The following is a 54,866-nucleotide window of genomic DNA, read 5'->3' as shown; positions in this document are numbered from 1 at the left end:
CCTGCAGGCGGCGCAGTTCCAGGCCGAGCACTTCCCCGAGATGGCGATGACGCCGCAGGAAGCGGCGCAGATGCTGGTGCGCAACCGGGTGGACTACGTACCGCTCGACCAGGCGGAGGGGCGGATCGCGGCGACGCTCTGGCTGGTTTATCCGCCGGGCATCGCGACGGTCATCCCGGGCGAGCGGCTTGGCCAGCGGTCGCGGCCGATGATCGCCTATCTGAAGGCCTTCGAGCGGGCCGCCAACCGCTTCCCCGGCTTCGAGACTGAAGTGCAGGGCCTCTACCGCGAGCCGGACGGGCGCGGCGGCATCGCCTTCCACACCTATGTGGTGCAGGAGTAGCCGCGCTCAATTGACGCCGACCGCGCCGCCCAGCACGTCGCCGATGCCGCGATGGATGACGAGGTCGGCGATGTCGTCGAGGCCCGTCTCCTGGTTGTTGACGATGGCGAGCTGCGCGCCGATGCGCTTCGCCAGCTCGGGGAAGCCCGCGGCGGGGTAGACCACCAGCGAGGAGCCGAGGACGAGGCAGAGATCGGCGGCCAGCACCTCCTCCTGCGCACGGAGCATCGGGCCCTCTGGCATGGACTGGCCGAAGCTGATGGTCGCGGTCTTGATGAGGCCGCCGCAGCGGCGGCATTCGGGGACGTCGCCGCTGCGCTCGAAATCCTCGCGGAGTTCGTCGATCGTGTAGCGGGCGGCGCAGTCGAGGCAGGCGCCGTAGGTGGTATTGCCGTGCAGCTCGATCACCTGTGCTTCCGGCACGCCGGAGGCCTGGTGCAGCCCATCGATATTCTGGGTGATGACCGCCCGCACCTTGCCCTCGCGCACGAGGCGGGCGACGGCGCGGTGGCCGCGATTGGGCTCGGCGGCGCGGAGCCGGGCATCGGCGGCGAAGCGGCGGCGCCAGCTCTCGCGCCGCGCCTCGGCGGAGGCGAGGAAGTCCTGGAACATGATCGGCTTCATCTGCTCCCAGACGCCGCCGGGGCTGCGGAAGTCGGGGATGCCGGATTCGGTGCTGATGCCGGCGCCGGTGAAGACCACCACGCGGCGCGCGGCCTCGATCATGCGGCGGAGGTCGGCGATGTCGCGGTCGTCCATGGCTCAGCTCCTGTGAAGGACCAGGGTGAGGTTGTTCGCCGGCATGGGCTCGACAATGGGCGGGGCGAAGCCCTGCGCCGCCGCGGCCCCGGCCACCGCCTCGATGTCGCGGATTCCCCAGGCCGGGTTGCGGGCGCGGAGGTCGGCGTCGAAGGCGGCGTTGCTGGGGGCGGTATGGGCGCCGCCCCGCCGGTAGGGACCGTAGAGGATCAGCGGCCCGCCGGGTGGCAGGCTGGCGGCGGCGCCGCGCATCAGGCCGAGCGTCGCCGCCCAGGGGGCGATGTGGATCATGTTGACGCAGAGCACGGCCGCGGCGGCCGGCCAGCCGGGCTCCGCAGCATCGAGCAGGATGGCGCGGCGGATATTGGGCAGGCTGGCGCACCACGCATCGATGCCGGGCAGCGCCTCCGGGTCGCGCTCGCTCGGCTGGAAGGCGAGGCCCGGCAGGGCCGCGGCGAGGAAGGCGGCGTGCTCGCCGGTGCCGCTGGCGATCTCCAGCACCAGGCCCGTGGCGGGCAGGTGGCGGCGGAGGACATCGAGGAGCGGCTCGCGGTTGCGGAGCGTCGCTGGGGCGTGGCGGCGGGAGTCAGTCATGCGAGGCCGGGGCTGATGACGATGCGCTCCCGCACCTGTCGCCATTCCTCCGGCATGATCCCCGCCCCGGTCCGCCGCACCCGCTGCCTGGAGGTCGCCGCCACATGGGTGGCGAGGATGACGCTCGGCTTGGCGCAGCCACTCTCGGACGAGGCCTTGATCGAGACGGCCGGGTCAGGCCTGTCGAGCCGGGCATCCTCGGTCAGCGGCGCCAGCAGGAGGTTGGGGCAGTCCGGGTGGAACAGGCCCTCCGCCTTGGGCAAGCCGGCGATGCAATCGGCGACGGCCCCGCTCTGCGCGCGGATGCGCTCGTTCCGTACCCGCCGGACCTCGGCGGTGGCGAGGTCGCGGAGACAGGTGGAAAGGCCGATGCCGTGCTCGCGGGCAACGGATTCCAGCATTGTCTGCACCGATTCATTGAGCCGGGCGGAGACCAGGGCACCCATGGCGCTATCTGCTGTGACGCCGCCACTGTAGTCGCTCGACGTAATACGCTCAACGGCGCCACTGTCCTCACCGGCGGGGGTGAGGTCCTGGCGCCCGCTCTCCGCCGCCAGGAGACAGGCTGGGACGTCGTGGAAACGGCTGGCGGGGACCAGCAGCACGGTCGGCCCGACAAGGCGGCGCCGTTCGAGGGCATGCTGCGGCAGCTGATCGCCGCGCCGCTCGCGGGCCTCAGCGCCGGCCTTCCGGCCCCGGGCGAGCGGGTGCAGGACTTCCTCGCCCGCATGGCGGTGCCGGTGCTGCGGCTCATCATTACGGAAGGCAGCCGCTTCCCGGTGCTGGCGGAGACCTACTATCGCCTGGTCATCGCGCCGGGCGCCGCCGCATTCGGCCGGCCCGCGGCGGGGCGCGGCAAGCTGCGGAGCGATGCTCCGGAGCGCTTCCCCCCAGCTGCTGGCCGGGCCGGTGGTGCTGGCGACCCTGCGGAACGGGCTGTTCCACCACCGAGGCGCCGGTCGATCCGGGGGCACTCTTCCTGGCCTGGATCGAGCTTGTCTTCGGCCCGCCCCTCCCGCCGGAGGCCCGGACCGACTAGATTGGCGCGCAATGCAATATCTCAGCACCCGCGGCGAGGCCGCGCCCCGTGATTTCGAAGGCGTCCTGCTGGCGGGCCTCGCCGAGGATGGCGGGCTTTTCCTGCCCGAGGCCTGGCCGAGCCTTTCTGCCGCCGAGTGGCGGGGCCTGCGCGGCCTGTCCTATGCCGAGCTAGCGGCGCGGCTCATCCACCCCTTCGCCGGCGAATCCCTGTCCTTCGAGACGTTGCGGGGGATGACCGAGCAAGCCTATGCCGGCTTCGGCCACCCGGCCATCGCGCCGCTCGTCCAGCTCGATGCGCGCTGCTTCGCGCTGGAGCTGTTCCACGGGCCGACCCTCGCCTTCAAGGACATGGCGATGCAGCTGCTCGGGCGGCTCTTCGACCATGCGCTGGCGCGGCGGGGCGAGCGGATCACCATCGTCGGCGCCACCTCCGGCGATACCGGCTCGGCGGCGATCGAGGCCTGCCGGGACCGCAGCGCCATCGACCTCGTCATGCTCCACCCGGAGGGGCGGACCAGCGAGGTGCAGCGGCGGCAGATGACGACGGTGCTCTCGCCGAACATCGCCAACCTCGCCATCCAAGGCAGCTTCGACGACTGCCAGGACCTGGTGAAGGCAATGTTCAACGACGCGCCCTTCCGCCAGGAGATGCGCCTGGCCGCTGTCAATTCGATCAACTGGGCGCGGGTGGCGGCGCAGATTCCCTATTACGCCCATGCGGCGCTGGCGCTCGGGGCGCCGGACCGTCCGGTGGCCTTCTCCGTGCCCACGGGAAATTTCGGCAACGTCCTGGCGGCCTGGGCGGTGCGGCGGATGGGGCTGCCGGTGGAGCGGCTGATCATCGGCGCCAACCGCAACAACATCCTGGCGCGCTTCCTGGCCTCGAACGACATGTCGATGCGCCCGGTGGAGCCGAGCCTGTCGCCGAGCATGGACATCCAGGTCAGTTCCAATTTCGAGCGGCTGCTCTTCGAGCTGCTGGGCCGCGACGGGGCGGCGACGGCGGCGGTGATGGGACGCTTCCGCAGCGAAGGGCGGATGCCGGTGCCGGATGCGGCCTGGCGAGAGGCAACGGGGCTGTTCCACGGTTTCACCCTCGATGATGAGGGGACGCTCGGTGAGATCCGGCATCTCTGGCGGGCGGCGGGATACCTCGCCGACCCGCATACCGCGATCGGCACGGCGGCGGCGCGGGCACTGGGGCCGGAAGACCGGTCGATCCCGGTGGTCGTCGCGGCCACGGCGCATCCGGCGAAATTCCCCGATGCGGTGGAGGCGGCGATCGGCCTCCGCCCGCCGCTGCCGCCCCGTCTCGCGGATCTCTACGAGCGGGAGGAGCGCTACAGCGTCGCCGCCCCCGATCTTGGCGCGGTGGAGGCGCTGGTGCGCAGCCATGCGAGGCGAAACTAGCCGGCTGGCCCCATCCCTCGCCGAAGCCCGGCCACCGCCCCATATCCTTCCGATGACCTCTTCCCCCAGCACAAGGTCCCCCATGTCCGAAGCCGTCCGCGTCACCCGCCTCGCCAATGGCCTCACCGTCGTCTCCGAGGCCATGCCGCGGGTCGAGACCGTGTCCTTCGGCGCCTATGTTTCCGCCGGAACCCGCCATGAGAGCGAGGCGGAGAACGGCGTCTCCCACTTCCTCGAGCACATGGCCTTCAAGGGCACGGCGACGCGCGACGCCGCCGCCATCGCCCGCGAGATGGAGAATGTCGGCGGCCACCTGAACGCCTACACCGCCCGCGAGCAGACCGCCTATTACTGCAAGGCGCTGAAGGAGGACCTGCCGCTCGCCGCCGACATCATCGGCGACATCCTGACGCATTCGACCTTCATCCCGGACGAGCTGGAGCGCGAGCGCGGCGTCATCCTGCAGGAGATCGGCCAGGCGAACGACACGCCGGACGACATCGTTTTCGACCATTTCCAGGCGACGGCCTATCCCGGCCAGCCGATGGGCCGCCCGACCCTCGGCACCGAGGACGTCATCAAGCGGATGAAGCGCGAAGCGCTGACCGGCTACATGCAGCACCATTACGGGCCCGAGCGCATGGTGATCGCCGCCGCCGGCGCGCTCGACCACGACAAGCTGCTGGGGCTGGTGGAGCAGCACTTCCGCGACCTGCCGACCGTCGCCCCGCCGCCGCCGGAAGCCGCGCGCTACGCCGGCGGCGAGTTCCGCGAGGAGCGCGACCTCGACCAGGTGCACATCGTCCTCGGCTTCCCGTCCTGCGGCTACAAGGATCGGCTGCACTACCCCTCGCTGCTGCTGAGCACGCTGCTCGGGGGCGGGATGTCCTCGCGGCTGTTCCAGGAGATCCGCGAGAAGCGCGGCCTGGTCTACTCGATCTACTCCTTCGCCCATCCCTTCGACGACAGCGGCCTTTTCGCCGTCTATGCCGGCACCGGCGAGGCGGAGGCGGAGGAGCTGGTGCCCGTCACCCTCGAGGAGCTGCGCAAGGTGCAGACCTCCGTGACGCAGGATGAGCTGGATCGTGCCAAGGCGCAGCTCCGCGCCAGCCTGCTGATGAGCCTCGAGAGCACCGGCAGCCGCACCGAGCAGCTGGCGCGGCAGATCCAGGTGCATGGCCGCATCATCCCCGTCGAGGAGACCAAGGCGAAGATCGCCGCCGTCACCATCGAGCAGGTGCAGGAGGCGGCGCAGCAGGCCTTCCGCGGCACGCCGACCCTCGCCCTGCTCGGCCCGGCGGGAAAGGTGCCGGGCGTCGCGGAGATCGCTGCCAGCCTGCGATGACGTGCGCGCGAGCGAATATTTGAGTATTCAATCGCGTCGCATCCCCCCTACCCTCCCCTGATCGAGAGCCCCGGCCAACGGGGCATACGGTGCAGAAGCGCCGGGACGTCCAGGGGGGAGTTAGGCATGAAGCGGCGCGATTTCCATTTGCTGGCGGGCGGCAGCCTGGCCTTTGGCCTGGCAGCCCCGGCGGTCCGGGCGCAGGCGAAGAAGAGCCTGGCCTTCGTCGTCAACGTCTCGGCCGATTTCTGGACCATCGCGCGGCGCGGCATCGAGAAGGCGAACCGCGAGCATCCCGATTTCGACATGGAGATGATCATCCCGAGCCAGGCGAGCGCCGCCGAGCAGCGCCGCATCCTGGACGAGCTGCTGGCTCGCAAGGTCGCCGGCGTCGCCATCTCCGCCATCAACCCGGCGAGCCAGACCGACGTGCTGAACCGCGTTGCCGAGCAGTCCGTGCTCTTCACCACGGACAGCGACGCGCCGGCGAGCAAGCGCATGCTCTATATCGGCACGGACAACGTCGCCGCCGGGCGCCGCGCCGGCGAGCAGATGAAGCAGGCGATGCCCGAGGGCGGCCGCGCCATGCTCTTCGTCGGCACAATGGATGCCGACAATGCGCGCGAGCGGGTGCAGGGCATCCGCGAGTCGCTGCAGGGCGGCAATATCACCATCGCCGACATCCGCACCGACGAGAGCGACTTCGCCCGCGCCCGGCGCAATGCCGAGGATGCGCTGTCGCGCGAGCGCGACCTGAAGATGATGGTCGGGCTCTGGGCCTACAACACGCCGCAGATCTACCAGGCGGTGCGCGAGGCCGGGCGGCAGGGCCAGGTGAAGATCGTCGGCTTCGACGAGGATGCGCTGACGCTCCGCGGCGTCGCCGACGGCACCATCCACTCGACCGTGGTGCAGCAGCCCTACGAGTTCGGCTACCGCTCGATGAAGGGGCTGATCCGCGTCGTCAACGGCGACCGCGGCTGGATCCCCGCCAACAAGCAGGACATCGTCGAAACCAAGGTCATCGACAAGGTCAATGTTGGCGAGTTCCAGTCCTACATGCGGAGCTTGCTGCGGGGGAGCTGAGATGCTCCTGGAGCTGGAGGGGATCGGCAAGTCCTATCCCGGCGTGCGGGCGCTGGACGGCGTCTCGCTGCATCTCGAGGCCGGCGAGGTGCTCGGCCTCGTCGGCGAGAACGGCGCCGGCAAGAGCACGTTGATGAAGGTGCTGGGCGGCGTGGTGCGGCCGGATGCCGGCCGCATCCGCCTGCATGGGCGCGACTTCCCGCAACTCAGCATCGCCGAGGCGGGGGCGCAGGGCATCGCCTTCGTCCATCAGGAGCTTTCGGTCTTCGACAATCTGGACGTCGCGGCCAATGTGCTGATGGGGCGGGAGCCGGTCTGGGGCGGGCCGCTGCGGCTGGTGGACCGGCGCGCGGCGCGGGCCGAGGTGGCGCCGCTGCTGGCGCGGCTCGGCGCGGATTTCGGGCCGGAGGCGCCGGTCGCCACACTCTCCATCGCCCAGCGGCAGATGGTGGAGATCGCGCGCGCGCTGTCGATGCGGGCGCGCATCATCATCTTCGACGAGCCGACCAGCAGCCTGACGTTGTCGGAGACGGACCGGCTGCTGGCAACCATCGCGGCGCTGCGCGAAGCCGGGACAGGCATCATCTACATTAGCCACCGGCTCGGCGAGATCACCACCTGCGCCGACCGCGTCACCTGCCTGCGCGACGGGCGCGTCGTCGGCCATCTGGCGCGCGGCGAGATCAACCACGCCACGATGACGCGGCTGATGATCGGGCGCGACCTGAAATCGCTCTACACCCCACCCGCCGCAGCGCCGCGCGAGGAGGGCGGGCTGCGCATCGAGGCGCTTGTCACCGAGGCCTTCCCGGACCGCAGCATCGACCTGGCGCTGCGGCCGGGGGAGATCCTCGGCCTCGCCGGGCTGGTCGGGGCGGGGCGGACCTCGCTGGCGCGGGCGTTGTTCGGCGTGGAGCCGGCGCTCGCCGGAGGCATCAGCCTCGGCGGCCGGGAGCTGCGCATCGGCAGCCCGCGCGAGGCGATTGCCGAAGGCATCTACCTGGTGCCGGAGGACCGCAAGCGCTCCGGCCTCGTGCTCGACATGACGATCGCCGAGAACGTCTCGCTGCCCGACCTCGCCGGCCATGCCCGGGCCGGGCTGGTGAGCGGCGGGTCCGAGGTGCGAGTGGCGGAGGCGCAGCGGCAGTCGCTGCGCATCCGGGCGCCTGGCGTCGCGGTCAGGGCGGGCACGCTCTCGGGCGGCAACCAGCAAAAGGTGGTGCTCGGCAAGTGGCTGGCGATGCGGCCGCGCGCCCTCATTTTCGACGAGCCGACCCGCGGCGTCGATGTCGGCGCCAAGGGCGAGATCTACGCGCTGATGCGCGGCCTCGCCGACCGCGGCGTCGCCGTGCTGATGATCAGCAGCGACATGGAGGAGGTGATCGGCGTGAGCGACCGTGTCGCGGTGATGCATGAGGGCCGGATCGCCGGCACCCTCGCGCGCCACGAGGTGAACGAGCCGAATATCCTCCGCCTCGCCACCGGGCAGCAGCCGGAGCAGCACATGGCAACCGTGGAGGCGGAGTGATGGGGCGGAAGGAGCTTGGCCTCGCGGCCCTCATCGTCGGCATCGCGGCCATCACCGCGGGGTTGAACCCGCAATTCCTCTCGACCGTCAACTTGATGAACATGGCCAACCTCATCGGCCTGTTCGGCATCTTCTCGATCGGCCAGGGGCTGATCATCATTACCGGGGGGATCGACCTTTCGGTCGGCTCGATCTTCGCGCTGCTCGGCGTGGTCTTCCTCGACCTCACGGCGAACATGGGCATCGCCTGGCCCTTTGCCGTGCTCGTCGTGCTGGCGCTCGGCCTGCTGATGGGGCTGGTGCACGGGCTGCTGGTGACGAGGCTCGGGCTGCAGCCCTTTGTCGTGACGCTCTGTGGGCTGCTGATCTATCGTGGGGCAGCGCGGTACTATACGGGCGATTCCACCATCAGCCTCGGCTATGCGGAGGGGCTGGATGCCATCACCTGGCTGGCGGCGGGGCGCAGCTACGGTGTGCCGCACAGCTTCCTCGCGCTGATCCTCGTCGCCATCGTCGTGGGCGTGGTGCTGCATCGCTCGGTTTTCGGGCGGTACCTCTTCGCCGTCGGGCGGAACGAGGAGGCGGCACGGTACTCTGGCATCCGTACCGGAGCGGTGGTTACCGGCGCCTATGTGCTGGGCGGGCTGCTGGCGGGGATCTCGACGCTGCTGCTGGTCTTCTACACCAGCTCCGTCTCGCCTTCCTCCTTCGGCAATTTCTACGAGCTCTACGCCATCGCCGCCGCCGTGCTCGGCGGCTGTTCGCTGCGCGGCGGCGAGGGCAGCGTGCTCGGCATCGTGCTGGGGACGGTGCTGCTGCAGGTGCTGCAGAACCTGGTGAACATCCTCGGCATCCCTTCCTCGCTCAATTTCGCGGTGATGGGGGGCGTGATCCTCATCGGCGCGCTAGCCGACCGGCAGCTCGCGCGGCGCAAGTCGGCGCCAGCGCGGATGGCGGCGAAGGGGGCGGCGGTGGCGGCCGAGTAGGCTAGTAGCTCTTCGGCTGCTCCAGCACGCGCTCGGCGATGAAGGAGAGGATCATCTGCTCGGAGACAGGGGCGATGCGGCAGATCATTACCTCGCGCAGCAGGCGCTCGACCACGTATTCCCGCGCATAGCCCATGCCGCCATGGGTCAGCATGGCGCGAAGGCAGGCCTCGTAGCCGGCCCGCGCCCCGAGCAGCTTCGCCGCATTGGCCTCGGCGCCGCAGGAGCGGCCGGCGTCGTAAAGCCAGGCGGCCTTCATCGCCATCATCCAGGCGCTCTCGAGCCCGGTCCAGCATTCGGCGAGCGGGTGCTGGATCGCCTGGTTCTGGCCGATCGGCCGGCCGAAGACGCTGCGCTCCCGCGCATAGCGGCTGGCGCGGTCGAGCGCGTCGCGGCCGATGGCGATGGCTTCGGCGGCGATCAGGATGCGCTCGGGGTTCAGGCTGTCGAGGATGTAGGAGAAGCCGCGGCCCTCCTCGCCGATGCGGTCATCCTCCGGGATGAACAGGTCGTCGATGAAGACCATGTTCGAATCGACGGCGGCGCGGCCCATTTTCGGGATGCGCTGCACCTCGACGCGGGTGCGGTCGAGGTCGGTGTAGAAGAGGGTGATGCCCTGCGAGGGGCGCTTCGCCTCTTCCTTCCGCGTGGTGCGGGTCAGCAGCATGATCTTGTTGGCGACCTGGGCCGTCGAGGTCCAGATCTTGCGGCCGTTGACGCGGTAGCCGCCGGGCACCTTCTCCGCGAAGGTGGTGATGCTGGTGGTATCCAGCCCGGCATTCGGCTCGGTGACGCCGAAGCAGGCCTGGTCGGTGCCGGCGACGAGGCGGGGGATCCAGCGCGCCTTCTGCTCCGCGGTGCCGTGGACGACGATCGGGTGCGGGCCGAACATGTTGATGTGGAGTGCCGAGGCCGCGCCCATCGCCCCGCCATGGCGGGCGACGGTGTGCATCATCAGCGCCGCTTCCGTCACGCCGAGCCCGGCGCCGCCATGCTCGGGCGGCATGGTGATGCCGAGCCAGCCGCCATCGGCCATGGCGCGGTGGAACTCGCGGGGGAAGCGAGCCTCGGCCTCGCAGTCGCGCCAGTAGTCGTCGCCGAAGCGGCGGCAGACGGCGGCGACACCCTCGACGATCGCGTCCTGCTCGGGGCTGAGGCCGAAATCCATGGTGATCCTCCTGTGGTTGCCGGGAGGATCGGCCTGACCGGGCGGCAGGGCAAGCTCCCGCCCTGTTTGCTTGCCAAGGGCGGCGGTTCGGGCCAAGACCCCCTACCAGCCACTGCCCCCGGAGACAGCCATGGCCTCGGCGTTCGACCGCATCGCCGACATCATCGCGGAGACCAGCGACGTCCCGCGCGAGACGATCCGGCCGGAGAGCCATGTGATCGAGGATCTCGGCATCGACAGCCTCGACTTCCTCGACATCGTCTTCGCCATCGACAAGGAATTCGGCATCAAGGTGCCGGTCGAGACCTGGACGCAGGAGGTGAATTCGGGCGCCGCCCCGGCCTCGCAGTACTTCGTCATGGAGAACCTGACGAAGCGGATCGAGGAGCTGGTGGCGGCCAAGTCCGGCGGCTAGCGGCCGTGCAGCTCGAATATTTCCGGATGATCGACCGGGTTGTCTCGGTCGATGCCGGTGCCATCACCGCGGAGGCAGTGGTGCCGGAGGCGAGCCCGGTCTTCGAGGGGCATTTCCCCGGCCATCCGCTAGTGCCAGGCGTGCTGCTGCTGGAGACCATGGCGCAGGCCGCGGGCTACCTGCTGCTGGCACGGCTCGGCTTCGCCCGCATGGCCTTCCTCATCGGCAGCAAGGAGCTGAAGCTGCGCCGCTTCGTCCGGCCGGGAGAACGGCTCTCCGTCACCGCGCGGCTGGTGCACGAGGGCTCGGGCTATTCCGTCGCCGATGCCGCCATCACCAGCGCCGATCAGCGCATCTGCGAGGTGCGTGAGATGAAATTCAGCCTGCAGGATTTTCCCGCGCCAGAACTCGCCGGGACGATGCGGGCCCAGGCGGCGCGGATCGGGCTCGGGACATGAGCGAGGCGATCTGGATCACCGGCATCGGCCTTGCGTCCTCGCTCGGCGAGGGGGTCGAGGTGCACCGGGCGGCGCTGCGCGACCCGACGGCGCGGCCTGTGGTGGATGCGGCGAGCTTCGCCCCCTTCCCCATCCATCCGATGCCTGGCCTCGCCTTCGACGCGCAGATCCCGAAGAAGGGCGACCAGCGGCAGATGGAGCCCTGGCAGCGGCTCGGCACCTATGCGGCGGGCCTCGCGCTCGACCATGCGGAGGCCCGGGGCCTGGTTGGGGAGATGCATCTGCTCGTCGCGGCTGGCGGAGGCGAGCGGGACGTGGCGCTCGACGAGGCGATCTGCGCTGAGCTTGCCGCGCTGCCACCGGAGCAGGCCGGGCCGCTGCTCAACGAGCGGCTGGCGAACGGCCTCCGGCCGACGCTGTTCCTGGCGCAGCTCTCCAATCTGCTGGCGGGCAACATCTCCATCGTGCATGGCGTCACCGGCTCCTCGCGGACCTTCATGGGCGAGGAGGCGGCGGGTGCGGAGGCGGTGCGCATCGCGGCCGCCAGGCTCGCCGAGGGGCGGGGCGAAGTGGCGCTGGTCGGCGGGGCCTATGTGGCGGGGCGGTGGGACATGCTGCTGCTGCATGCGGCCTCGGGCGGGCTGTGGCGCGGCGACTGGGCGCTGCTGGGCGAGCGGCCGGGTGGCGGCATGGTGACGGGGAGCATCGGCGCCTTCCTGGTGCTGGAGACGGAGCGGCATGCGCGGGGGCGCGGGGCGCCGTGCCTTGCGCGGCTTATGGCGGTACGGAGCGGGGCGGCGCGGCGCCAGGGCGAGGACAGCGCGCGGGCCAGCGCGGCCGCGCTGGCCGAGGGGCTGGCGCTGCGGCCGGGCCATGCGGTGGTCTCCGGCGCGAGCGGGATGCCGGAGCCGCTGGCGGAGGAGCGGGCCTTCCTCGCCGGGCTGCCGGAGCCGGGGCCGATGCACTTCACCGCCGACCTGCTGGGGCATGGGGTGGAGGCGAGCTTTCCGGCCAGCCTGGCGCTTGGCGCGCTCGCCCTCGCCGAGGGGCTGGCGGGGCAGGCGCTGGTGACGGGATTCGGGATCTGGCGCGGCGAGGCGCTGGCCCTGCTGGAGGCGGCGTGATGCGCGACCATCTGAGCCGGCCCGTGGTGGCGGTGACGGGAATGGGGCTGGTGACGCCGCTCGGCTTCGGCGTGGCGGAGAGCTGGGCCGGGCTGCTCGCCGGCCGCTCGGGCATCCAACGCATCACCCGCTTCCCGACCGAGCACCTGAAGACGCGGATCGCCGGGCAGGTGACGCTGCCAGGGGAGGAGGCGCTGGCCTCGCCGGAGCGGGTGGAGCGGATGGCCGCGATGGCGGCGGCGGAGGCGGTGGAGCAGGCCGGGATCGGCGGACCGTTTCCCGGGCCGCTGTTTCTCGGCATGCCGCCGGTCGAGGTGGAATGGCCGCAGCGGCTGGCGCTGGCGCGGGCGGGTGCCGGTTATCCGGCGATGGTCGAGGCGGCGGCGGGGCAGCGGGGGCTGTTCGAGACCTTTCTCTTCGGCGGGATCGGGGAGCGGCTGGCTGGGCGGTTCGGGACGCGCGGCGTGCCAGTTTCCGTCACCACGGCTTGTGCGACAGGGGCCTCCGCGATCCAGCTTGGGCTGGAGGCGATTCAGCGCGGCGAGGCGGCGGCGGCGCTCTGCATCGGTGCCGAGGGCAGCGTGGCGCCGGAGCCGCTGGTGCGCTTCTCGCTCCTTTCGGCGCTGTCGACGCGGAATGACGAGCCGGAGCGCGCCTCGCGGCCCTTCGAGAAGACGCGCGAGGGCTTCGTCCTCAGCGAGGGCGCGGCGGCACTGGTGCTGGAAAGCCTGGAATCGGCGCAGGCGCGTGGGGCGGAGGTGCTGGGGCTGGTGCTCGGTGCCGGGGAGCGGGCCGATAATTTCCATCGCACGCGCAGCAATCCGGATGGCGGGGCGATCATCGGGGCGATGCGCACGGCGATTGCGGATGCGGGGCTGCAGGCGGGCGACATCTCCTATGTCAACGCGCATGGCACGGGGACGCCGGAGAACGACAAGATGGAGACGCTCGGCATGCGCGCCGTCTTCGGCGAGGCCCCTCCCCCGATCTCGTCGAACAAGTCGATGATCGGGCACACGCTCTCGGCGGCGGGGGCGATCGAGGCGGTGGCGAGCCTGCTCACCATCCGCGACGGGATGCTGCCGCCGACGATCAACCACGAGGTGCCGGACCCGGCGGTCGCGCTCGACGTGGTGCCGAATGTCGCGCGGGCGGCCAAGGTGGAGCGGGTGCTGTCGAACAGCTTCGGCTTCGGCGGGCAGAATGTGTGCCTTGTCCTTGGAGCCGCGCCGTGAAGGCGCTTCAGCTCTTTGGCGATCGTGACACGCGGCTTGTGGAGGTGGCAGAGCCGGGTGCGCCGGGGCCAGGCGAGCTGCAGCTGCGGATGCGTGCGGTGGCGCTCAACCACATCGATGTCTGGGGCTGGCGGGGGATGGCTTTCGCCAAGCGGAACCTGCCCCTGACGGTGGGGGCGGAGGCGGTGGGCGAGGTCGTCGCCATCGGCGAGGGCGTCGAAGGCTGGCGGGTCGGGCAGCTGGCGGTGCCCTATGGGGCGCAGACCTGCGGACAGTGCCGGGCCTGCCGCGAGGGGCGGGACAATCTCTGCGAGAATGTCGCCGGGGTGAAGGGATTCCACCTCGACGGCTTCGCGCAGGAGATCGCCAATCAGCAGGCGCGGCTCTGCGTGGCGGTGCCGGAGGGCATTGCCCTCGAGGATGCGGCCTGTGCGGGGATCACCTTCTCGACCGTTGAGCACATGCTCTTCGACAATGCGCGGCTGGAGCCGGGGGAGACGATCCTGGTGCAGGCAGCGGGGTCGGGGATCGGCACCGTCGCCGTCAGGATGGCGAAGGCGATGGGATGCACCGTCATCGCCACCGCCGGGTCGGATGAGAAATGCGAGCGCGTCAGGGCGCTCGGGGCGGATCATGTGGTGAACTATACCAATGACCGCTTCGAGAGCGTGGCGCGGAAGGTGACGCGGAAGCGCGGCGTCGATGTGGTCTTCGAGCATGTCGGCGCCGCGACCTGGGCGGGGTCGCTGCTCTCGCTCCGGATGGGCGGCAGGCTGGTGACCTGTGGCTCGACCTCCGGCGTGTCGGCGGAAACCAACCTGATGATGGTATTCCAGCGGCAGCTGCGCATCATCGGCAGCTTCGGCGCGGCGATGCGCAACATCGCCGATGGGCTCGGCAAGATGACGGGCGGCATCCGGCCGGTGATCGACACGACCGTACCGCTGGAGGGTTTCGCCGGGGCGTTGGCACGGCTCGAGGAGCGGCGGGTCTTCGGCAAGATCGTCGTCCTGCTCTGACCATGCGCGACGCGGCGGTCGCGGCGCTGGTGCGGGGGCTCTTCGCGCTCGTCAGGGCGCTGGGGCCGGATCGGGCCGGGGCGCTGGGCGGCGCCGTCGCCCGGCGCGTCGGGCCGCTGGTGAAGGCGCATCGCATCGCGCTCGGCAATGTGGCAGCGGCGTTTCCCGAACTCTCGGACGCGGAGCGTCGCGGGATCGTCGGCGAGGCCTGGGAGAATCTGGGGCGGACGGCGGCGGAATACGTGCATCTGGAGCGGATCTGGGATTTCGATCCGGCCAGGCCCGTGGGGCGGATCGAGGTCGCGCCGGAGGCGATCGCGCGGTTCGAGGCGCTGCGCGAGGATGGGAAGCCGGCGCTGTTCTTCGCGGCGCATCTGGCGAATTGGGAGCTGCCGGCGGTCGCGGCGGCGAAGCATGGGCTGCCTTCCGCCGTGCTTTACCGGACGCCGAACAACCGAGCCGTCGCGGCCGATATCCGCGCGTTGCGCGAGGGGATCATGGGGCGGCTGATCGCGGCGGATGTCGCGGCACCGATCCGCATGATGGAGGCGCTCGACGAGGGGCTGCATGTCGGCATGCTGATCGACCAGCGCTTCGGGCGGGGGCCGAAGGTGCCCTTTCTCGGGCGGCCCGCGGCGGCCAATCCGCTGCTGGCTCGGCTGGCGCGCCGCTTCGACTGCCCGGTGCATGGCGCGCGGGCGATCCGGTTGCCGGGGGGCCGGTTCCGGCTCGAGCTGACCGAGGCGGTGGAGCTGCCGCGGGATGCGCGCGGGCGGGTGGAGGTGGAGGCGGCGACGGCGCTGCTCAACCGGATCGTCGAAGGCTGGGTCAGGGAGCATCCGGGGCAGTGGCTGTGGATGCACCGGCGGTGGCGGTAGGGGTTGAGGATTTGAAGCGGAGCGCGGGCCAAGGCGTTGGGATTGGCGGGTTTCTGGAGTGGATTTGAGGAATTTAGGGTTTTAGGTGGCGTCCGGGAATGGATGGGCCCGGGCCGGGTCAGACTTCCTCGTCGATGCGGTTCTGTTCGATGGCCTCGAGGGGCGTGAGACCCGCGTCGAAATACTTCCGCCATAGCGCGGCATCGATGTCGAAGGTCACGACGGCTTCGATCTCGGCGATCCAGGTCTGGAAATCCAAGTGCTTGCTCCGGTCGTTCATCAAGTGGCTGCCATGGTCGCCCTGCCGGGTCGCCGATCCCGGGGCAGCATCCCCGACGGTCCGCGACGGTCGAGGCTGCATGAGCAGAGGTCGGTCAGGCCACCGCCTGCCCCCCGGCCGCCACCGCCGCCGGCAGGGAGCCGTAGGTCGAGACCCAGTCCCAGTCCCTCGCGGTCCAGGCAATCGGCGTCATGTTCGGCCCCAGGAAAACCTGCGGCCAGGTATTCTTCACGTTCACGTCCCAGCCCGGCTTCATGGCGAAGATCGAGTAGCACCAGGCCAGGATGACGATGCGGTTCTCGCTCAGGTGCCGCCTGATCTCCGCCGTCAGCTTCTCGGCCGTGTCGCAGGACCCGTCGCCCACGTCCTGCACCACGACATGGATGCCAGGCAGCGCCTGATTGCCGTTCAGCCGCTGAGCGATCCTCCGGTCGTCGTCCGGGTTGATCGCCGTGTCGGCCGGGCTGTTCGGGTTCCGGGCGAAGATTCGGCCCGTTCTCGTATCCACCTCCTGGCCGAGCTGGTCGCCATGGCGCCCCGCCAACACCGTGAAAGTTTGCTGCCCCTTGCGATACAGGTCGCAGACGATCTCCTGCCAGGACCCGTCGCCGGTGAAGGTCACCGAGGCGCAGAGGTTGCCCTTGATCATCCAGGGGCAGTCGTCGAAGGACCAGTCACCGCTGTTGAGCTTGTCCCAGACATTCTTCGGCGAGAGAGAGGTGGTGGGCTTGATGTATTTGGCCGCCATCGTCGCTTGCTTCCGGATTCACGTCTCCCGGAAACGATGCCGGTTCACATAAACCGAGGCAAGCCGAGGGCGGTGGTCAGGGCTGGTTCGCCACCGGCGCCGTGACCCAGCCCTGAAAGGGCGGCTCGCCGCAATCGCCGCACCAGAGCTCGCGGTTCAGGCCGATCAGGTGGAGGCGCGCATCGCGGCCGACCAGGGCGATCAACCGGGCGCGGCTATAGGTGTGGGACCGGCAGCCGCAGCGGAGGCAGAGCGCCTCGTCGCGCGCCAGGTCGTTGACCGTGAGGGCGAAGGCAGGGTCCATGATGGGGACAAAGGTAGAACACCCGCGGCGGTTCCGCAAGCTCGCTCTATCGATTCCGCATCGTTGCGGTCACGTCGCCGTCGCGGTGCAGCCCGGGCCGTTGCGGTTGAAGCTGGTGATGCGGCCCTCGCGGGATTCAAAGACCAGGACGCAGCCCTCGACCCCGCCGCCATAGCCGCCGAGGCCAAGGCCGAGCCCGGTGCCGACACCGACGCCGCCGCCGAAGCTGCCGAAGCCGAGGCCGATGCTCGGGAAGACGGCGGGGCGGCTGGAGGGACGGGCGAACTCGTATTGCAGCAGGCGACGGCCGTCGGCTTCGTAGGTGCGGCTGGGGACGCCGAGATTGGCGACAACATCCGCTTCCGGCCGGCCGACATAGGTGCCGATGCGGCGGTCGAATTCCGCCGTGGTGCCGGAGGAGCCGCAGGCGGCAAGCAGCAGGGGCAGCAGGAGGAGGAAGCGATGCATCGGTAGGGGCCCGTCCGCAGGTGGCGGGATTGCCGCGCGGCTACCGATAACGTTCGGCGGCCGGGCTGGATGCATCAGGCGGTGAACTGGGCGCTGCGGCCGGCATTCACATCGAGGGTGGTGCCGGAAACGTAGAGGGCGCCGGGGCCGCAAAGGAAGGCGATGGCATCGGCGACTTGATCGGGTGGCAGCACGGGGATGGGGAGCGCATGGCCGGCGGAGGCGGCGGCGCGGCGTGGGTCCGGCTGCGGGGCGTCGCCGCCGCGATGGATCATGGGCGTCTCTACCGCCGTCGGGGCGACGGCGTTGACGGTGATCTCCTCCGGGCCGAGTTCGGCGGCGAGGGACTTCATCAGCCCGGTCAGGGCCCATTTCGTCGCGGCATAGGCGCCGGAGCCGCGGGCGCCCATCCGCGCCTGGACCGAGGTGGTGATGACGATGCGGCCTCCCCTGCCCCGCCGGCGCATGCCCGGAAGCATCGCCTGGATGGTGTTGAGGGTGCCGGTGAGGTTGACGTCGAGCATCGCCTGCCAGGCCTCCGGAGCGGGCTCGGCGAGGGCGCCGTTGATGGCGATGCCGGCATTGGCGACGAGGATGTCGGGGCCGCCCAGCTCGGCGTCGAGGCGGGCGGCGGCGGCGCGGAGGGCGGCGGCGTCGCGGATATCGGCGACGAGCGGGAGGGTGCGGACCTGCTGCTCCGCGGCGAGGCGTACGGCTTCGTCGAGCTCGGCGCGGGTGGCGAGGCGGTAGCCGCGCAGGGCGGGGATGGCGTCAGGCGCCGCGATGTCGAGCAGGGCGACATCGGCGCCGAGGCGGGCGAGGGCCAGCGCGGTGGCGCGGCCGATGCCGCGGGCGGCGCCGGTGACCAGCGCCGTGCGGCCGGCGAGCGGGCGGGCGGGCTGGGCCTCGGCCGTGGCCGTGGCGAGGGCCAGGGTCGTGGCGGCGGCGGCGAAGAGCTGGCGGCGTTCGGTCATCGGCATCCTCCGGTGCGGCAACGCGGCGGGGCGCGGGATGCTTCATGGAGGGAGGCATCACGCTGCCCGGGGGCTTCGCCGACCCGCTGGCGTGGATGGCGGCGCCGGGGTGGCACACTGACGGGGCGGGACATCCGGCGGTGCTCCGGGCGGGGCGCCGCGAGGCGGGGTGTTTCCGCCGGGCCTCGGCAAGCTCCGATCGGGTGGCATCACCCGATCGGAGGTATTTGCAACCGCAACCGCCTAGGCGCGGTCTGGCGCGTTGAGCTGGCGCGGGGCGCCGAGCTGCTTCTGGCGAAGCGCGGAGAGCCGGTCCGACAGGGTGTTCGGCAGGGCGGGACGGCCGGAGGCGGCGGCCATGGCGGCGGCGATGTTCGGGTCGTCCTGTTCCGGGCGGCTCGGCTGCAGCAGCTTGGCCTTCGAGTTGGCGGCTTCGGCGGCGGCGAGGTTGCGGGCGGCGTTGTCCTGCATCGCCTTCAGCGCGACGGAAAGGCCGCTGGTGGCGCTGGAGAGGCCGGCGGCCTGGCGGGCGGCCTCGGCGCGGCGCTCGGCGACCTCGCGCTGCTGCTCAGCCCGGCCCATGTCACGCTGGGCGCGGTTCAGCGCGTCGCGGGCGCCCTTCAGCTTCTGGCCGGCCTGGGAGTAGGTGTCTTCCAGCATGTGCAGGAAGTTGGCGGCGTCGGCAGCATCCTGGCGCTCGCGGTCGATGTCGGGTGCCATCTGCTCGAGCATGCCGACCAGGGTGGCGAGGCTGCGCTCCAGCTCGGCCTTGCGGGCAGGGTCAGATTCCGCTTGCAGGCGCCCCTGCAGCTGCTCGGCCGCGGCCATGCGCTGCTGCGAGAGCTGGCCGATAGCATCGGCCTCGCGCTGCTCGCGGTCGAAGGCCTGGCGGGCTTCGGCGACCTGGCGGCCGAGCTCGTCGAGATGCTGTTCCATGCCGCGCAGCTCGGCCTCGGTGGCGGATTGCGGGTCCCAGCGGACCAGCGCCTCGACGGCGCCCTGGACGGCCTGGTCGGTCTTAACCCCGACGAGGTTGCGGATGAAGGAGATCATGCTGGCGTTTCCTTGATGAAAGCGTGGGTTGCTGGGTCAGCCGGCCATGGCGCCGGCGTTGATGAGCGCGACGGCGAGCTGGATGCCGACGACGACGCAAGCGGCGCCGGCATTGCCTGCTTCGATCATCGCGCGGAGGCCGCGGAACAACGCGGCGGTCAGCAGAAAGGCGAGAAGCTGCACCACCACCGCGACCGCGCCCCAGATCAGGATGTCGAGCGTGACCGCGCTGGTCGCCAGCGTCGCGGCGAGCGGGATGGCCAGGGCGACGAGCGCGCCCATGAAGACAATGCCGGCGGCGGCATTGCCCTCGCGCACCAGCCGCCCCTCCTGGAAGGGCGTGACGGCCATGTAGCAGGCGATGCCGATCGCCAGCAGGCCCAGGGTGGCGGCCAGCTGCAGGACGAGGATGGGCAGGCCGGAGCCGAGGGTCTCCAGGATCGAATCCAAAGCGGGGTGTCCTCCGGTGTCGTTGGGGGTCAGGCGAGGGAGAGCGAGGCGGGGCTGATGTCGATGCCGGCGCGGACCTCGACCCAGGCGCGCCCCCCCTCCTCGACCGCGGAGACGAGGATGTACTCGACCTGCGGCGCCGGGGCCGCGAGGCCGGTCTCGGCCGCGTAGAGCATGGCGTGCTGCTGCCGCTGGCGGGTGCCCTCAAGGTTCTCGATGGTCTCGGGCATGGGGCGCGGCGGCACCGGGTCGGTGCCCGGGGACCAGTGCCGGCTGTAGAGCTTGCCGTCCTGGGTCTGGAATTCGGGCCAGCCGATCATGCCCTGCTGTGGGTCGAGCCAGGCGCCCCATTCCGCCTCATCGGCCGGTGAGACCTCGTCCAGGATGGCGAAGTAACGGCATTCCCCGACCTCGCTCCGGGCATCGAGATACACCTGGAAGAAGCTGCGGCCGTCCGGCAGGTAGAGCCGGGTCAGTTCCTCGGTGCCCTCGCGGATGCGGCCCACCGCCTGCACGCTGACGCGGGCATCGCCCTGGGCGAAGGCGGGAGCCGGCACCTTGATGCTGCCGGCGCCGAGCAGGAAGGGCGTCGGGTCGCAGGTGATGGTCATGCCGAGGCGGAAGCGCGGGGCGTTGGGGGCCATGTCCGTCCTCGTCCGGGGGGCGGGAGGGGTGCCGGCCTGGGTGGTGCCGGGCGCGGAGGATGCGGCCCGGCGCCGGCGCAGGGCGAGAAAGCCGATGACACCGGCGCCGCCGAGCAGGACGAGCCAGGGGATGCCGCCGCCCGCCTCCGCCGGCGGGGCGGCGGGGGTGCGGGTATCCGTGCGCGGCGCGGTGGCAACCTCGGGCGGCACGTCGGGCGGCAGGTAGTTCGGGTCGCGCGGCTGGCCCTGGCGCTCGGACAGGCGGCGGTCGAGCTCGTCGAGCTGGCGGCGGATCTCCGGGTCGGTCTGGGCACGGCTCTCGGCCTGGGCCCGGAAATCCCGGTAGCCCGGGTCGTCCCGGTGGTTGTGGAAGAAGTCGGTGGAGCCGGCGCGGCCGAGATTGTTCAGCATGAACCAGAGAAAGACGCCATCCCACAGGCCGAAGCTGCGCTGCATGCCGGGGAAGCCCTGCGGCGACCAGCCACGATCGGTGTACCAGCCGCCATTGCGGCCGGTGCGGGTGCCGGGCATCGGGCCCATGGGAGGCGTGCGGGCGCCGCCGCGCCACCAGCCGTCATCGGTCCGGGCCGGCGGCAAGGAGGGTTGGCGCTGCGGGCGCTGGATCTCCCGCTGGGCCTCCCGTTGCGCCTGCTCCTGGGCCTGGCGCTGCTGGGCGCGCATGCGGGATAGGGCATCGCTCGAGCGCTCACGCGAATAGGACCGGTCCCAAGCGGAGCCGCTGCCGACCGAGGGGCGCCGGGGATAGGCGCCGCCTGGCAGGGTGGGGCGAGCGTATCCGCCGCTACTGGAGGGCGTCCGCGGCGCAACGCGGGAGCCGCCGAAGGAGGGCGTGCGCGCATAGCCTCCGCCTGACCGCATGGAGCCGCCCGGGCGGGAATAGCCGCCGCTCGACCGCATCTGCGCCATGGCGTCGGGGACGAGGCTGATCGCGCCTGGGCCCGTGGCCAGGAGGGCAAGGCCGAGGAACCCGGTTAGAAGGAGGCGCCCAGGCCCGTTGCTGCCGTTCATGCGCATGGGCGGGGTGTCAGCGCATGCTGGGGGGATTTGCCTGGCCGGCCGGTGGCAGGGGCGTGCGCGCCGTGGTGTCGGGGGTGGTGTTCGCGGCGCCGCCGCCGGTATCGGTGCGCGGGCGGCCATCGGTGATCTCGCCCGGCTTTGGGGCCGGGGGCGCGGCCTCCGGCGCCGGGCGGGGGATCGGGCGGGTGACGCCCTGGGCGGGGGCCGTGCCCTGCGCCGTGGCGGCGACAGGAAGGGCGAGCAGGACAGCAAGGAGGGCGAGGAGGGGCATGGCCGGACAACGCCGCGCGCGCCGGACGGGTTTCTGTGAACGCAGACCCGCTTGCGGCGTTCTGCACATTGCGGCGTTGTGCATCCAAAGCGGGTGCGGGTGGCGCCCGCAGGCGGGGCCTTGCATGACTGAACAGGATAATCCCAGGTTGAACGCGCGCCGTCGCTTCTTCGGTGCGCTCGGGCTGGCAGCCGTGGCGGCGCCGGCCGCGGCCTTCGAGGCCGATGGCGGCACTGGCGGCCTGCCGCCGCAGAAGGAAAGCGAGGCGGAGAAGCGCAAGCCGCGCTACCGCGAAACCGACCATGTGCGGGCCTTCTACCGCACCAACAGGTACTGAGTGCCATGCTGATCCGGCGGAGCGAAGGCCAGGCAGCGCGGGGGCGGCTGGCGAGCGCATATCAGGGGCTGAGCGCGGGGGGGACGGACCGGCGCGGCTTCCTGAAGCAGGCGGGGCTCGGCGGGGCGGGGCTGGCGGCGCTCGGCGCGCTGCCGCCGCGGATGACGCAGGCGGCGGAGGCACCGCGCCGCGCCGCGCCGATCCAGCGGGTGAAGAATGTCTGCACCCATTGCTCGGTCGGTTGCAGCGTCATCGCCGAGGTGCAGGACGGCGTCTGGACCGGGCAGGAGCCGGCCTACGAGTCGCCGATCAACCGCGGCACGCATTGCGCCAAGGGCGCCTCGGTGCGCGAGCTGGTGCATGGCGGACGGCGGCTGAAATACCCGATGAAGCTGGTGGGTGGGGAATGGCAACGCCTGTCCTGGGACCAGGCGCTGGACGAGATCTCGGCCAAGCTGCTGGAGATCCGCGAGCGCAGCACGCCGGAGGCGGTGTTCTGGCTGGGCTCGGCCAAGTTCACCAACGAGGCGGCCTACCTGTTCCGGAAGTTCGGCGCTTTCTGGGGCAGCAACAACACCGACCACCAGGCGCGCATCTGCCACTCCACCACGGTCGCGGGCGTGGCCAATACCTGGGGCTACGGGGCGCAGACCAACAGCTACAACGATATCCGCAACGCCAAGACCATGATCATCATGGGCGGCAACCCGGCGGAATCGCACCCGATTGCCGTCCAGCACATCCTGGCGGGGCGGGAGCTGAACCGGTCGAACTTCTTCGTCGTCGATCCGCGCTTCACCCGCACGGCGGCGCATGCGACCGACTACGTGCGCATCCGGCCGGGAACGGACATCCCCGTCATCTGGGGGATGCTCTGGCACATCTTCGAGAATGGCTGGGAGGACCTGGAGTTCATCCACCAGCGCGTCTACGGCATGGACGAGATCCGGCGCGAGGTGGCGAAATGGCACCCGCAGGAGGTGGAGCGGGTGACGGGCGTGCCCGAGGCGCAGCTGAAGCGCATGGCGCAGGTCTTTGCCACGCAGAAGCCGGCGACGCTGATCTGGTGCATGGGGGCGACGCAGAAGACGGTTGGCACGGCGAATGTGCGCGCCTTCTCGATCCTGCTGCTGGCGACGGGGAATGTCGGCAGCGCGGGCACGGGCGCCAACATCTTCCGCGGGCACACCAACGTGCAGGGGGCCACCGACATGGGCCTCGATGTCTCCACGCTGCCGGCCTATTACGGGCTCGACGAGGCAGCCTGGCGGCATTGGAGCCGGGTCTGGGAGGTCGACTACGAGTGGATGCTGTCGCGCTTCGTCGACAAGAAATTCATGGAGATGCCGGGCATCCCGAGCACGCGCTGGTTCGACAGCGTTGTCCTGCCCAAGGACCAGATTGAGCAGCCGACGAACTGCAAGGCGATGTTCGTCATGGGCCATGGCGGCAACACCGTCACGCGCATGCCGGAGGCGGTGAAGGGGCTGGAGCAGCTGGAGCTGCTGGTGGTGGCCGACCCGCACCCGACCACCTATGCGCAGATCTCGAACCGGAGAGACGGCACCTACCTGCTGCCGATCTGCACCAGCTTCGAGACGGTGGGCAGCCGCACCGCCTCCAACCGCTCGCTGCAATGGGGCGAGAAGGTCGTCGACCCGATCTTCGAAAGCCGCAACGACTATGACGTGATGTATGCGCTGGCGCGGCGCCTCGGCTTCGCCGACCAGATGTTCAAGAACATCAAGGTCAATGACGGGGTGGTGGTGGTGGAGGACATCCTCCGCGAGATCAACCGCGGCACCTGGGCGCTCGGCTATACCGGCCAGTCGCCGGAGCGGCTGCGGCACCACATGCAGAACCAGGAGCATTTCGACGTAACGACGCTGCGCGGGCGGCCCGGCACGCCGGTGGAGGGCGAGGTCTACGGATTGCCCTGGCCATGCTGGGGCACGCCGGAGATGAAGCACCCCGGCACGCATATCCTCTACGACACCTCGCTGCACGTGAAGGAAGGGGGCGGCACCTTCCGCGCCCGGTTCGGCGTGGAGCGGAACGGGGAGACGCTGCTCGCCGAGGGGAGTTGGAGCAAAGGCTCCGAGATCCAGGACGGCTACCCGGAATTCACCGTCGCCGTGCTGAAGCGGCTCGGCTGGTTCGACGAGCTGACGGCGCATGAGAAGGAGTCGATCGCGCGCGTCGGCGGGCAGAACATCGACCGCGTTTCATGGTCGACCGACCTCTCGGCGGGGATCATCCGCGTCGCCATGGAGCATGGCTGCCTGCCCTACGGCAACGGCAAGGCGCGGGCCGTTGCCTGGAACCTGCCGGACCCGGTGCCGGTGCACCGCGAGCCGATCTACACGCCGCGCCTCGACCTGATCCCGACGCCGGATCAGGCGCGGGTGATGGCGGCCGACCCGAAGGCGATCGCGCCGACGGGAACCTATCCGACCCTCCGCGACAGGCGCGGCTACCGGGTGCCGCATCTCGGCCTCAGCATCCAGATGCGCTCGCATCAGGTGGCGAAGGAGTTCCCGATCATCCTGACTTCGGGCCGGCTCGTGGAATACGAGGGCGGCGGCGAGGAGACGCGGTCGAACCCCTGGCTCGCCGAATTGCAGCAGGACATGTTCGTCGAGATCAACACGGCAGACGCGGCGGAGCGCGGCATCGGGCCGGGGCAATGGGTCTGGGTGCTGGGGCCGGAGAACAGCGCGCAGATCCGGGTGAAGGCGCTGGTGACGGAGCGGGTGGCACGCGGCGTCGCCTTCATGCCCTATCACTTCGGCGGCTGGTGGCAGGGCGAGGACCGCAGGCGGTTCTACCCGCCAGGGACCGACCCAATCGTGCTCGGGGAAAGCGCGAACACCGTCACCACCTATGGCTACGATCCGGTGACCTTCATGCAGGAGACCAAGGTGACGCTCTGCCAGATCAGGAGCGCGTAAGATGGCGCGGATGAAGTTCCTCTGCGACAGCGACCGTTGCATCGAGTGCAACGCCTGCGTCACCGCCTGCAAGAACGAGAACGAGGTGCCCTGGGGCATCAACCGTCGGCGCGTCGTCACCATCGGCGACGGCAAGCCGGGCGAGCGCTCCATCTCCATGGCCTGCATGCACTGCACCGACGCGCCCTGTGCCGCGGTCTGCCCCGTCGCCTGCTTCTACAGCACGGAGGACGGGCTGGTGCTGCACGACAAGGACCTCTGCATCGGCTGCGGCTACTGCTTCTACGCCTGCCCCTTCGGCGCGCCGCAATACCCGCGCGTCGGCAATTTCGGCGGACGCGGCAAGATGGACAAGTGCACCTACTGCGCCGGCGGGCCGCAGCAGGACAACTCGGCCGTCGAGTACATGCAGTACGGCAGCAACCGCATCGCCGAGGGCAAGCTGCCGCTCTGCGCCGAGATGTGCTCCACCAAGGCGCTGCTGGCAGGCGACGGCGAGATCATCGCCAGCATCTACAAGGAGCGGGTGCAGCAGCGCGGCTACGGCTCCGGCGCCTGGGGCTGGCGGACGGCCTACCGCGAGGAGTTGCCGGCATGATGCGGCTCGTCATGGCGCTGGCGCTGCTGCTGCCGCTCGGCGGGGCGATGGCGCAGCAGGACTCCGGGGCGACGGCGGGCGGCGCGCCCTCGGTGCAGTCGGTGGCGCCCGAGGTGGGCTCGGGACGGGGCGGGGCGAACAATGCCCAGCAACCTTCGAGCACCGCGCCGGAGACGCAGACCGGCGGGCCGCGGCCGGCGCCGATCGCGCCGCGGCCGCGCGTGGCGGTGGAGCCGATCGTGGCGCCGCCGCCCTTCACCGCGCGCAGCGACACCGACGCATCGGCGCTCGAGGCGCAGCATGCCGAGAATGGCGGCGTCATCAACGGCGCGGTCAGCATCCCGAACCAGGCTGCGGGCATCCTCATCCAGCCGGCGGGGCGGGACTGGCGCGGCTTCCGCACGCGCATCCTATCCATTGCCGGGGCGGTGATCCTGCTCGGCACCGTCTTCATCCTGGCCGGGCTCTACTTCCTGCGCGGGCCGCAGCGGATCGATGCGGGGCGGTCGGGGCGGACGCTGCACCGCTACGGGCTGTTCGAGCGAATGAACCATTGGATGGTCGCCGTCAGCTTCGTGCTGCTCGGGCTGACGGGGATCAACATCACCTTCGGGCGGACGCTGCTGCGGCCGGTGATTGGGGCGGAGGCCTTCACCACCCTGACCTGGACCGGGCAGGCGGTGCACCAGTTCCTGTCCTTCCCCTTCGTCATCGGGCTGATGGCGATGGTGCTGGTCTGGGCGCGGGACAACCTGCCGAGCCGGGTCGACATCGCCTGGATCAAGGCGGGCGGGCCGGCGGCGAAGGGGCATCCGCCGGCGGGGCGGTTCAACGCGGCGCAGAAGGCGCTCTACTGGTTCACGATCGGCGGCGGCGTCTTGGCGGCGGTCTCGGGCTACCTGCTGATGGCGCCGGGGCTGCTCGACAACGTCACCGACCAGCAATGGGCGCATGTGCTGCATGGCGGGATGGCGATGGTGATGATGGCGGCCATCCTCGGCCACATCTACATCGGCACCATCGGCACCGAGGGCGCCTTCGAGGCGATGGCGACGGGGCGCGTCGACTACAATTACGCGCGCGAGCACCACAGCCTCTGGGTCGAGGAGCGCGTGGCGGAGGCGCGGCGGCTCGCTACGGGGGCGGACTAGGCCGCCAGCCGGTGGGGCCGAGGCCGTCGCCCCCGGCGCGACGTGGAGCGCGGTCATGCGGCTTCGGCCTGCGGCAGGCGCCACGGTCCGGAGCGGCTGAGTGGCCTTACCGGCCGTCACCGTGGCTGCTCCGGCCTGGCCTTCACCTCCCCGCCAAGCCGCGGAGCATTCCGATGATGCCGGAGAAATCGACATCGCCGTTGCCGGCTTCGAGGAAGCGGCGGTAGAGCGCCAGGGCCTCGGCGCCGAGCGGGGTCACGGCACCGGCCGTTGTCGCCGCATCCTGGGCGAGGCCGAGATCCTTCGCCATCAGCGCGGTGGCGAAGCCCGGCTTGTAGTCGCGGTTGGCCGGGCTGGCCGGAACCGGGCCGGGGACGGGGCAGTAGGAGGTCAACGCCCAGGACTGGCCGGAGGACTTGCTGGCGACGTCGAACAGCGCCTGGTGGGTGAGGCCGAGCTTCTCGGCTAGGACGAAGGCCTCCGCCGTGATGATCATGTTGGCGGCGAGCATCATGTTGTTGCAGGCCTTGGCTGCCTGGCCGGCACCGGCCCCGCCGCAATGGACGATGCTGCGGCCCATGGCGGAAAGGATGGACGTGGCGGCGGCATAGGCATCGTCGGGGCCCCCGACCATGAAGGTCAGGGTTGCGCCCTCGGCGCCCATGGTGCCGCCGGAGACGGGGGCGTCGAGCATCGGCCGGCCGGCGGCGCCGGCGACCTCGCGGGCCGTGGCGACGTCGATGGTCGAGCAGTCGATCAGGATGGCGCTGGGGGCGGTGGCGGCGGCCATGGCGCCTGCCCCGAGCCAGGCGTCGCGGACATGGCGGCCGGCGGGGAGCATGGTGACGACGAAATCGGCGCCGGTGGCGGCTTCGGCGGCGCTGCCGGCGCGGGCGCCGCCGGCAGCGGCGTGGGCGGCCAGAGCCTCCGAGGATAGGTCGAAGCCGGTGACCGCGTGGCCGGCCTTCAGCAGGTTGCGGGCCATGGGGCCGCCCATATTGCCGAGACCGACGAAGCCGATGCGTGCCATTCCTTTGGCCCTCCCTCGATGTGATTCGGCGGCAGTGTGCCGTGGCGGGGCCTGGGCTTCCAGCCGTGGGCGGCGTAGTGTTGCGATATCGTACCGTATGAGGGATCCGATGGCGCGCTGGGTTCTGGCAGGCTTGTTGCTCCTGGCCGGCTGTGCCGGGGCGGAAAGCCCCTCCTCCGCCGCACGCTGCGAGGCGGCAGCGCCGGTCGTGGTGCCGCTCGGCGAGTATCGCGGGCGGCCGATCGTGCAGGTAATGGTCGATGGGCAGACGGCGCGGCTCGCCATCGATACCGGAGCCAACCGCAGCAGCCTGACGCCGGAGGCGATCGGCCGGCTCGGCCTGCGGCGGGACCGCAACCGGCGGAGCATGGTGAGCGGGACGGGCGGGCTCGTCGTCAATGACGGCGTGATCGTCGAGGCGCTGGAATTCGGCGGCAGGCGGCTGGGTCGGCCGCAGCTCGCGGTGCATGGGCTGCCGGGGATGGAGCGGGCGGAGCCGCCCATCGACGGGCTGCTGGGGGCCGATCTGCTGATGCCTTACGACGTTGAGCTCGACCTCGCGGCGCGGCGGATGCTGCTGCACCAGGTGGTGGCGGGCTGTCCGGGGGCGGAGCCGGCCTGGGCGGACCGGACGCCCCTGCCCCTCCCCATCGAGCGTCGAGGTCGGATGTTCCTGCTGGAGGTGCGGCTCAATGGGCAGCCGGTGCGGGCGCTGCTCGACAGCGGGGCGGATGGCACGGTGATGACCGAGGCGGCGGCGCGGCGGATCGGCGTTACCACCGCGATGATGGAGGCGGCGCCGCAGGGCGAGGCGCGCGGGGCGGATGGCAATGCGCGGGTGATCCGGCGGCTGCGCTTCGAGCGGGTGGAGGTGGGGCCGCAGCGCCTCGCCATGGCGGCGGTGCGGGTTTCGCCGATGAGCCTGCAGCCGGGGACCGAGATGCTGCTGGGGCTCGACTATATCCGGACGCGGCGGCTCTTCCTCTCCTACTCGTCCGGGCGCGTCTGGGTGGCGGAGCCGCCTGGCTGAACCGGGACGGGCGCGAGGCGCTTCTGCCGGAAGACAGGCAGAAGGAGGAAGCCGGATGCGCAGGATGGTTCTGGCGACGCTCGGCGTCGTGGCGATGGTGGGGGTGGCGCAGGCGCAGGATATCGGCGAGCGGCTGGGGCGGGCCTGGCAGGAATTCCAGGGAGGGCAGCAGGGGCCGGCGCAGACCGATCCGCGCTACGACCCGCGGCTGGACCGGCAGCCGGGTGGACCGGGCTATGGCGGCGATGACCGGCGCTACAGCGAGAACGACCGGATGCGGCAACTCGATGAGGCAGACCGGCGGCTGGATGCGCAGCAGCGGCAGATCGACCAGGAACGCCGGCAGATCGAGGCGGAGCGGCGGCGGCTGACGCGGTAAAGCAGCTTCAAGCCAGGCGTTGACGCCTGACGGCTCAGGAAATGCGGCCAAGCAACAGCTGCATCGCCTTCACCTCTGCATGGTGCGGGTGAAGGCGATGCAGCCGCCGCCAACTGTCAGACGGCGGGCTTGTGGCCGTTGCGCTTGCGCTCACCGTTGCGGCGGAGGAGGAATTCGCGGCCGATCTTGACGCGCGGGACGCCGTCATAGGCGACGATGTCGGCCGTGGCGTAGGTTTCGGACCAGCTGTTGGGGATGAAGCTGCCGGTGCCGACGACATCGATTGGCGCCTTCGCCTCCGCCATGACGCGGCACTTGCCGACGCCGAAGCCGGAGGAGGCGACGATGCGGACCTTGGGGAAGCCGGCCTCGTCCAATGCGTCCCGCATACGCCAGATGGCGGCCGCCGAGACGCCGGTGCCGACCAGGTGGCGCAGCTCCGTCTCCGAGCGGTAGCGGCGGATGGCGCCGGGGGCGTGGCGCTCCAGCACGGCGTAGCTCTCGGCCGGGTCGAGGCCTTCGAGGAAGCGGCCGCCATGGGTGTCGAGGCGGACGGCCATGCGGCCCTCGGCGGCAAGCTCGGGGAAGCGGCGGCAGACGGCCAGCCCGTCCGTCACCTCGCGGCCGAAATAATCGACGAGGACGGTGAGGTTCTCCTCCGGGTAGGTCTCGTGGAACATCTCGGCGGCGCGGAGGGTGCTGCCGGCATAGCCGATCAGCGCATGGGGCATGGTGCCGGAGCCGCGCGAGGCGCCGAACCAGTGGGCGGTGCTGTCCGTCGCGTTGCCGGCGAAGCCGCTTGCGCCTTCCTTCTTTGCCGCGGCGCTGCCGACGCTCGCGGCATAGGCCATCATGTCCTGCATCTCGGCGCCGGCGCAGTGGCGGGCGTCCATCGCCAGGAAGGTGACCTGCGGCAGCTCCAGGCACATCTGGTAGGCGTTGTGCGCGGCGACGCAGGGCGGGCCGAGTTTCTGGAGGTAGAGCGTCTCGAGGTCGGCGAGCTGGGTGAAGGGGCCCGTCAGGTAGAGGATGGGGTCGCCGGCGCCGACCCAGGTGCCCTCGGGGTGCATCACCTCGATGCCGAACTGCGTGCCGCGGTCGCGGGCGACGCCCTCCAGCCAATCCAGCATCAGGCGCGGGGCGCTGACGACGGGGCGGCGGAGGAAGACCGCATAGGTCACCTGGCATTCGCCGAAGCGCTGCACGATGGCCCGGGTGCGGTTGAAATAGACATCGGTGCGGCCGGCGATGGCCGCATCCGAGGCAGAGCGGGGCGGGGTTTGGTCCATCGCTATTGCGCCGCCTGGGCCGGCATCGAAGGGGCGCGGCGGGCCTTCAGCTCGGCGGCGATGAGGAAGGCGAGTTCGAGCGACTGCTCCGCATTCAGCCGCGGATCGCAGAAGGTCTGGTAGCGCAGCGCGAGGTCGGCCTCGGACAGGCGGTGGGCGCCGCCGAGGCATTCCGTCACCTCCTGGCCCGTCATCTCGACATGGACGCCGCCCGGTTGGGTGCCCTCGGCGGCATGGGCGTCGAAGAAGCGGCGGACCTCCGTCAGGATCGCATCGAAGGGCCGGGTCTTGTAGGCACCGACGCTCGTGGTGTTGCCGTGCATCGGGTCGCTCAGCCAGACGACGTTGCGGCCGGCGCGCTTCACCGCGCGCAGCAAGGGCGGGAGCTTCGACTCCACCTTGTCGGCGCCCATGCGGGAGATGAGGGTCAGGCGGCCCTTCTCGTTCGCCGGGTTCAAGATCTCGGTGAGGCGGACCAGCTCGTCCGGGTCCATGCTGGGGCCGACCTTCATGCCGATCGGGTTCTTCACGCCGCGCAGGAACTCGACATGCGCGCCGTCCGGCTGGCGGGTGCGGTCGCCGATCCAGAGGAAATGCGCCGAGCAGGCATAGCTGTCGCCGGTGGTGGAATCGACGCGGGTCAGCGCCTCCTCATAGGGCAGCAGCAGGCTTTCGTGCGAGGTGTAGAAATCGGTTTCGCGGACCTGGGGCAGGCCGTCCATGCCGCAGGCCTGCATGAAGGAGAGCGTCTCGTCGATGCGCGAAGCGAGGTCCTGGTAGCGCTCGGCGAGCGGGCTGCGGGCGACGAAGCCGAGGTTCCAGCGATGCACCTGGTGGAGGTCCGCATAGCCGCCGGTGGCGAAGGCGCGCAGCAGGTTCAGCGTGCCGGCCGACTGCATGTAGGCGAATTCCATCCGCGACGGGTCGGGGATGCGGGCCTCCGGCGTGAAGTCCGGCGCGTTGATGATGTCGCCGCGATAGGAGGGAAGCGTGACGCCGTCCTTGCTCTCCGTGTCAGAGGAGCGGGGCTTGGCGAACTGGCCGGCCATGCGGCCGAGCTTCACCACGGGCGTGCCGCCGCCGAAGGTCAGCACCACCGCCATCTGCAGCAGCACGCGGAAGGTGTCGCGGATGATGTTGGCGGTGAATTCCGAGAAGCTCTCGGCGCAGTCGCCGCCCTGGAGGACGAAGCCCTGGCCGTCGCCCGCCTGGGCCAGCGCGGTCTGGAGGCGCCGAGCCTCACCGGCGAAGACGAGCGGGGGGAAGCGGGCGAGCCGCGCCTCGACCTCGGCCAGTTTCGCCTGATCGGGGTAGTCCGGCACCTGCCGGATCGGCATGTCCCGCCAACTGCCGGGATGCCAGCCGCGCGCCACCATACTATGCGTTCTCCCTAGAAGAGGGCGACCCTAACCGAATCGCGTAGGCAGGTGAACCCGGGAGCTGGAGCGGCCTTTGCACGCGAAAGCCGCTCCCGCCACCGGCCTCGACGGGCAACTGGGTCGTCCCGGACATGTCTATTCCGCTGCCGCACGGAGGCCTGCTTCCCGCGTACGGGTGCGGAGGGTGACGAATTCCTCGGCCGCTGTCGGGTGGATGCCGATGGTGCGGTCGAAATCCTCCTTCGTCGCGCCCATCGAGACGGCGATGCCGATGCCCTGCATGATCTCCGGCGCATCCTCGCCGAGCATATGGGCGCCGAGCACCTTCCGCGTCCGCTGGCAGACGACCAGCTTCATCAAGGCCTTGCGGCCGGGGCGGCCGCTGATCGTGTGGCGCATCGGGGTGAAGCGGGCGAGGTAGATGTCGACCGGGCCCTGCACCGCCGCATCCGCCTCCGTCATGCCGACGGTGCCGATCGGGGGCGAGGTGAAGACCGCCGTGGGCACGTTGTCGTAGCTGGCATGGCGCGGGTTGTTGCCGAACAGGGTGTCGGCCAGGGCATGGCCGACGGCGGTGGCCATCGGCGTGAGGTTGAGGCGGTCGGTGACGTCGCCGATGGCGTAGATGTTGGGCGCGGTGGTACGGTGCTCGGCATCCACCTCGATGGCGCCGCGGGCAGTGCAGTCGATGCCGGCGGCGGCGATGTTCAGGCCGCGCGTGTTGGGGACGCGGCCGGTGGCGAAGAGCACGGCATCGCCCTCCAGGCCCTCCCCGCCCATCAGGCTGAGGCGCAGATGGCCGCCTTGATGGTCGAGCCGGGCGAGGCGGCTGTTGGGGTGGAGGCGGATGCCCTGGGCCTCCAGCGCCTCGGGCAGGGCCTCGCGGATATCCTGGTCGAAACCACGCAGGGGCAGGATGTCGCGGTAGACGACATCGACCTTGGCGCCGAAGGCGGCGAAGGCGCAGGCGAATTCGAGCGCGATGTAACCGGCGCCGACGACGATGAGGCGCTTCGGCACCTCCTTCAGGTCGAAGACGTCGTCGGAGAGCATGCCGAGCTCGGCGCCGGGGATGTCGGGGCGCACCGCATGGCCGCCGACGGCGACGACGATCCGTTCCGCCGTGACGCGCTTGCCGCCGACATCGAGGGTATGGGCGTCGATGAAACTCGCGCGGGCGTCGAAGCTGGTGGCGCCGACATTGGCGAGCAGCTTGCCGTAGATGCCGTTGAGGCGGGCGACCTCGGCGTCGCGCCGGGCCTTCAGGGCGGCGAGGTCGAAGGCGCCCTTCTCGATCTGCCAGCCGAAGGCGGGAGCGTCATCCGCCCATCCACTGTACTCGGCGGCATTGACCATGATCTTCTTCGGCACGCAGCCGACATTGACGCAGGTGCCGCCCCAGAAGCGCTCCTCCGCCACGGCGACGCGGGCGCCATGCGCGGCCGCGATGCGGGCGCAGCGGACGCCGGCCGAGCCGCCGCCGATGACGAAGAGGTCGAAGTCGTAAGTGCTCATGCGCGCCTTCCCGTGCCGGCTGCGTATCTGGGTGGCCGGGGCCGGCGCGTCCAGCCTGCGACGCCAGGGCCGTTGCGGCAAGCGGCGGAGCGTGTTGCGAGTGACTTGCAACCGCGCTATGCGGGGACATGACGCCGCTCCCGCTCGATGCCCTGCGCCAGGCCAGCGCCGAGGATCTCGCCGCCGCCTTTGCCGGCCCGCCCGGGGAGGCGGCCCGCTGGATCGATGCCGCGGCCCGCTATGGGATCGTCGAGGCGCAGCTGCTCTATGGGCAGATCCTGCTGGATGGGCGGGGCGTGCCGCAGGACCATGCGGCGGCGCGGGGCTGGTTCCGCGCCGCGGCGGAGGCAGGGAATGCCGCGGCGCGCAACATGCTCGGCCGCTGCCACGAGATGGGCTGGGGCGGTGCGGCGGACGAAGCGCTGGCGCTGGCCTGCTACCGGGCGGCGGCGGAGGCCGGGCATGACTGGGGGCAGTACAACCTGGCAGGGATGCTCTGGCGGGGGGCGGGGACGGCGCCGGACCGGCGGGCGGCGCTCGGGTGGTACCGGCGGGCAGCCGAGCAGGGCCATGCCAAGTCGCTGAACATCCTCGGCCGCTTCCTGGAGGAGGGCTGGGAGGCGCCGCCAGATCCGGTCGCGGCGGCGGCGCTCTACCGCCGGGCGGCGGAAGGCGGGGATTTCCGCGGCCAGTTCAACCTGGCGACGCTGCTGGCCGCGGCGGGCGAGACGGAGGCGGCGCTGGAGTGGTTCCGCCGCGCGGCGCAGGGCAGCCCGGCGCGCTTCCGCAACGGCATGGCGGAGCGGCTGGCGGGGCGGCCGGAGCCGGAGTTCCGGGCGCTGGCGAAGGAGATCGCCAGGGGCCGGTGAGAGGGGGCGCCCGGGCCGGAGCCCGGGCATGAGGTCAGGTCCCGATGCCGCCGAGGGCGAGGTACTTCACCTCAAGGTATTCCTCGATGCCAAGATTGCTGCCCTCACGGCCGAGGCCGCTCTGCTTCACGCCGCCGAAGGGCGCGACCTCGGTGCTGATCAGCCCCTCGTTGATGCCGACCATGCCGGCCTCCAGCGCCTCGGCCACGCGGAAGATGCGGCCGACGTCGCGGGCGTAGAAATAGGCGGCGAGGCCGAAGGGCGTGTCGTTGGCGAGCGCCACGGCCTCTTCCTCGGTCTTGAAGCGGAAGAGCGGTGCGACGGGGCCGAAGGTCTCCTCGGTGAAGATCATCGCCTCGTGCGGGACGTTGGCGAGGATCGTCGGCTCGAAGAAATTGCCGCCACGGGCGTGGCGCTTGCCGCCCGTCACCACCCTGGCGCCCTTCTGCAAGGCGTCGCCGATATGCTCCTCGACCTTCTTCACCGCGTCCTCGTTGATGAGCGGGCCTTGCGTCACGCCCGGCTCCATCCCGTCGCCGACCTTCAGCGCCTCGACGGCGGATTTCAGCTTCTCGGCGAAGGCGTCGTAGACGCCGTCCTGGACGAGGATGCGGTTGGCGCAGACGCAGGTCTGGCCGGTATTGCGGTACTTGCTGGCCATGGCGCCCTGGACGGCGGCGTCGAGGTCGGCGTCGTCGAAGACGATGAAGGGCGCGTTGCCGCCGAGCTCCATCGAGGTCTTCTTGATGGTCGGCGCGCATTGCTGGAGCAGGATGCGGCCGACATCGGTGGAGCCGGTGAAGGTCAGCTTGCGGACCAGCGGGTTGGAGGTCAGCTCCTTGCCGGTCTCGCCGGAAGGGCCGGTGATGACGTTGCAGACGCCGGGCGGCATGCCGGCGCGCTCGGCCAGCACGGCCAGCGCCAGGGCCGAGAAGGGCGTCTGCGAGGCGGGGCGGATGACGCCGGTGCAGCCGGCGGCCCAGCCAGGGCCGGTCTTGCGGGTGATCATCGCCGCCGGGAAGTTCCAGGGCGTGATGGCGGCGAAGACGCCGATCGGCTCCTTGGTGACGATGATCCGCCGTCCCTTGGCGTTCTGCGGGATGGTTTCGCCATAGACGCGCTTCGCCTCCTCGGCGAACCACTCGAGGAAGCTCGCGGCATAGGCGATCTCGCCCTTGCTCTCGCTGAGCGGCTTGCCCTGCTCGGCCGTCATGATGGCGGCGAGGTCGTCGGTGTTCTCGAGCATCAGGTCGAAGAGGCGGCGGAGGATGGCCGCCCGGTCCTTCGCCAGCATGGCGCGCCAGGCAGGCTGGGCGCGGTGCGCGGCCTCGATGGCGCGGCGGGTCTCGGCCGCCCCCAGGGCGGGGACATGGCCGACCACCTCGCCGGTCGAGGGGTTGCGGACGGCGATGGTCTTGCCGCTATCGGCCTGCACCCACTGGCCGTCGATGCAATTCGCCTGACGGAACAGTTCCGGGTCCTTCAGCGGCAGCTTGGCGAGGGTGTCGAGCATGGCGGGTTTCCTCCTGTGGGGCGAAGATAGGCACCCTCCCCGCCCATGTCACCGCATCCCCTGGCACCGCATCGGCCGGCATGGGCGGGAGGCCGCGCATCGCTGGCACATGACGGATGCGTGACCCCAACCGTTGGGTGACAATAGATCGCATACACGCCAAAATGACGGCATGCCCCGTCGACAGCGCAGCGACGGGCAGCATGTGTGACGGACGGAGGATGCCCGCGAAACCGGCGCGGCGTCGTCGCCAAGGGATGCCCACCGGACAGTGTCGAGCACATCACCCATCATGCCGCTGACCCCGTTCGGCCGATTGCATCACCCTTTCCCCGGCCGAGAGCCTCGTCCATGAGCCAGGCCGGCGATGCCCCCCTCGACCTGACCAGCTGCGACCGCGAGCCGATCCACCAGCTCGGCCAGGTGCAGCCCTGGGGCTTCCTGCTCTCGGCGACAACCGACGGCACGGTGCGGCACGCCTCGGCCAATGTGGCGGAGCACCTGAACCTTTCGCCGGAAGCGGTGGTCGGGCGGCGGCTGGACCAACTGCTCGACCGCAGCTCGCTGCACGATATCCGCGCACGGCTCCAGGGGCTGCAGGGGCAGCACCAGACCGACCGGCTGTTCTCCCTGCCGCTGATCGCGGGCAGGCCGCCCTATGACGTCGCCGTGCATTTCGCACCGGGCGACGCGCCGATCATGGTGATCGAGGCGGAGCCCTCGGCCGCCGAGCCGCGCTTCGACGCGGTGGGCACGGTGAAGGGCATGATGTCGCGCCTGCTGCGCGCCCGCGACCTCGCCGGCATGCATGACCGCGCGGCGCGGCAGGTGCGGGCGGTGCTCGGCTTCGACCGGGTGATGGTCTACCGCTTCGATGCGGACGGCACCGGCGAGGTTGTCGGCGAGTCGACGGCGGAGCGGCTGGACTCCTTTCGCAGCCTGCGCTTCCCCGCTTCCGACATCCCGAAGCAGGCGCGCGCCCTCTACTGCCGCAACTGGCTGCGGCTGATCGCCGATGTGGCGGCCGTGCCGGTGCCGGTGCTGCCCGCGCCGACGCCGGGCGAGAGGGTGCTCGACCTTTCCTCCTCGGCGCTGCGCAGCGTCTCGCAAGTGCATATCGAGTATCTGCGGAACATGGGCGTCACCGCCTCGCTCTCCATTTCCATCATGCGGGGGGACGAGCTCTGGGGGCTGATCGCCTGCCACCATGCGGAGCCGCTGCTGCCGAGCTTCCAGCGGCGCAGCGCTGCGGAGCTGTTCGGCCAGCTCTACTCGCTGCAGATCGAGAGCTTCGAGCGGATGCAGGCGGCGCAGCACGACGCCGAGGCGCGGGCGGCGCAGGAGCGGGTGCTCTCCGCCGTCTCCGCCGACGAGAAGATCGGCAACACGCTCCAGCGCGTCGCCGAGGAGATCCGGCTGCTGATCCCCTGCGACGGCGCCGCCATCCATACCGGGACGCATACCGAGACGATCGGCGTGACGCCGGACGAGGACGTGCTCGCCGGCATCGTCGCCATGCTGAACCGGACCGACACCTCGGGGATCTTCGCCACGCGGGAGATCGCCGTGCATTACCCGCCGGCGGCGGCGCAGGCGGAGGCGGCGGCTGGGATGCTCGCCATCCCCATCTCGCGGGCCTCGCGGGACTACCTCATCCTGTTCCGCCGCGAGATGATCCACAGCATCGCCTGGGCCGGCAACCCGGCAAAGGTGGCGGAGCGGGGCACCGACCGGCTGCATCCGCGCCGCAGCTTCGAGACCTGGCAGCAGGAGGTCCGGGGCCGCTCCGGGCCCTGGCTCGAGTCCGAGCGGCGGGTGGCGGAGGCGCTGCGCGTCACGCTGCTCGAAGTCGTGGTGCGGCTCTCGGCCGATGCCAACGACCAGCGGCGCAGCACCAGCGACCGGCAGGAGCTGCTGATCGCCGAGCTGAACCACCGCGTGCGCAACATCCTCGCGCTGATCCGCGCGCTGGTGCAGCGCAGCCGGGAATCGGCGGAGACGCTGGAAAGCTTCGTCACCGTGCTGAACGGGCGCATCCAGTCCCTCGCCCGGGCGCATGACCAGCTGACCGACGACCGCTGGGGGCCGGTGGCGCTGCGCGGGATGATCGAGAGCGAGTTCCACGCCTATCTCGGCGACCGCCAGCCGGAGCGGACGAAGCTCAACGGACCGCCGGTGCTGGTGGAGCCGCAGGCGCTGACCGTGCTCGCCCTCGTCATCCATGAGCTGGCGACCAACGCGGCGAAATACGGCGCGCTGTCGGACCGGCACGGCGCCGTCGATGTGCGCTGGGTGCTGCAGGCAGACAACACGCTGCTGCTGCAGTGGCGGGAGCGCGGCGGGCCGCCCGTCAACCCGCCCAACCGCCGCGGCTTCGGCACCACGGTGATCGAGCGCTCCATCCCCTTCGAGCTGCAGGGCCAGGCCGAGGTGCGCTACCTGCGGGACGGGCTGGAGGCGGATTTCACCATCCCCGCGCGCTTCGTCCAGATCGGCGTCGAAAGCCAGCAGACGGCGCCGGTGCTGCCGCGACGGACACAACCGCTGCGCGTCTGCGGCATCGCCATGGTGCTGGAGGACAGCACGCTGCTCGCCATGGATGCCGAGGAGATCCTGCTCGATCTCGGCTTCGACAAGGTCGAGGTGGTAGGGACGGTGCCCGCTGCCCTCGGGGTGATGAAGCGGCTCGGCCGGCAGCTCGCCTTCGCGCTGCTCGATGTCAATCTCGGCGACCAGACCAGCATGCCGGTGGCGCTGGCGCTGCACAAGGCGGGCATCCCCTTCGCCTTCGCCACCGGCTACGGCATGGGGCTCGACCTGCCGGCCGAGCTGGCCGAGGCGGCCTCGGTGGTGCCGAAGCCCTACCAGCGGCAGGACATCGCCGAGCTGGTGGGGCGGACGCTGGGCCGCGAGTAGCTACTCGACGGTCACGCTCTTTGCCAAGTTGCGGGGCTGGTCCACATCGGTGCCCTTCAGCACGGCGACGTGGTAGGCGAGGAGCTGGACGGGGATGGCGTAGAGGATCGGGGTCGCGAATTCGCCGATCCTCGGCAGGACGATCACCCGCTCGGCGAAGCGGCGGAGGGCCGCCTCCCCCTCCGCATCGGTGAAGGCCATGACGCGGCCGCCGCGGGCCGCGGCCTCCTGCAGGTTGCTCGCCGTCTTCTCGAACAGGGGTCCGCTCGGGCAGAGGGCGATGACCGGCACCTCGCTGTCGATGAGCGCGATCGGGCCGTGCTTCATCTCGCCGGCGGCATAGCCCTCGGCATGGATGTAGCTGATCTCCTTCAGCTTCAGCGCGCCTTCGAGGGCGATGGGGTACATCGCGCCGCGGCCGAGGAAGAGCACGTCGCGGGCCTTCGCCACCTCCACCGCCAATTCGCGGATCTGGGCGTCCTGCTCGAGGATGGCGGCGGCGTGGCTCGGCACCTCCAGCAGCGTCTGGGCGAGGCGGCCTTCGTCCAGTGTCGAAAGCTCGCGGCGGGCGCGGCCGAAGCCGATGGCGAGGCAGGCGAGCACGGCGAGCTGGGCGGTGAAGGCCTTGGTGGAGGCGACGCCGATCTCCGGCCCGGCGACGGTCAGCAGGGCGCCGTCGCTCTCGCGGGCCATGGAGGATTCGGGGACGTTCACCACCGAGAGGACGCGCTGGCCACCCTCCTTCAGCAGGCGCAGGGCGGCCATGTTGTCGGCCGTCTCGCCGGACTGGCTGACGAGGATGGCGGCCCCCGCCTCGGCCAGCGGCGGGTTGCGGTAGCGGAGCTCGCTGGCGACATCGGCATCGACGGGGAGGCGCGCAAGCTGCTCGATCCAGTAGCGGCCGACCATGCCGGCGAGGAAGGCGCTGCCGCAGGCGCTGATCGTCAGGCGGGTGATCTTCGCGGGATCGAAGGGCAGGCGCGGCAGGCGGACTTCCAGCGTCTTCGGGTCGAGGTACTGGCGGAGCGTATCGCCGAGCACGGCGGGGTGCTCGTGCAGCTCCTTCTCCATGAAGTGGCGGTAGTTGCCGCGGCCGACGGCGGCGCCGGAGACGGCGGTGACGGTGACGCGCCGCTCCACCGGGTTGTGCGCGGCGTCGAAGAAGCGTGCGCCCTCGCCATCGACGGCAACCCAGTCGCCTTCCTCGAGATAGGCGATGCGGCGGGTCAGCGGGGCGAGGGCCAGCGCGTCGGAGCCGACGAACATCTCGCCCTCGCCGAAGCCGACGGCGAGCGGCGCGCCCTGGCGCGCGGCGAGCAGCAGGCGCGGGTGGCCCGAGAAGATGGCGGCGAGGGCGAAGGCGCCGTGGACGCGACGCAGCGCGGCGGCGAAGGCGGCCTGGGGTTCGTGGCCTTGGCGCAGGAAGTCGTCGACCAGGCGGACGAAGGTCTCGGTGTCGGTCTCGGTCTCGAAGACGGCGCCCTTCGCTTCCAGCTCGGCGCGCAGCTCGGCATGGTTCTCGATGATGCCGTTATGCACGACGGAGACGCGGGCGGTGCTGTGGGGGTGGGCATTGCGCTCGGTCGGCGCGCCATGGGTGGCCCAGCGGGTATGGCCGATGCCGGTGGTGCCGGGGAGCGGGTCGCGGTCGAGGGCGCCTGCGAGGTTGCCGAGCTTCCCTTCGGCGCGGCGGCGCTCGATATGGCCGTTGACGAGCGTGGCGATCCCCGCGCTGTCATAGCCGCGGTATTCGAGGCGGCGGAGGGCTTCGAGGAGAAGCGGTGCCGCAGGGGCATTGCCGATGACGCCGACGATTCCGCACATGGCTAGCGCCCCTTCTTTCCCTTGAATCCGCGTCCTGGCTTCACCGCCTGGCGGCCGCGGGCGATGCCCATGGCGTCGTCCGGCACGTCCTCGGTGATGACGCTGCCGGCGGCGACCAGTGCGCGGTCGCCGATGCGGACGGGGGCGACGAGTGCGGTATCGCTGCCGATGAAGGCGCCGGCGCCGATCTCAGTACGGTGCTTGTTCACACCGTCATAGTTGCAGGTGATGGTGCCCGCGCCGATGTTGCTGCCCGCGCCCACCGTCGCATCGCCGAGATAGGAGAGGTGGTTGGCCTTGGCGCCGGGGCCGAGGAGCGCCGCCTTCAGCTCGACAAAATTGCCGACATGGGCGCCCTCCCCCACCTCGGTCCCGGGGCGCAGGCGGGCATAGGGGCCGATGATGGCGCCGCGCCGCACGGTGCAGGATTCGAGGTGGCTGAAGGGGCGGATCTCGGCCTCATCCTCCACCGTGACGCCGGGGCCGAAGACGACATGCGGGCCGATGGTGACGTCCTGGCCGAGGCGGGTGTCCCAGGCGAGGAAGACGGTCTCGGGGGCGGTGAGGGTCGCGCCGCCGGCCATGGCGGCGGCGCGGAGGCGGGACTGCATCCCGGCTTCCAGCAGGGCGAGCTCGGCGCGGCTGTTGGCGCCGGCGAGGTCGGCTTCGGCGGCTTCCTCGGCGAGGACGCGGTGGCCTTCGGCGACGGCGAGGGCCACGACATCGGGGAGGTAGTATTCGCCCTTGGCGTTCTCGGCGCGGATGGCGGCGAGCCAGCGGAAAAGGTCGGCGGCGGGGGCGCAGACGACGCCGGCATTGCAGAGGGGGATGGCACGCTCCGCCTCATCCGCATCGGCCCATTCGACGACGCGGAGGACGGCGCCGGCATCGTCGGTGACGACGCGGCCGTAGCGGGCGGGGTCGGCCGGGCGCATGGCAAGGAGGGCGAGGCCGGCCTCGGCGCGGCAGGCAAGGAGGCGGCGGAGGGTTTCGGTCGGGATCAGGGGGTTGTCGGCGTAGAGGACGGCGACGTCGCCGGGATAGTCGCGCAGCATGGGGGCGGCCTGGGCGGCGGCGTGGCCGGTGCCGAGGCGCTCGGCCTGGACGACCGTCGCATGGGGGCGGACGGCGGCTTCGAGGGCTGGCATGTCCGGCCCGACCACCACCACGATGCGGTCGAAGACCGGTTCGCAGGCGGCGATGAGGTGGTTGAGCATCGGCCGGCCGGCGACCGGGTGCAGCGCCTTGGGCAGCGCGCTCCGCATGCGGGTGCCGAGACCGGCGGCGAGGATGATGGCAGCGGGCATGGCATGGGGGTTAGTCGCGGAGGGTGGCCGGGGCAAGCCTCATGCGCGTCAAACTGGATTGCCGGATGTGACCGGGCGGGTAAGGGTGGGGCATGACCCCTCCCGTCGTCCTGTTCGACCTCGATGGCACGCTCGTGGACAGCGTGCCCGACATCCATGCCGCGCTCGACCGGCTGATGGTCCGGCTCGGCCGCCCGGCCTTCGCACGGGCCGAGGTGACGGAGATGATCGGCGACGGGGTGCGGGTGCTGGTGGAGCGGGCGCTGGCGGCGCGGGGCCTCGCCTTCGACCAGGCGGCGCTGGAGGGGTTCAGCGCCGACTACACGGCGCGGGCGGCGGAAGAAACGGCGCTCTTCCCAGGAATCGCCGAGGTCCTGGCGGGGCTGGAGGCGGCGGGGTGGCGGATGGCGATCTGCACTAACAAGCCGGCCAGGGCGACGGCGGCGCTGCTCGGGGCGCTTGGGATCGGCGGACGCTTCGCAGCAGTCGGGGGCGGCGACAGCTTCCCGGTGCGGAAGCCGGAGCCGGGGCACCTGCTGGCGACGCTGGAGGCGGCGGGGGGTGAGGTGTCGCACGCGGTGATGGTCGGCGACCACCGGAACGACGTGCTTGCGGCCAGGAGGGCGGGGGTGCCGTGCCTCTTCGCCGGATGGGGCTATGGAACGCCGGAAATGGCGGAGGGGGCGGCAGCGGTGATCGGCCGGCCCGAGGCGCTGCTACCGGCGCTGCTGGACCATCGTCTGGGCTGAGCCAGCCGGTTCCACGCTCACCAGCACGGCGCGGACGGTGCCGAACCAGCGGGTCGGCAGCTCGATGCGGACGGGCAGCGGGCCGCGGCCCGGAAGGGGCTGGCCGAACCAGATATCGGCGGTCTGCGGGCGGCGGGCCTCCTCCGGGTCCTGGTCGTCGAGGCGGCCGGCGATCAGCCGGCCCTCGAAGACGCATTTGAGGGCGGGGCCGCCGAAGCCGCCCTCTGCCGGCAACACGCCCTGGCCGGCGGTCTGCACCGCGTAGTCGGCGCGGCGGCGGCCGTCGAAGACCCGGGCGCCGGTGTCGCACCGGCCGGTGCGCGCCACCACGCGGGTGAGCTTGGCGAGGGCTGAGAGCGCATCGACGGTGCCGGCCTGGAGGGCGGCGGGGACGGGCTCGCGCTCGGTGTTCGGCGGCTCGATGGCCCGGAGGACGGGCATGCCGGCAGGCGTGTAGTCCATCGCCACCACGCGTGGGTCGCCGCGCCATGTGCCGTTGACGCGGTAGCGGACGGGCACCGGCTCCGTGCCGCGCCAGGCGCCCTCGGCGGAGGTCACCTGGTCGCCGCGAGCGAAGAAGCCGACCATGCCGTTCATCTGGGTGCGGGTGCGGACCAGGTAGTTCGGGCCGTCGATGTCGAGCAGGGCCTCGAGCTTCATCACGGTGAGGCCGGCGGCATGGACATCGTAGCGGGCGACGAGCGGTTCGGCCCGCGCGGCGGCGGGGAGCAGGGCAAGGCCGAGGGCGAGGGGCAGCATGCGTCCCATGCCGGAGGATATGGGCCGGCGCCCGTGCAGCTCAACCCTCCGGAAAGAGGCGGTTCGGCGGGCGGGGCAGGCCGAGATTCTCGCGCAGCGTCCGGCCCTCGTATTCGCGGCGGAAGAGGCCGCGGCGCTGCAGCTCCGGCACCACGCGGTCGACGAAGTCGTCGAGCCCGCCCGGCAGCCAGGGGAACATGATGTTGAAGCCGTCGGCGCCGCGGCCCTCCAGCCAGGCCTCCATCTCGTCGGCGATGGTCCGCGGCGTGCCAACCATGGCGAGGCCGGCATAGCCGCCGAGGCGCTGGGCGAGCTGGCGGACGGTGAGGCCCTCGCGCTCGGCGAGGGCGATGGTGCGCTCGCGGCCGCTCTTGCTGGCATTGGTGTCGGGGATGGGGGGCAGCGGGGCGTCTGGATTGAATTGGGACGCATCGGTGCCGAGGGCGATGGAGAGGGAGGCGATGGCGCTGTCGTAATGCACCAGGCTGTCGAGATGGGCGCGCTTCGCCCGCGCCTCCTCCACCGTGTCGCCGACCACAACGAAGCAGCCGGGGAGGAGCTTCAGGTGCTCTGGGTCGCGGCCGAGGGCGGGCATCCGACCCTTGATGTCGGCATAGAGGCGCTGACCGTCGGCGAGGGTGGCGACGCCCGCGAAGACGGCCTCGGCGGTCTCGGCGGCGACCTGCTTGCCGGCCTCGGAGGCGCCGGCCTGGACGATCACCGGCCAGCCCTGGACGGGGCGTGCGACGTTCAGCGGGCCGCGGACCTTGAACTCGGGGCCCACATGGTTGAGCGGCTTCACCCGGTCGGGGTCGAAGAAGATGCCGCTGTCCACGTCGCGGATCAACGCGTCGTCGGCCCAGCCGTCCCAGAGGCCGGTGACGACGTCGAAGAACTCGCGCGCCCGTTGGTAGCGCTCGCCATGGGCCATGTGCTCGTCCTGGCCGAAGTTGAGCGCCGCGTCGGGGTTGGAGGTGGTGACGAGGTTCCACCCTGCCCTGCCGCCGCTGATGTGGTCGAGCGAGGCGAATTTGCGGGCGATGTGGTAGGGCTCGTTATAGGTCGTCGAGGCGGTGGCGATGAGGCCGATATGCTCCGTCACCGCGGCCAGCGCCGGCAGCAGGGTCAGCGGGTCGAAGCTGCTGACGGTATGGCTGCGCTTCAGCGCCTCGACCGGCATGTTGAGCAGCGCCAGGTGGTCCGCCATGAAGAAGGCGTCGAACCGGCCGCGCTCCAGCGTCTGGATGAAGCGCTTGTAGTGCCCGAAGTTGAAGTTGGCGTCGGGGAAGGCGCCGGGATAGCGCCAGGCGCCGGTATGGATGCTGACCGGGCGCATGAAGGCGCCTAGCTTCAATTGCCGCTGGCTCATCGCGGAAGCCCTTCGCTGTTGCGGTGGAGGTGCGAATGGCCAAGCCTCGACGCAAGGCCGGATGGGGGCGGCTCGCCATGCTGAAACTGCTGGGCAGGTCCAACGCCTACAACGTGCGGAAGGTGCTGTGGCTGCTGGGGGAGTTGGGCCTCGGCTTCGAGCAGGAGGAATGGGGGCGCGGGCACCGCGCGACGGAGGACCCGGCCTTCCTCGTGCTCAATCCGCTCGGCACGGTGCCCGTGCTTGTGGACGGCGAGGTGGTGCTGCGGGAGTCGCATGTGATCCTGCGCTACCTCGCGGCGCGGGAGGGCGCCACGCATCTGCTGCCGGAGGCGCCCGCCGCTCGCGCCCGGGTCGAGCATTGGATGGACTGGGTCGCCTACGACATGACGCTGGCGATGAAGGGGGCCTATCTCGGGGGCGAGTTGGGGCTGGCGCCCTGGAGCGCACCCTGGGCGGTGGAGCGCGGGCGGATGGAATATGCGCAGGGGATGCGGCGGGTCGCGGCGGCGCTGGAGGCGGGCGGCCCCTACCTGGTTGGGGAGGCTTTCACGCTGGCGGACATCCCGGCGGGCTTCCTGGTGCATCGGTGGTTTGCGATGAAGGACATCGAGCGGCCGGCGATGCCGGCGCTCGACGCCTATTACGGGCGGCTTTCGGAGCGTGCGCCTTACCGGACGCATGTCAGGAACGGGCTGGCCTGACCATTTCCACCAATCAAATTAGTTAAAATTTTACATATAACTAAAAATAAAAGTTTTTCTTTGACAGGCGTGATCGGATCGGGTCAGCTTCCGGTCCGGCTAGGCTGCGGCCTGCTGCGCATCCCACCGGAGCGGAACCCGACCGATGCCCATCGCGTGCTGAAATCCGTGCCGCAATCCGATCTCGCCGCGGTCGACCCGATCTGGTCCTCGGCTTCCGTCGCGCGCAACCACGGGCTGATGGTCTTCGGCATGCTCCACGGGATGGATGCGCAGCCCCGCATGCAGCCGCAGGTGCCGGAGGGGCAGCGGCGCAGCAGCGCTGGGATCCAGCGCCAGGCCTTCGGTGACCTGCCCCATGGTCCAACCAGGCAGCGCAGGCCGCGCTGCGTGCATCGGCGGACGCCGACGGGCTTCGCCATCTTCCGAGGAGTGCGACGTGCCTGATCTCTCGCGCCGCGCGGCGTTGCTCGCTGCCCTCGCCCCGCTCGCGGCACAGGCGCAGCCGGGGAGCTTCCCGGATCATCCGGTGCGGCTCGTCGTGCCCTTCACTCCGGCGGGGCAGACCGACCTCATCTCCCGGCTGGTCGCGCAGCGGCTGGCGGAGGACTGGGGCAAGCCGGTGCTGGTCGAGAACCGCGCAGGCGGCAATGCGATGATCGGCGCCGATGCGGTGGCGAAGGCAGCGCCGGACGGGCATACGCTGCTCGCCATCACCCTCACCCATGCGGTGAATGCCTCGCTCTTCCCGCAGGCGCCGTATGACTTCACGCGCGACCTGAAGACGCTGACCTTGCTCGGCGCGCTGCCGCTGGTGGTCGTCGTGCGGGCGGAGAGCCCGTGGCGGACGCTCGGCGAGCTGGCGGCGGCGGCGCGGGGGCGGCGGCTGAACGGCGGCTCCTCCGGCACCGGCTCGCCGCCGCATCTGGGGCTCGAGATGTTCCGCCGCGCGGCGGCGGCGGCGGAGCGGCTGGAGCACGTCCCCTATCGCGGCGGGGCGCCGGCGGTGACGGACCTCGTCGCCGGCAATCTCGACATGATCGTGGGCAACCTGCCGGAGGTCATCGCGCAGGTGCAGGCGGGGCGGCTGCGGGCGCTGGCCGTGACGGATGCGGCGCGGCACCCGCTGCTGCCGGATGTGCCGACCACCGCCGAGGCGGGGCTGCCGGCACTGCGCATCACCAGCTGGACGGCGATCCAGGCGCCGGCCGGGGTTGCGGAGCCGCTGGCAGAAGCGATCGCGGCGGCGATCCGCCGGGCGCTGACCGACCCGGCGGTGGCGCGGAAGGCAGGGGAGCTTGGCTTCAGCCTGATCGGCGCCGACATGGCGGAGTCCCGGCGCTTCGTCGCGGCCGAGGTGGCGCGCTACGCGGCGGTGGTGGCAGAGGCCGGCATCAGAGCCGAGTGAGTCCCGCCGCATAAGCTCTTGCCAGCGGCGGGCGATGCCCCTATCAACCGCCTCCCAAGCGGTCCGGGTGCGTAGCTCAGCGGTAGAGCATTGCCTTCACACGGCAAGGGTCACAGGTTCAATCCCTGTCGCACCCACCATCGCCCGCCCTGGCAGCCCCCCTTTCATTTCAGATCGGTTCACGGCGCTGATGCGCCGGCATAATAACCGCGGTATCCTTGAACGTCTTGCCAGCCTGACGGGAGAGAGGGGAATGTCCATCGCACGGGTGCCGTTGCCGCATCCGATGCGGCCTGACGTCATGGCGGCGGCGCCGGCATGACGCTGTCCACCCGCATCCTCCTGGTCATCGCCATCTGCCTGCTGCCGATCGTCGCCCTCCAGGGGGCGTTCAGCTGGTCGCAATGGTCGCAGCGCAAGGCGCAGCTCGACACCGTCGCCATCCGGCAGGCGGAGCTGCTGGGCGGCACCATCTCCGGCATCGCCGAGGGGGCGCGCATCCTGCTCGGCGCCGCGGCGGAGTACCGGCAGGTGCGCATCTTCGGGGCGGACTGCAATGCACGGCTCTCGGCCCTCCGCCAGTACGCCTTCGGCTATGCCTTCATCGCGCTGGTCGACGAGACAGGGCGCGTCCGCTGCGCCTCGGACCCGGCCCTGCTCGGCCTGGCGGAGCCGCCGGCCTGGGCGGAGGAGGCGCGGGCGGCCCGCACCTTCACCGCCGGGCACTTCACCCGCCTGCCGCAGGTGCCGGGCGGCGTGCTGCCCTTCTTCCTGCCGGCCGCCGGGCCGGGTGATGCCCATCCGACGGTGCTGGTCGCCGCCCTCGACCTCGACTGGCTGGCCCGCAACCTTTCCGGGCTGAAGCGGAGCAGCGCCGCGCTGCTGACGAATGGCGTGCTCACCATCGCCGATGCGAATGGCGTGATCCTGGCGCGCGACCAGCGGCACGAGGAGTTCGTCGGCGCCCGCTTCCCGCCCGCCGCGCTGGCCTTGCTGGGGGAAACGCGGCCGGGCACGCTGCGCATCCGCAGCATCGACGGCACCAACCGGCTGGTCGGCTTCGTGCCGCCGACGGCGGCGAGCCACAACCTCGCCGCCGTGGTCGGCTTCGCCGAGGCGGAGCTGATGGCGGATGTCGAGCGGAGCCTGCTGCAAAGCGCCTTGATGGTAGCGTCCGTGGCGCTCGTCGTCTTCCTGATGACGCGGCTGGTGGCGCGGCGCTTCATCGAGGCGCCGACGCGGGCCTTGCTTGCCGTGGCGCATCGCTGGGGCCAGGGCGAGCTGGCGGCGCGGGCGCCGGAGCGCGACCGGCGCTCCGAATTCGGCAAGATCGCCGCGGCCTGGAATGCCATGGCGGCGCAGCTCCAGCGGCGCGAGGAGGAGCTGCGGCACCATGCCGATGCGCTGGAAGCGCGGGTCGAGGAGCGGACGCGGGAGCTGATGCGGACCAACGACCGGCTCAGCACCGAGATCGAGGAGCGGCGCCAGGCCGAGGCGGCGCTGCTCCAGGCGCAGAAGGTCCAGGCGGTGGGCCAGCTGGCGGGCGGCATCGCGCATGACTTCAACAACGTGCTCCAGGCGGTGCTCGGCGGCACCAGCCTGATCCGCCGGCGGGCGGAGGACCCGGCCGCCATCCGCCGCCTCACCGACATGGTGGAGGAGGCGGCGCGTCGTGGCGAGGCGGTGACGCGGCGGCTGCTCGCCTTCTCCCGGCGGGAGGAGCTGCGGGCCGTGCCGCTCGATCTCGGGCAACTGCTGGCCGATCTGCGGGACGTGCTGGCGGCGACGCTCGGCGGGCGCATCCGCGTGGTGGCGGAGGCGGCACCGGGCCTGCCCCCGGTGCTGGCCGACCGCAGCCAGTTCGAGACGGTTCTGCTCAACCTTGCCACCAATGCGCGGGACGCCATGCCGGATGGCGGCACGCTGACGCTGCGGGCCGCGGCTGCCGCCATCGGGCCGGAAAGCGGCGCCAACGGGCTGGCAGCGGGCGACTACGTCCATCTGCTGGTGGAGGATACCGGCGAGGGGATGGACCAGGCGACGCTCGCCCATGCCACCGAGCCCTTCTTCACCACCAAGCCGCTCGGCCAGGGCACCGGGCTCGGTCTCGCCATGGCGAACAGCTTCGCCCAGGGCTCGCGCGGGGCGCTGGCGATCGAGAGCGAGGCGGGGCGGGGCACGCGCGTCTCGCTCTGGCTGCCGGTGACACGGGCGGAGACGGTGGTGGAGCGGGTGGAGATGGCTGGCGCGGCCGGGGGTCCCTCCCCCGTCCAGGCTGGGCACCGGCCGCGGGTGCTGCTGGTGGATGACGAGCCGCTGGTGCGCCGGCTGCTGGCCGGCGAACTGGCCGATGCGGGCTATGAGGTGGTGGAGGCGGCGGATGGGGCGCTGGCACTCGGCCAGCTGTCGCGGGGCGAGTCCTTCCAGCTGCTCGTCACCGACCTGGCGATGCCGGGGATCGACGGCGTCAGCCTGATCAAGGAGGCGCAGGAGCGCCATCCCGGCCTCCCAGCGATCCTGGTGACGGGCTATGCCGGGGACGCGGCCAACCTGGCGGTGGGCGCGGTGGTCGGCGGGCCCTTCGCACTGATGCGGAAGCCGGTCTCCGGGGCGCGGCTGCTCGACCAGATGGCGGCGCTGCTTTCCGGGACGCGGCTGCCGGCCAGGGTGGGGTGAGGGGCCGGCCGCCCGCGCCGGACGCTATCGCAGCGAGGCGCAGCCCTGGCGGACATGGGCCATCTCCTGCGCGGTGAGGCTGGCGCCCTGCTGGAAGCGGAAGACGGCGTCGCTGCACCGCCGATCGATCGGCAGCGGCACGCGGACGGGGTGGCGCGCCGTCGCGGCGACGGCCACGGGCGGCGTCTCGGGCGGCAACGCCCCGGGCGGCGGCGGCGGCACAGGCTCGACCAGCGCGACCGGGCGGGGCTCGGCCAGTATCACCGGGCGAGGCTCGGCCAGTGCGACCGCGCGGGGCTCAGGTAGCGTCGGAGTGGCGACTTCCCGGGGGGCGGGCTCCTCCGGCGCGCGGACGGCCTCGGCGACGACGCCGAAGCCGGTGCCCGGGCTGGGCAATGCGGCAACCGGCTCCTGCGGCATCAGCAGCGCGGTGACGAAGCCGAGGCCGAAGATGCCGAGCACACCGCAGCCGACCATCCCGGCGCGCAGCACCCGCGCCGCGGGCGGCAGCATGCGGGGGCGCCAGACACGGGGGCCCGGGGCGGGCTCCGGCAGCAGTCCGTCCAGCGCCTCCCAGGTCACGCTGGCCTGCAGGATGCGGCGCAGCACGCCGACCCAACGGCCGCGATCGGCGATGGTCAGCACCTGGTCGTAGGCGAAGGCATCCTCGATCCGCGCATGCAGGCTGCCGAGTTCCTCCGGCGTGACCTCGCATTGGATGACCGGCAGGTAGCCGCGGCATTGGGCGGAGAAGTCGACGGCGTTCAGCAGGCGGCGAAGATGCGCCTCGGCCTGTGGGGTGCGCATGGGCAGCAGGTCGACCAGGGCGACGCCGATCTCGGCATGGGCGAGGACGAAGCAGCCGCCGCCGACCGTCCCGGAGGCGGCACCCCTCGCCTCGCCGGCGCGGCAACGGCCGATCAGCACCCAGTCGGGCGGCAGCGCGGCCTCGAAGGCGGGCTGGAAATCGAGCAGCTTGGGCTGCATCACCGCGGAGCCATCCGTCGCGGGCAAGGCAGCGCCTTCGGCCGGTCCATCTGGGCGCACAGCAACCTCTCAGGCATGGGCAGGGCTGCCACGAAGGCGGCCCGCGCCAAGTGTCTAGGGGCGGAGACGGTGGCACGGAAGGCGAATAAACCCTCTTCGCCAAAGCGTGTAGCAAGCCCGCGCCCCAGGGCGGGAGGCATGTCGGCAAAAGGGCCGCTGGTCAAGCATTCAAGGCGTTGCGGCTTGTCCTTCCCGGCTCACTCCATGCCGGTATCGATCGATTGATGAATATACCCCGTTCTTCCGGAAAAACACCTCTTGCCGGGCGCCGACGATCGTCGCCATGGTCTACGCCATGAGGGCAGGAACACGACACAGCGCATTGATGCACTGGCGGTGCGCGTTTCTCAACATATGCGCGATATTGGGCGCCCTTTATACCGTCGTGCGCGAAGGCTGGGACCTCAATGCTGATGGGGTGATGAGCCTGCAGGAGTTGGCGCTGATCTTCGTCCGGTTGCTGGCCTTTCCGGTGCATGTGCTGATGCAGCTGATGCCGGCCTCGCTGCTCGGGCTGTTCGGCCTGCCGCCGGATGCGCCCTGGCCTTCCTCCGCCCTGCTTGCCGTCGGGCTGAGCCTGCCGCTCTGGGGCATCTTCGTCATCGGCGGACTGATGGTGGAGGCCTGGATGGAGCTGTCGGCGGAGGGTGCCGACAAGGGACAGGGGCCGGTGCGGGGAATGCCGCGGGTCTAGGGCTTCCCCGCAAGGCCGCCTCGCGGCCTTGCGGAGTCTCCGGTTTGTCGCGCAATGCCCGGGGCCTGGGCTTGAGGCTTGGCATAGCCTTCCGCGGCAACGGCGCCGAAGGGCACCGGTCGCCGCCCTCAGCGGGGCGGCGGCGCCTCGGGCCTGTCTCCATGCGGGCCGCGGTGGTGGCGCGGGCGGAGCGGCAGCTCGTCCATGGTGATGCCGTTGTCGCCATTGGCATCCATGGCGCGGAAGCGGGCCTCGGCCAGCGGGCGGACCTCGTCGAGCGCCACCCGGCCGTCGCGGTTGGCGTCCGCGGCGCGGAACATCATCGCCACCATGCGGGCCTGCATCGGGCCCATCTCGCGCGGCGGGGGCGGCGGTGCGCCTGCGGCGGTGGGCGGCGGCATCAGCCGGGCGGAGGTCGCCTCCTCCAGCGCCAGGGCCCCGTCCTTGTTGCGGTCGGCCTCGGCGAAGCGGGCCTGGAGGAAGGACCAGCCTTCGTCCTGCGTGATGCGGCCGTCGCCATTGGCGTCAATGCGGGCGAACATGCCGGCGGGGCCGCGGGGCCCGCCCGGGGACTGGGGCGCGGGCTGGGCGAGGGCCGGCAGGGCGACGGCGGCCAGCGCGGTCCCCAGCAGTGCCGAACGGATCGTCCTCATGGGTGCTCCTTCAAGCCGTATGTGGCCCGCAGGAGCTTCGCCGCGCCCTGTAACCCGCGCATGACGGCCGCGGTGAGGAAAGGTATCATTTGCGGCCGGGCGTGCCATCTTCGCCCAGATCCCACCACATTCCGGCGAAGGCGAGCAGGCCCTCGCGCGCCGGGGCGATCAGCAGGTGCTCGTCCGGCCCGTGCTGCTTGCAGCCGTTGTAGCTGTGCGGCACCCAGACCAGCGGCACGCCGAGATGATCAACGAAGACATCGCCCGGCAGGCCGCCCGAGCTGTTGGGGATGATCTGCACCGCCTTGCCGAGGCTGCGTTCCATGCTCGACTGCGCCCAGCGGACCCAGGGGTGGTCGGGCGCGGTGCGGCTGGCGGCCATGCGGATGCCGGCATTCTCGATCCGCACCTGCTGCAGGCCATGGGCGTCGAGATGGTAGCGCAGCGCGGCCTCGAAGCCGGCGGTATCCGAATCCACGGTGTAGCGGATCTGGCAATGGGCGCGGGCGTCGGGGGCGACGGCGTTGACCGGGTTCTCCGGCCGGCCGCTGAGCATCGAGAGGACGATCAGGCTGTTCCAGCCATAGATCTTCTCGGCGGGCGTCAGGTCGGGCTCGCCCCAGCCCTCGTCGATGGTCGCCGCCCCCTCCCCGCCGCCGACCGGGCAGCCCGCCAGCACGCCGCGCACCGTGGCGGGGACGCCGTTGCGGGGCAGCCAGTCGCGCACCAGGATCTTGCCGTTGCGGTCCATGACGGTGGAGAGCGCATGGGCCAGGATGATCGCCGGGTCGGTGGTCAGCCCGCCCCAATGGCCGGAATGCACGCCGCCCTCGCGCAGCCTGACGACGAGATCGAAGTGGTAGGTGCCGCGGGTGCCGGTGGCGATGGTCGGCACGAGGGGATCGACGCGCGGGCCGTCGGAAGCGATCAGCGCATCGGCGGCCAGCGCCTCGGCATGCGCCGCGACGAATTCGCGCAGGCCCTTGCTGCCGCGCTCCTCGGCCATCTCCAGCACCAGCTTCACGTTGAAGCCGAGGCGGCCGCCGCGTTCGGCGAGCACCGCCTCCAGCGCGGCCAGGTTGAGGGCGTGCTGCCCCTTGTTGTCGGCGGTGCCGCGGCCGTACCAGCGGTCTCCCTCTTCGGTCAGGCCCCAGGGGGCAAGGCCCGGGCGCCACTGGTCCTCCAGGCCGCGGACGGTGTCGCCATGGCCGTAGAGGAGGATTGTCGGGCGCGAGGGGTCCTCGATCCGCTCGGCGGTGAGGATGGGGCCGAAGCCGGGGAGCGGGTTCGGATGGATGGTGGCGGCGAAACCCATGCGCTCCAGCCAGGGGCGGATGGCCTCGGCGAGATAGGTCTCAAGAGCCGCTTCGGCGCCGGGTTCCTGCGAGGTGGAGGGGTACTCCACCAGCCGGGCCAGCAGAGACCGGAAGCCGCCCTCGTCGAAGAAGCGGGCCGCGCGGGTCAGGGCGCCGTCACGAGAAGGCATGGCAGGTCCTCGGCAAGGATCGGGGCAGGGTCGGGGCGCAGTGTGGCTGAGTATGCAGGCTTCGGACAGATTCCTCCGTCGGGCTGACAACATGGCAGCCGCCGTGCCGATCCTGAAACATGCCGAATTTCTCGCCTAAATCGCCGAAGCGCCTAGCGACGTGCTTGCCAGAGGAGGAAGGGCGCCAGGTCCGGCAGGCGGCGGGGCTCCGTCAGCGGGCCGGTGAGGCGGAGCGCGATCTCGGGTGCCTCGGCGACGGGGCGGGTGGCGAGGCGGAGGTCGAGGGCGCTGCGGGCGAGGTCGATCGCCCCGCTTGCCGTGGCGGCGCCGCCGCCTTCGGTGGCGAGGCTGGCGCCGGCGAGGGTGATGCGCCCCTCGGTGAGGGCGGCCTTGGCGTCCAACCGCTCGAAGGCGGTGGCGCCGCCGGCGAGGGCAGCGCGGAGAGCCCCCTGGTCGGGGACTGGCGAGGCCAGGCTGGCTTGCAGCGCGGCGAGGTCCGCGCCGACCAGCACGCCGTCCTGCATGGCGAGCGCAAGGTTGCCGCCGAGCGTCGCGGTCAGCGCCGCGGCGCTGTGGCCGGTGGCATGCAAGGCGGCCTCGGCCGTCATCCGGCCGGCGCCGATGTCGAGGGGGAGGCCGAAGAGCGGCTCGCCGATCGTGGCGCCCTCGATCCTGGCCTCGAGGGCGAGGCGGGGCGGGCCCGCCAGGCCCTCCGCCAACAGGCTGCCCCGGAGCGTGCCGCCGGCGAGCCGCGCCTGCACGCCGTCGAGGCGGAGGGTGCCGGACTCCAGCTTCAGCGCGCCGGAGAAGGCTTCCAGCGGGGTCCAGCCGAGGGGTTCGAGCCGGCCGGCCTCCACCGCGAGGTCAGCGTCGAGCAGGCCGAGGCGGTCGAAGCCGAGGGGCGCGGCGCCGCGCAGCGCGGGCGTCGGCAGGGGCAGGCGTTCGGCGGCGAGGCGGCCGGTGAGGCGGGGGCGCGGCCTGGCCAGGGCCAGGGCGAGCTGGCTGCGCAGGCGGAGCGTGCCGGCGACGAGGTCCAGGCGGTCGGCGGTGAGCGTGGGTGTGGCGCCGAGCTGGCCGGCGAGGCTCGCGATCAGCGAGAAGGACCCCTCCCCCAGCCAGTCTGCCACATCCAGGCCGAGCAGCGGGGCAAGGAGGCGCGGGGCACCGGGATGGCGCAGGGTCAGCGTGCCGGCGCCACGGCGGATGCGGGTATCGAGCGTCGCCGCGGCCTCGATGCGAAGGCTGCCGACATCGCCCTCGGCCCTGAGCGCCACCGCCTCGGGCGCGCCGCCGCCGGAGAGGCGCAGCCCGATGGGCTGGGCGAGCAGCGGCGCCCAGCCGGGCGGCAGCAGCGGCGCCAGGACGGTGGCGTTGGGGCCGCTCGCTTCCAGCGTCACCTCGGAGGCGCGTGGGGCAGGCGTCAGCTGGGCGGCGCCGGAAGCGGCGAGGTCCAGATCGCCGAGGCGGAAGGCAAGGCGGCGGAGGGCGAGCCTGCCGTCCTCGATGGTGGCGTCGAGGGTGGCGCGCTCGGCGGCGAATTGGTCGAGGGTCAGGCGGTCGGCGGCGAGGCGGAGATTGAGGTCGATGCCGCCGAGATGGCCGGCCCCGGGGAAC

The 54,866-nt window shown here is 71.3% G+C and carries 52 protein-coding genes and 1 tRNA gene (2 of these 53 cut by a window edge); 27 read left to right on the top strand and 26 right to left on the bottom strand.

All coding sequences use genetic code 11. The features are described from left to right. Positions 1-343 carry the final stretch of an Orn/Lys/Arg decarboxylase N-terminal domain-containing protein gene (locus LH62_RS14545; protein ID WP_043362381.1) on the top strand. Its footprint begins 1,991 nt before the window's first position, so 343 of the gene's 2,334 nt are visible here — the last part of the coding sequence; the start codon falls outside the window, past its left edge; it ends in the stop codon at positions 341-343. 6 nt (positions 344-349) lie between these two features. Here the strand turns inward: LH62_RS14545 and LH62_RS14540 are convergent, their stop codons facing one another. From LH62_RS14540 to LH62_RS30345, 3 genes are read right to left on the bottom strand one after another with little or no spacing between them, the layout of a single operon-like run. Then, on the bottom strand, positions 350-1,102 hold the full coding sequence (locus tag LH62_RS14540; protein WP_043362378.1) for a Sir2 family NAD-dependent protein deacetylase: 753 nt from the start codon (positions 1,100-1,102) through the stop codon (positions 350-352). A 3-nt stretch (positions 1,103-1,105) separates the two neighbouring features. After that, the gene (locus LH62_RS14535; RefSeq protein ID WP_043362375.1) at positions 1,106-1,696 is read right to left on the bottom strand and encodes a DUF938 domain-containing protein; all 591 of its coding nucleotides are present in this window, start codon (positions 1,694-1,696) and stop codon (positions 1,106-1,108) included. After that, a complete protein-coding gene (locus tag LH62_RS30345) occupies positions 1,693-2,670 on the bottom strand; it encodes a type II toxin-antitoxin system PemK/MazF family toxin (RefSeq protein WP_144404492.1) in 978 nt (325 codons plus the stop codon). The genes LH62_RS14535 and LH62_RS30345 overlap by 4 nt, the downstream gene beginning before the upstream one ends. Positions 2,671-2,746: 76 nt before the next feature. Between LH62_RS30345 and thrC the strand changes: the two genes are divergently transcribed. The 5 genes from thrC (at position 2,747) to LH62_RS14505 (ending at position 9,092) form a co-directional block, all read left to right on the top strand. Beyond that, positions 2,747-4,147, top strand: a complete 1,401-nt coding sequence (gene thrC, locus LH62_RS14525) for a threonine synthase (RefSeq protein ID WP_043362372.1) — start codon at positions 2,747-2,749, stop codon at positions 4,145-4,147. Positions 4,148-4,229: 82 nt separating this feature from the next. Continuing rightward, positions 4,230-5,492 carry a pitrilysin family protein gene (locus tag LH62_RS14520; RefSeq protein WP_043362369.1) on the top strand — a complete coding sequence of 421 codons (1,263 nt, stop codon included), beginning with the start codon at positions 4,230-4,232 and terminating at the stop codon, positions 5,490-5,492. A 126-nt stretch (positions 5,493-5,618) separates the two neighbouring features. After that, on the top strand, positions 5,619-6,578 hold the full coding sequence (locus tag LH62_RS14515; protein ID WP_043362367.1) for a sugar-binding protein: 960 nt from the start codon (positions 5,619-5,621) through the stop codon (positions 6,576-6,578). Between the two features lies 1 nt (position 6,579). Further along, positions 6,580-8,106 (top strand): sugar ABC transporter ATP-binding protein, encoded by a 1,527-nt coding sequence (locus LH62_RS14510; protein ID WP_043362366.1) that lies wholly within the window; start codon positions 6,580-6,582, stop codon positions 8,104-8,106. Then, positions 8,106-9,092, top strand: a complete 987-nt coding sequence (locus LH62_RS14505) for an ABC transporter permease (RefSeq protein WP_043362362.1) — start codon at positions 8,106-8,108, stop codon at positions 9,090-9,092. Before LH62_RS14510 ends, LH62_RS14505 begins: the two co-directional genes overlap by 1 nt. Before the next feature lies 1 nt (position 9,093). Here the strand turns inward: LH62_RS14505 and LH62_RS14500 are convergent, their stop codons facing one another. Next, positions 9,094-10,260 carry an acyl-CoA dehydrogenase family protein gene (locus tag LH62_RS14500; RefSeq protein ID WP_043362361.1) on the bottom strand — a complete coding sequence of 389 codons (1,167 nt, stop codon included), beginning with the start codon at positions 10,258-10,260 and terminating at the stop codon, positions 9,094-9,096. A 130-nt stretch (positions 10,261-10,390) separates the two neighbouring features. Between LH62_RS14500 and LH62_RS14495 the strand changes: the two genes are divergently transcribed. From LH62_RS14495 to LH62_RS14470, 6 genes are read left to right on the top strand one after another with little or no spacing between them, the layout of a single operon-like run. Continuing rightward, on the top strand, positions 10,391-10,675 hold the full coding sequence (locus tag LH62_RS14495) for an acyl carrier protein (protein WP_043362358.1): 285 nt from the start codon (positions 10,391-10,393) through the stop codon (positions 10,673-10,675). A 5-nt stretch (positions 10,676-10,680) separates the two neighbouring features. Further along, positions 10,681-11,133: a 3-hydroxyacyl-ACP dehydratase FabZ family protein gene (locus LH62_RS14490; protein ID WP_043362356.1), complete on the top strand. Its 453-nt coding sequence runs from the start codon at positions 10,681-10,683 to the stop codon at positions 11,131-11,133. Beyond that, complete coding sequence (locus LH62_RS14485) at positions 11,130-12,257, top strand: beta-ketoacyl-ACP synthase (RefSeq protein WP_043362353.1); 1,128 nt, start codon at positions 11,130-11,132, stop codon at positions 12,255-12,257. The genes LH62_RS14490 and LH62_RS14485 overlap by 4 nt, the downstream gene beginning before the upstream one ends. Beyond that, the gene (locus LH62_RS14480) at positions 12,257-13,492 is read left to right on the top strand and encodes a beta-ketoacyl synthase N-terminal-like domain-containing protein (RefSeq protein WP_043362351.1); all 1,236 of its coding nucleotides are present in this window, start codon (positions 12,257-12,259) and stop codon (positions 13,490-13,492) included. The genes LH62_RS14485 and LH62_RS14480 overlap by 1 nt, the downstream gene beginning before the upstream one ends. Beyond that, a complete protein-coding gene (locus tag LH62_RS14475) occupies positions 13,489-14,511 on the top strand; it encodes a zinc-binding dehydrogenase (RefSeq protein ID WP_043362349.1) in 1,023 nt (340 codons plus the stop codon). Before LH62_RS14480 ends, LH62_RS14475 begins: the two co-directional genes overlap by 4 nt. A gap of 2 nt (positions 14,512-14,513) precedes the next feature. Then, positions 14,514-15,389, top strand: coding sequence for a lipid A biosynthesis lauroyl acyltransferase (locus LH62_RS14470; RefSeq protein ID WP_043362347.1), 876 nt, complete (start codon positions 14,514-14,516; stop codon positions 15,387-15,389). 118 nt (positions 15,390-15,507) lie between these two features. On the opposite strand, the gene LH62_RS31160 is transcribed toward LH62_RS14470, so the two are convergent. The 9 genes from LH62_RS31160 to LH62_RS28440 form a co-directional block, all read right to left on the bottom strand. Continuing rightward, positions 15,508-15,669: a hypothetical protein gene (locus LH62_RS31160; protein WP_160299838.1), complete on the bottom strand. Its 162-nt coding sequence runs from the start codon at positions 15,667-15,669 to the stop codon at positions 15,508-15,510. 94 nt (positions 15,670-15,763) lie between these two features. Beyond that, on the bottom strand, positions 15,764-16,417 hold the full coding sequence (locus LH62_RS14465; protein ID WP_043362345.1) for a hypothetical protein: 654 nt from the start codon (positions 16,415-16,417) through the stop codon (positions 15,764-15,766). 76 nt (positions 16,418-16,493) lie between these two features. Next, complete coding sequence (locus tag LH62_RS14460) at positions 16,494-16,721, bottom strand: hypothetical protein (protein ID WP_043362342.1); 228 nt, start codon at positions 16,719-16,721, stop codon at positions 16,494-16,496. Positions 16,722-16,790: 69 nt separating this feature from the next. Beyond that, a complete protein-coding gene (locus LH62_RS14455) occupies positions 16,791-17,189 on the bottom strand; it encodes a hypothetical protein (RefSeq protein WP_052214492.1) in 399 nt (132 codons plus the stop codon). Between the two features lie 74 nt (positions 17,190-17,263). Then, the gene (locus tag LH62_RS14450) at positions 17,264-18,163 is read right to left on the bottom strand and encodes an SDR family oxidoreductase (RefSeq protein WP_052214489.1); all 900 of its coding nucleotides are present in this window, start codon (positions 18,161-18,163) and stop codon (positions 17,264-17,266) included. A 243-nt stretch (positions 18,164-18,406) separates the two neighbouring features. Further along, entirely contained in the window at positions 18,407-19,216 is an 810-nt protein-coding gene (locus LH62_RS14445; protein ID WP_052214486.1) for a hypothetical protein, read from the bottom strand. Positions 19,217-19,252: 36 nt separating this feature from the next. Further along, on the bottom strand, positions 19,253-19,666 hold the full coding sequence (locus LH62_RS14440) for a DUF350 domain-containing protein (protein WP_043362340.1): 414 nt from the start codon (positions 19,664-19,666) through the stop codon (positions 19,253-19,255). 29 nt (positions 19,667-19,695) lie between these two features. Then, entirely contained in the window at positions 19,696-21,339 is a 1,644-nt protein-coding gene (locus tag LH62_RS14435) for a DUF2491 family protein (RefSeq protein WP_236552553.1), read from the bottom strand. Positions 21,340-21,355: 16 nt separating this feature from the next. Next, positions 21,356-21,619: a hypothetical protein gene (locus LH62_RS28440; RefSeq protein ID WP_052214481.1), complete on the bottom strand. Its 264-nt coding sequence runs from the start codon at positions 21,617-21,619 to the stop codon at positions 21,356-21,358. Positions 21,620-21,767: 148 nt separating this feature from the next. On the opposite strand from LH62_RS28440, the gene LH62_RS14430 reads away from it, so the two are divergent. Genes LH62_RS14430 through LH62_RS14415 form a run of 4 tightly spaced genes read left to right on the top strand, consistent with a single transcriptional unit; the run spans position 21,768 to position 26,656 of the window. Continuing rightward, positions 21,768-21,956, top strand: a complete 189-nt coding sequence (locus LH62_RS14430; RefSeq protein WP_201445504.1) for a formate dehydrogenase — start codon at positions 21,768-21,770, stop codon at positions 21,954-21,956. A 5-nt stretch (positions 21,957-21,961) separates the two neighbouring features. Continuing rightward, positions 21,962-24,907: a formate dehydrogenase subunit alpha gene (locus LH62_RS14425; RefSeq protein WP_043362338.1), complete on the top strand. Its 2,946-nt coding sequence runs from the start codon at positions 21,962-21,964 to the stop codon at positions 24,905-24,907. A 1-nt stretch (position 24,908) separates the two neighbouring features. After that, positions 24,909-25,505 (top strand): formate dehydrogenase FDH3 subunit beta, encoded by a 597-nt coding sequence (fdh3B, locus tag LH62_RS14420; protein ID WP_043362336.1) that lies wholly within the window; start codon positions 24,909-24,911, stop codon positions 25,503-25,505. After that, entirely contained in the window at positions 25,502-26,656 is a 1,155-nt protein-coding gene (locus tag LH62_RS14415) for a formate dehydrogenase subunit gamma (RefSeq protein ID WP_052214479.1), read from the top strand. The genes fdh3B and LH62_RS14415 overlap by 4 nt, the downstream gene beginning before the upstream one ends. Before the next feature lie 142 nt (positions 26,657-26,798). On the opposite strand, the gene mmsB is transcribed toward LH62_RS14415, so the two are convergent. Next, the gene (gene mmsB / locus LH62_RS14410; protein ID WP_043362335.1) at positions 26,799-27,686 is read right to left on the bottom strand and encodes a 3-hydroxyisobutyrate dehydrogenase; all 888 of its coding nucleotides are present in this window, start codon (positions 27,684-27,686) and stop codon (positions 26,799-26,801) included. Between the two features lie 109 nt (positions 27,687-27,795). On the opposite strand from mmsB, the gene LH62_RS14405 reads away from it, so the two are divergent. Continuing rightward, positions 27,796-28,716 (top strand): retroviral-like aspartic protease family protein, encoded by a 921-nt coding sequence (locus LH62_RS14405; RefSeq protein WP_043362333.1) that lies wholly within the window; start codon positions 27,796-27,798, stop codon positions 28,714-28,716. A 55-nt stretch (positions 28,717-28,771) separates the two neighbouring features. Continuing rightward, the gene (locus LH62_RS28435) at positions 28,772-29,095 is read left to right on the top strand and encodes a hypothetical protein (RefSeq protein WP_052214477.1); all 324 of its coding nucleotides are present in this window, start codon (positions 28,772-28,774) and stop codon (positions 29,093-29,095) included. 116 nt (positions 29,096-29,211) lie between these two features. Here the strand turns inward: LH62_RS28435 and LH62_RS14395 are convergent, their stop codons facing one another. From LH62_RS14395 to gorA, 3 genes are all read right to left on the bottom strand, one after another. Next, positions 29,212-30,384: a nicotinate phosphoribosyltransferase gene (locus tag LH62_RS14395; RefSeq protein WP_043362330.1), complete on the bottom strand. Its 1,173-nt coding sequence runs from the start codon at positions 30,382-30,384 to the stop codon at positions 29,212-29,214. A gap of 2 nt (positions 30,385-30,386) precedes the next feature. Beyond that, positions 30,387-31,760, bottom strand: a complete 1,374-nt coding sequence (locus LH62_RS14390; protein ID WP_043362328.1) for a class II 3-deoxy-7-phosphoheptulonate synthase — start codon at positions 31,758-31,760, stop codon at positions 30,387-30,389. A gap of 138 nt (positions 31,761-31,898) precedes the next feature. Continuing rightward, positions 31,899-33,278, bottom strand: a complete 1,380-nt coding sequence (gorA, locus tag LH62_RS14385) for a glutathione-disulfide reductase (protein ID WP_043362326.1) — start codon at positions 33,276-33,278, stop codon at positions 31,899-31,901. 128 nt (positions 33,279-33,406) lie between these two features. Here gorA and LH62_RS14380 point away from each other — a divergent pair, with 128 nt between their 5' ends. Beyond that, positions 33,407-34,147 (top strand): tetratricopeptide repeat protein, encoded by a 741-nt coding sequence (locus LH62_RS14380; protein WP_043362324.1) that lies wholly within the window; start codon positions 33,407-33,409, stop codon positions 34,145-34,147. A gap of 34 nt (positions 34,148-34,181) precedes the next feature. Here LH62_RS14380 and gabD read toward each other — a convergent pair whose 3' ends face one another. Further along, the gene (gene gabD, locus LH62_RS14375) at positions 34,182-35,660 is read right to left on the bottom strand and encodes an NADP-dependent succinate-semialdehyde dehydrogenase (protein ID WP_043362321.1); all 1,479 of its coding nucleotides are present in this window, start codon (positions 35,658-35,660) and stop codon (positions 34,182-34,184) included. 351 nt (positions 35,661-36,011) lie between these two features. Between gabD and LH62_RS14370 the strand changes: the two genes are divergently transcribed. After that, positions 36,012-38,576: an HWE histidine kinase domain-containing protein gene (locus tag LH62_RS14370; RefSeq protein ID WP_043362319.1), complete on the top strand. Its 2,565-nt coding sequence runs from the start codon at positions 36,012-36,014 to the stop codon at positions 38,574-38,576. Here the strand turns inward: LH62_RS14370 and glmS are convergent, their stop codons facing one another. Both glmS and glmU read right to left on the bottom strand, forming a co-directional pair. Beyond that, positions 38,577-40,400, bottom strand: coding sequence for a glutamine--fructose-6-phosphate transaminase (isomerizing) (gene glmS / locus LH62_RS14365; RefSeq protein ID WP_043362318.1), 1,824 nt, complete (start codon positions 40,398-40,400; stop codon positions 38,577-38,579). Positions 40,401-40,402: 2 nt separating this feature from the next. Next, complete coding sequence (gene glmU, locus LH62_RS14360; protein ID WP_052214473.1) at positions 40,403-41,707, bottom strand: bifunctional UDP-N-acetylglucosamine diphosphorylase/glucosamine-1-phosphate N-acetyltransferase GlmU; 1,305 nt, start codon at positions 41,705-41,707, stop codon at positions 40,403-40,405. A gap of 92 nt (positions 41,708-41,799) precedes the next feature. Here glmU and gph point away from each other — a divergent pair, with 92 nt between their 5' ends. Next, positions 41,800-42,456 (top strand): phosphoglycolate phosphatase, encoded by a 657-nt coding sequence (gene gph / locus LH62_RS14355; protein WP_043362313.1) that lies wholly within the window; start codon positions 41,800-41,802, stop codon positions 42,454-42,456. On the opposite strand, the gene LH62_RS14350 is transcribed toward gph, so the two are convergent. Beyond that, on the bottom strand, positions 42,424-43,215 hold the full coding sequence (locus LH62_RS14350) for a DUF3108 domain-containing protein (protein WP_052214471.1): 792 nt from the start codon (positions 43,213-43,215) through the stop codon (positions 42,424-42,426). The two genes, gph and LH62_RS14350, sit on opposite strands and share 33 nt — an antisense overlap. 40 nt (positions 43,216-43,255) lie before the next feature. Continuing rightward, the gene (locus LH62_RS14345) at positions 43,256-44,551 is read right to left on the bottom strand and encodes an LLM class flavin-dependent oxidoreductase (RefSeq protein WP_236552552.1); all 1,296 of its coding nucleotides are present in this window, start codon (positions 44,549-44,551) and stop codon (positions 43,256-43,258) included. Positions 44,552-44,619: 68 nt separating this feature from the next. On the opposite strand from LH62_RS14345, the gene LH62_RS14340 reads away from it, so the two are divergent. The 5 genes from LH62_RS14340 to LH62_RS28430 all read left to right on the top strand — a co-directional run bounded on the left by LH62_RS14340 (position 44,620) and on the right by LH62_RS28430 (position 49,372). Further along, positions 44,620-45,288 carry a glutathione S-transferase family protein gene (locus LH62_RS14340; protein ID WP_201445503.1) on the top strand — a complete coding sequence of 223 codons (669 nt, stop codon included), beginning with the start codon at positions 44,620-44,622 and terminating at the stop codon, positions 45,286-45,288. Positions 45,289-45,357: 69 nt separating this feature from the next. After that, positions 45,358-45,735, top strand: coding sequence for a hypothetical protein (locus LH62_RS31155; protein WP_043362308.1), 378 nt, complete (start codon positions 45,358-45,360; stop codon positions 45,733-45,735). Continuing rightward, the gene (locus tag LH62_RS14330) at positions 45,728-46,696 is read left to right on the top strand and encodes a tripartite tricarboxylate transporter substrate-binding protein (RefSeq protein WP_043362305.1); all 969 of its coding nucleotides are present in this window, start codon (positions 45,728-45,730) and stop codon (positions 46,694-46,696) included. Before LH62_RS31155 ends, LH62_RS14330 begins: the two co-directional genes overlap by 8 nt. A 65-nt stretch (positions 46,697-46,761) precedes the next feature. Further along, a tRNA-Val gene (locus tag LH62_RS14325) sits at positions 46,762-46,836 on the top strand. Positions 46,837-47,014: 178 nt separating this feature from the next. Then, the gene (locus LH62_RS28430) at positions 47,015-49,372 is read left to right on the top strand and encodes an ATP-binding protein (RefSeq protein WP_052214468.1); all 2,358 of its coding nucleotides are present in this window, start codon (positions 47,015-47,017) and stop codon (positions 49,370-49,372) included. Between the two features lie 24 nt (positions 49,373-49,396). Here the strand turns inward: LH62_RS28430 and LH62_RS14315 are convergent, their stop codons facing one another. Continuing rightward, a complete protein-coding gene (locus LH62_RS14315) occupies positions 49,397-50,359 on the bottom strand; it encodes a hypothetical protein (RefSeq protein ID WP_043362301.1) in 963 nt (320 codons plus the stop codon). 481 nt (positions 50,360-50,840) lie between these two features. Here LH62_RS14315 and LH62_RS14310 point away from each other — a divergent pair, with 481 nt between their 5' ends. Further along, positions 50,841-51,113 (top strand): hypothetical protein, encoded by a 273-nt coding sequence (locus LH62_RS14310; RefSeq protein WP_144404491.1) that lies wholly within the window; start codon positions 50,841-50,843, stop codon positions 51,111-51,113. Between the two features lie 128 nt (positions 51,114-51,241). On the opposite strand, the gene LH62_RS14305 is transcribed toward LH62_RS14310, so the two are convergent. The 3 genes from LH62_RS14305 to LH62_RS14295 form a co-directional block, all read right to left on the bottom strand. Continuing rightward, positions 51,242-51,766 carry an EF-hand domain-containing protein gene (locus tag LH62_RS14305; RefSeq protein WP_043362296.1) on the bottom strand — a complete coding sequence of 175 codons (525 nt, stop codon included), beginning with the start codon at positions 51,764-51,766 and terminating at the stop codon, positions 51,242-51,244. Between the two features lie 85 nt (positions 51,767-51,851). Continuing rightward, a complete protein-coding gene (locus tag LH62_RS14300) occupies positions 51,852-53,252 on the bottom strand; it encodes a M20/M25/M40 family metallo-hydrolase (RefSeq protein WP_043362294.1) in 1,401 nt (466 codons plus the stop codon). 152 nt (positions 53,253-53,404) lie between these two features. Then, a protein-coding gene (locus LH62_RS14295; RefSeq protein ID WP_043362292.1) for an AsmA family protein crosses the window boundary here: on the bottom strand, positions 53,405-54,866 show its 3' portion. It continues 1,364 nt past the right edge of the window; only the last 1,462 of its 2,826 coding nucleotides appear in the window; its start codon lies off the right edge, out of view; its stop codon occupies positions 53,405-53,407.

This window comes from Belnapia sp. F-4-1 (assembly GCF_000802185.1).
Lineage (GTDB): Bacteria > Pseudomonadota > Alphaproteobacteria > Acetobacterales > Acetobacteraceae > Belnapia.
This window is presented reverse-complemented; position numbering and strand designations above follow the sequence as displayed.

What these genes read in the sequence shown, in the direction of transcription:
- LH62_RS14380 (WP_043362324.1), top strand. Translation starts at nt 33,407, where the DNA reads ATGACGCCGCTCCCGCTCGATGCCCTGCGCCAGGCCAGCGCCGAGGAT.
- fdh3B (WP_043362336.1), top strand. Translation starts at nt 24,909, where the DNA reads ATGGCGCGGATGAAGTTCCTCTGCGACAGCGACCGTTGCATCGAGTGC.
- LH62_RS14450 (WP_052214489.1), bottom strand. Translation starts at nt 18,163, where the DNA reads ATGACCGAACGCCGCCAGCTCTTCGCCGCCGCCGCCACGACCCTGGCC.
- LH62_RS14510 (WP_043362366.1), top strand. Translation starts at nt 6,580, where the DNA reads ATGCTCCTGGAGCTGGAGGGGATCGGCAAGTCCTATCCCGGCGTGCGG.
- LH62_RS14405 (WP_043362333.1), top strand. Translation starts at nt 27,796, where the DNA reads ATGGCGCGCTGGGTTCTGGCAGGCTTGTTGCTCCTGGCCGGCTGTGCC.
- LH62_RS14465 (WP_043362345.1), bottom strand. Translation starts at nt 16,417, where the DNA reads ATGGCGGCCAAATACATCAAGCCCACCACCTCTCTCTCGCCGAAGAAT.
- LH62_RS14395 (WP_043362330.1), bottom strand. Translation starts at nt 30,384, where the DNA reads ATGGACCAAACCCCGCCCCGCTCTGCCTCGGATGCGGCCATCGCCGGC.
- LH62_RS14495 (WP_043362358.1), top strand. Translation starts at nt 10,391, where the DNA reads ATGGCCTCGGCGTTCGACCGCATCGCCGACATCATCGCGGAGACCAGC.
- mmsB (WP_043362335.1), bottom strand. Translation starts at nt 27,686, where the DNA reads ATGGCACGCATCGGCTTCGTCGGTCTCGGCAATATGGGCGGCCCCATG.
- LH62_RS14480 (WP_043362351.1), top strand. Translation starts at nt 12,257, where the DNA reads ATGCGCGACCATCTGAGCCGGCCCGTGGTGGCGGTGACGGGAATGGGG.
- LH62_RS14315 (WP_043362301.1), bottom strand. Translation starts at nt 50,359, where the DNA reads ATGCAGCCCAAGCTGCTCGATTTCCAGCCCGCCTTCGAGGCCGCGCTG.
- LH62_RS14300 (WP_043362294.1), bottom strand. Translation starts at nt 53,252, where the DNA reads ATGCCTTCTCGTGACGGCGCCCTGACCCGCGCGGCCCGCTTCTTCGAC.
- LH62_RS14505 (WP_043362362.1), top strand. Translation starts at nt 8,106, where the DNA reads ATGGGGCGGAAGGAGCTTGGCCTCGCGGCCCTCATCGTCGGCATCGCG.
- LH62_RS14535 (WP_043362375.1), bottom strand. Translation starts at nt 1,696, where the DNA reads ATGACTGACTCCCGCCGCCACGCCCCAGCGACGCTCCGCAACCGCGAG.
- thrC (WP_043362372.1), top strand. Translation starts at nt 2,747, where the DNA reads ATGCAATATCTCAGCACCCGCGGCGAGGCCGCGCCCCGTGATTTCGAA.
- LH62_RS14305 (WP_043362296.1), bottom strand. Translation starts at nt 51,766, where the DNA reads ATGAGGACGATCCGTTCGGCACTGCTGGGGACCGCGCTGGCCGCCGTC.
- gabD (WP_043362321.1), bottom strand. Translation starts at nt 35,660, where the DNA reads ATGCTCGACACCCTCGCCAAGCTGCCGCTGAAGGACCCGGAACTGTTC.
- LH62_RS14460 (WP_043362342.1), bottom strand. Translation starts at nt 16,721, where the DNA reads ATGGACCCTGCCTTCGCCCTCACGGTCAACGACCTGGCGCGCGACGAG.
- LH62_RS14540 (WP_043362378.1), bottom strand. Translation starts at nt 1,102, where the DNA reads ATGGACGACCGCGACATCGCCGACCTCCGCCGCATGATCGAGGCCGCG.
- LH62_RS14445 (WP_052214486.1), bottom strand. Translation starts at nt 19,216, where the DNA reads ATGATCTCCTTCATCCGCAACCTCGTCGGGGTTAAGACCGACCAGGCC.
- LH62_RS14345 (WP_236552552.1), bottom strand. Translation starts at nt 44,551, where the DNA reads ATGCGCCCGGTCAGCATCCATACCGGCGCCTGGCGCTATCCCGGCGCC.
- LH62_RS14310 (WP_144404491.1), top strand. Translation starts at nt 50,841, where the DNA reads ATGAGCCTGCAGGAGTTGGCGCTGATCTTCGTCCGGTTGCTGGCCTTT.
- LH62_RS14340 (WP_201445503.1), top strand. Translation starts at nt 44,620, where the DNA reads ATGGCCAAGCCTCGACGCAAGGCCGGATGGGGGCGGCTCGCCATGCTG.
- LH62_RS14415 (WP_052214479.1), top strand. Translation starts at nt 25,502, where the DNA reads ATGATGCGGCTCGTCATGGCGCTGGCGCTGCTGCTGCCGCTCGGCGGG.
- LH62_RS28440 (WP_052214481.1), bottom strand. Translation starts at nt 21,619, where the DNA reads ATGCCCCTCCTCGCCCTCCTTGCTGTCCTGCTCGCCCTTCCTGTCGCC.
- LH62_RS14425 (WP_043362338.1), top strand. Translation starts at nt 21,962, where the DNA reads ATGCTGATCCGGCGGAGCGAAGGCCAGGCAGCGCGGGGGCGGCTGGCG.
- LH62_RS14455 (WP_052214492.1), bottom strand. Translation starts at nt 17,189, where the DNA reads ATGCATCGCTTCCTCCTCCTGCTGCCCCTGCTGCTTGCCGCCTGCGGC.
- LH62_RS14515 (WP_043362367.1), top strand. Translation starts at nt 5,619, where the DNA reads ATGAAGCGGCGCGATTTCCATTTGCTGGCGGGCGGCAGCCTGGCCTTT.
- glmS (WP_043362318.1), bottom strand. Translation starts at nt 40,400, where the DNA reads ATGTGCGGAATCGTCGGCGTCATCGGCAATGCCCCTGCGGCACCGCTT.
- LH62_RS28435 (WP_052214477.1), top strand. Translation starts at nt 28,772, where the DNA reads ATGCGCAGGATGGTTCTGGCGACGCTCGGCGTCGTGGCGATGGTGGGG.
- gph (WP_043362313.1), top strand. Translation starts at nt 41,800, where the DNA reads ATGACCCCTCCCGTCGTCCTGTTCGACCTCGATGGCACGCTCGTGGAC.
- LH62_RS14390 (WP_043362328.1), bottom strand. Translation starts at nt 31,760, where the DNA reads ATGGTGGCGCGCGGCTGGCATCCCGGCAGTTGGCGGGACATGCCGATC.
- glmU (WP_052214473.1), bottom strand. Translation starts at nt 41,707, where the DNA reads ATGCCCGCTGCCATCATCCTCGCCGCCGGTCTCGGCACCCGCATGCGG.
- gorA (WP_043362326.1), bottom strand. Translation starts at nt 33,278, where the DNA reads ATGAGCACTTACGACTTCGACCTCTTCGTCATCGGCGGCGGCTCGGCC.
- LH62_RS14350 (WP_052214471.1), bottom strand. Translation starts at nt 43,215, where the DNA reads ATGCTGCCCCTCGCCCTCGGCCTTGCCCTGCTCCCCGCCGCCGCGCGG.
- LH62_RS28430 (WP_052214468.1), top strand. Translation starts at nt 47,015, where the DNA reads ATGACGCTGTCCACCCGCATCCTCCTGGTCATCGCCATCTGCCTGCTG.
- LH62_RS14470 (WP_043362347.1), top strand. Translation starts at nt 14,514, where the DNA reads ATGCGCGACGCGGCGGTCGCGGCGCTGGTGCGGGGGCTCTTCGCGCTC.
- LH62_RS14500 (WP_043362361.1), bottom strand. Translation starts at nt 10,260, where the DNA reads ATGGATTTCGGCCTCAGCCCCGAGCAGGACGCGATCGTCGAGGGTGTC.
- LH62_RS14370 (WP_043362319.1), top strand. Translation starts at nt 36,012, where the DNA reads ATGAGCCAGGCCGGCGATGCCCCCCTCGACCTGACCAGCTGCGACCGC.
- LH62_RS14520 (WP_043362369.1), top strand. Translation starts at nt 4,230, where the DNA reads ATGTCCGAAGCCGTCCGCGTCACCCGCCTCGCCAATGGCCTCACCGTC.
- LH62_RS14435 (WP_236552553.1), bottom strand. Translation starts at nt 21,339, where the DNA reads ATGAACGGCAGCAACGGGCCTGGGCGCCTCCTTCTAACCGGGTTCCTC.
- LH62_RS31160 (WP_160299838.1), bottom strand. Translation starts at nt 15,669, where the DNA reads ATGAACGACCGGAGCAAGCACTTGGATTTCCAGACCTGGATCGCCGAG.
- LH62_RS14485 (WP_043362353.1), top strand. Translation starts at nt 11,130, where the DNA reads ATGAGCGAGGCGATCTGGATCACCGGCATCGGCCTTGCGTCCTCGCTC.